Raw genomic sequence first — 52,129 nt, forward strand, 5'->3', positions numbered from 1 at the left:
TTTCACTGTCGACCAAATGGTCGTTTCTGTTGGACCGTACATATTAAAAACAGGCAATCCATACTCTTTTACTTCATTCCACAGCGTTTCAGGAAGTGCTTCTCCTCCTACATAAAGAGTCTTCAAGTTTTTCATGGTATGCTTGAATCGATCATTCTCCATCAGCATTTTTAATCGGGTCGGAGTGCTCTGCATCACCTCTACCTTATGTTCCTCTATAAGGGCAGCGAGCTTTTTCCCTTCTCTGCTTTCCGCTTCACTGGATATGACGACAGTCAAGCCCTGCGTTAATGGAGCCAATGTCTCCAGACCAAAGATGTCAAAGGAAAGCGTTGTTACACATAAAATGCTTTTATAGCTATCTAGATGTGTTTCGTTGACCATGCCATGGATGAAGTTGTTCACCTGTTGGTGTTCAACCATCACTCCTTTCGGAGTTCCGGTGGAACCGGATGTATAGATGACATACGCTAAATGACGGCTGGTCATTTCCACATCAAGATTCGTTTTCTCCCCTTGATAAATAGAACGATCCTTCAAATTAAGGACCTGCCCTGTGAAAGACATAGCATGCGGAATGTCTCCATACGTTACTAATAAATCCACTTTCGCATCTGACAGAACCGTACTGATACGATCAGCAGGATGAGCAGGATCAATTGGAAGATACGCTCCCCCCGCTTTCAAAACCCCCAGCAGACCAATGATCATTTCGGATGATCTTTCCGTCATGAGTCCTACAACCGTCTCCGGTTGAACACCTTTCTGCCGAAGTACTCTTGCAGCCTGATTGGCCTTTTCATTGAGTTCTTTATAAGTAAGCGAGTGACCTTCCGCCACCAAAGCAGTCTGGTCAGGACTTTTCTCTGCTTGTTCCTCAAACAGCTGATGAAGGGTTTTCTCTTTAGGATACTCTCTCGCTGTATTGTTTAAGGTTTCTAAAAAGTACACCTTTTCAGGCTCTGTCATGATATCTATAGAAGAGATTAAAATATTTAGATTATCACTTGCTGTTTTTAATATTTGGTTCAAATGAAAAATCATTCTATCAATCGTTTCCTCTTTGAATAATTTAGTACAATATTCAATTGAGTAAAGAAGAGTGCTTTCATTTTCTACTACATGCAATGTTAAATCGAATTTTGATATATTACTTTTTGTATTTAGTCTCTTTAATCTGAAATTCTTTGTAATTAAGTCCTTTTCTAATTCTTCACTACTCATACTAAACATGACATCGAATAATGGATGTCTACCTGTGTTTCGCTTCACCTGAACGGTATCAATCAATTCTTCAAATTGATAACTTTGATTCTCATAAGCAAGAATAGAATTTTGTTTTACAGTGTTTAAAAACTCTTTAAAACTTAAGGTTCTGTCTGCTTTATTCCTTAGCGCCAACGTATTCACAAACATACCTATCATGTTTTGAAGTTCAACATGTGCTCGCCCAGCGATAGGAGTCCCTATCACAATATCCTCCTGTCCGCTGTACTTTGAAAGCAGGATATGGAAGGCTGTTAACATAACCATATACATAGTACTGCCTGTTTCTCTTGCAATACTGCGTACAGATTTGCTTTGTGCTTTGTCTAAATAAAACGTTCTTATACTGCCCTCATAACTTTTCATAAGAGGTCTTTCAAAGTCGTATGGCAGATTTAAAACCGGAATATCATCCTTAAATTGTTGAATCCAGTACTGTTTTTGTATTTTGAGTTCGTCTGTTTCTAGGAATCTATTCTGCCATGCTGTAAAATCCTTGTATTGCAATCTTAAAGGCTTTAATTCGTTACCATTATATAGCTTCATAAACTCTTTTATTAAAATTCGAATGGAAACTCCGTCACTAATAATATGATGCATATCAACTAATAAGTAAGTTTTCTCTTTTGAAATAATAAGTTTTGCTCTAAATAGCGGGGCTTCTTCTAGTTCGAAGCTTCTTATAAAAGCCTGCAATATATCTTCAGCAACCAAATCTGTTCTATATTCTTTCTCAATTACAAAAGAATTATCAGCTTGAACCTTCTGAACAATTTCACCATCTATTTGATCAAAATACGTTCGAAGTGAATCATGTCTTGTTACTAATTTGTGAAATGCACTTTCAATCTTCTGTTCGTCAATTTCTCCTTCTAATTCACAAATCATCGGCATGTTATAAAGGGTACCTTTTTCCATTTTTTGCATCATATACATTCTTTTTTGTGCAGAAGAAGTTTCGTAGTATTCATTTTCTTCACAAGGATCAATCGTTCGATATATACGCTTAGTACTTTTTTCAATATAAGTACTTATATGTTTGATCGTAGGAAATTCAAACAACTCACTTAATGGTATTTCCACGTCAAAGTATTTGTGAATTTTACTTATTAAAATCGTCGCTTTTAAAGAATGACCGCCTAAATCAAAGAAGTTGTCATGAATTCCGATTTTTTCTACTCCGAGAACATCTGACCATACGCTGGCCAAGGTTTCCTGGACATCATTCTCCGGAGCTGCGTAATCTGCTGACGCCATGCTGCTGCTATCCGGTTCAGGCAGCTGCTCCCGGTTAATCTTCCCATTCTTGGTCAATGGCATCTGATCTAGCACCATAAAATACACCGGGACCATATAATGAGGCAGGCGGTCTTTTACATAGCTTCGAATTTCTGTTATATCAAGAACACTATTTCCTGCTATATATGCTGTCAAATAGGCTTCCCCAGCTTCATTGTCTCTATTAATGACTGCTGCTTCTTTGATTTCCGGATGGCTTAATAGGACATTTTCAATCTCTCCGAGCTCGATCCGGTATCCTCTTATCTTCACTTGACTGTCTAGTCTTCCGATAAATTCAATTCGGCCATCGGACAGTCTTTTCACCAAATCTCCCGTCTTGTACATTCTTTTTCCTGGCTCAAACGGACTTTGGATAAACTTTTCTTCCGTTAATTCAGAGTTGTTCACATACCCTTTTGCCACTCCGTCGCCGCTGATATATAATTCGCCCGGAACCCCGACTGGCACAAGGTTCTGATGCGGATCAAGAATATAGGCTTGGATATTGTCCAATGGCTTACCGATTACGTTGGAGAATTCATCGATTTGATCAAGATTGATCTCTCCCGCCACACAGCCGATTGTACTTTCCGTCGGTCCATAATGATTAATGAGGCGGATCGAATGATTAAGATCTAATGAACTAAACCGCCTTAAATCGTTCTTGTTGACCGATTCACCACCTAATATAATCAGCCGGAGCCTGCCTGTTTCCGCAATACTTTTAATCTTTTCAGAATGGATCATGATTGAAAACAGCGAAGGTGTCATTTTGAGATACGTACATGTTTTGGCGTATTCAATCAGCTGATCAGGATCTCTATACATGTCTTCTGACAAAATATGCAGGGTGATGCCGCTGATTAAGGCGGTATACACTGCGGTATATCCCAAGTCAAATGCGTACGACGACAGTAAGGCTGTCTCATCATTAGACGTAATGTCCGCTTTCTTTATCATCGCTTGGCAATAATTGATCAAGCTTGAATGCGGGACCATGACTCCTTTTGCCCGCCCAGTCGTACCTGATGTATAAATCACATACGCCAAGTCACCGCTTTGATTAATGATATCCACATTGGTTTTATCGCCTGTAAAGATATTTGGATCTGAAATAACTATTGTCGTTCCTTCAAACGGAAATCTCTGTGCATACTCATCTGTTGTTACTAAGACCTCAATCTCAGCGTCTTTCATCATGTGATGAACCCTGTCTTCAGGATGGGACGGATCGATCGGCAGATAAGCTCCTCCAGATTTCAATACCCCAAGGATGCCTACCATCATTTCAAGGGAATTTTCTGTCATGAGTCCGACAATTGAATGCCGGGTTACTCCTTTTTGACGCAGCACTCTTGCGAGCTGATTCGACTTCTCATTGAGTTCCCGGTACGTAAGATAATGATCTCTAAACTTCACCGCTATATGATCAGGGCGTTTATCCGCTTGGTCTTCAAATAGCTCCTGTAGTGTTTTTTCTCTGTCATAATCTGCTTGTGTATCATTAAACTCTTCTAAGAGTTGGTGCCGTTCATTGTCTATCGTGATATCAATCTCCGAAATGTTGACTGTGGGGTCTTCTGAAATGATTTCCATCATTCTAATGAAATGGTTTTTTATATTCGTTACAGTTTCCTCATCAAACACATATCCATTAAAAGAAAACGTTATGTTAAACTCTTCAGAAGGCACTACTTTAACATTAAAATCGTAATTCGTTTGCTCGACTCCACTTACATATTCAACGCTGTATCCTAATTCAGTTAGGAAATCAAAATTCCTTAATTTTTCATCGATATAGAAATTTTGAAATGTCAATTTAGTAGTTATCAATTGATTTTTAAGATCCGTAAGTGATTGGACATCTGCCAGAGGACAGTAATCATATTGCTCAGATTCTAATGCATTTCTTTGAGTTTCTCTTAAAATTTCTTCAAAAGTGCTGCTTTCACTGCATTTAATCCTGACAGGTATCAAATTAATAAATAATCCGACCATATCTTCGATACCGTCCACTCTATGATTTCTTCCTGATACAACTGATCCAAATACACTATCATTCGTGTTGTTATATTTTTGAAGAAGAAGCCCCCAAATGGCCTGCATTACAGTATTCATAGTAGTCTTGTTTAATTTGGATATTCTCTCTACTTCTGTTATCAACTTGCTATCTATTTTGAACTGAACTTCTTTTGGTAAATATTCATTGGACCTTGTTTTAGACGTTTTAGTAATTGCCGGGAGCTCCATAGATGTATCATAACCTTTTAAATATTCATCCCAATATAATTTTGCTTTACCACTATTTTGTTGTTGCAGCCAATTAATATAATGAACATATTGTTTGACGTTATTAGAATCTAAATGTCTACCGTTCTTTAAGTTAGCGTAGATTTCAAAGAAGTCCCTCATTAAAATCCATTTGCTCCAACCGTCTGTCAGTATATGGTGAGTACTCCATATTACTTTATAACTTTCCTTATTTACCTTTAGTATCGATATTCTCATAAGCAAATCTTTACTTAAATTAAAGACATTTTTTCTATCCGCTAGTTCAAACTTTTTCACAAAAGCACTTCTATCATTCTCGTTCATATTTGTTAAATCTTTATAGAATATTCTGGATTCCCTTTCCATCATAACAATTTGTCTTGGATTATTGAGATTTTTATTGGCGATAACTGTTCTCAAGATGTCATATTTACTTACCAAAACATCAAAACTCTTCTGCATCAATTCAATATCAAGATGTCCTATAGCCAAATATGAAGTTTGATCAAAGTATGCGGAAGACCGTTGATCCATAAGAGAGTGGAAAAGCATTCCCTCCTGCATTGGAGAAAGAGCATAAATGTCAGATATTTTACAATTTCCATGCATTTCATATGTCTCTCTTAAGCTATCTAACTCTTCTATTGTTAGTCTTTTATCTGAATAATCAGATGGCGTAAATTCAACCGAGCCTTTATTTTTACAATGTTCTATGACATCTAAGAGATTTCTCTTGTATCTGACTGCTAAATTAGACATGGTGCTATCCCGATATCTTTTGGAGTTGTATAAGAATGTAAAGCTTAATTTTTTCTTAGTGATCATTCCATTAATATCAATTTGATTTATTCGCTTTCCTTCTAAACTCATATTATTTCCAGTAGATAGTTTAGAAATCTCAATTATTTCTTCTTTTATGGAATCATCAAACTGTCCTAAATAGTTAAAACCGATCTCTGGCTCACGATTATTCCAATTGTTCACTGGACCCATATATTTTAAAAGACCATAGCCCACTCCCTTGTTTGGGATACGCCTTAAACTTTCTTTTACTCTCTTTAACGAGTCGGAAATACTAATGTTTTTTTCACTTATCAACAATGGGAACTGAGCGGTAAACCAGCCAACCGTTCTATTAATATCAATATCGCCTTGTAAAATCTCTCTTCCATGTCCTTCGAGATTAAGTATGATTTGCTCTTCTGAAGTCCACTCATTTATTGTTAAACCAAGACTTGTTATTAATAAATCATTTATTTCAGTGTTGTAAGCTCTGTTGGCTTTTTTCAATAAGTCCTCTGTTTCTTCTTCACTTAATTCAATCGTTACCTCTTTAAAGTATTTAAACTTATTGTCCTCTTCACTGCATGAATAATCTGAAGGCAAGGGTTTCACTTTAATTTTCTCGATTTCATCCCAATATTGAAACTCCTCTAAAAGTTCTGGAGTTTTAATTTGCTTTTGTAAGTATTCCGCCCATTCCTTAAACGAGTTCGACTTAGTTTGGAACTTTACATTTTCTCCTCGTGTTACTTGACTATATCCCTCAGAAAAATCTTCAAGAAGTATTCTCCAAGAAACTCCGTCTACCACTAAGTGATGAATGGCAATTAATAGATGATCTCCTTTGCTGGTCTTAAATAGTGCTAATTTCACAAGAGGACCGTTTTCTAAATCAATATTGCTTTGAATCTCATTGCATTTTTCCTTTATTTCATCTTCAAAATAGTTCACAGCAAGGTAATCATAAGTTTTTATAGAAACTAAACTTGCTTTCTCTATTCCCCTGTTAAACTGTTTAATTTTATTATTATCTCTTTTATATTGCATTCTTAGAGCGTCATGATGAATGACTATTTGTTCAAAAACCATTCTGATAATATCTTCTTGAAATCCATCTTCGCGAAACAGCATAACTGCTTGATTCCAATGATGATTATTAGAAATATTTTGTTTGAAAAACAAGTGTTGGATGGGCGTTAATGGAACATCCCCAGTGACTGGCTCTTGATTAATAATTGTTTCGTTTTTTTTGATTTTAGAAGCAATAGATTTAAGATTACTGTTATTAAAAATCTCTTTCACTTCCAATTTATACCCATATTTTTGCAACTTAGAGTTGATTCTAATTGCCTTTATGGAGTCACCGCCAAGCTCAAAGAAGTCATTATTCATTCCAATTTTCTTAATCCCTAATACTTCACAGCATATCTGTGATAACATTTGTTCTTTTTTATTATTTGGCGCTTCATATCCATTATTTGTAAGATGTTCTAAATTTAGTTTGGGCAGTGCTTTTCTATCGAGCTTCCCATTAGGAGTGGTGGGTATTTTTTCAAGTTGAATAAAATAAGAAGGCACCATATAATGGGGCAAACTCTTTTTCAATGAATCTCTTAATTGCATGGTGTCGATCTTTTTATTTCCTGCTATGTATGCACATAGATATTTACCTATGCTGTCATCATCGCCTGATAACACGACAGCCTGTTTTATCTCTTTGAATTGCAAGAGCTTGTTCTCAATCTCTCCTAGCTCAATTCGAAATCCTCTAATTTTTACTTGATGGTCTATTCTCCCTAAATACTCAATAGTCCCATCTTCTTTCCATTTAGCCATATCACCAGTTTTATACAGTTTAGTTCCAGGATTAAACTGGTTACAGACAAATTTTTGAACAGTTAAATCGGGTCTGTTTAAGTACCCTTTAGAGACTCCTTCTCCACCTATACATAACTCTCCAGGTATCCCTACTGGTTGAAGTTGACTGTCAAAATTCATAATATACACTTGAGTATTGTCAATCGGCTTTCCAATCACAACATATTCGCTGTTATCGCATTTTGCTGTGATTGAATCTACTGTCGTTTCAGTCGGCCCATAACAGTTGTATAGGTCATACCCCAATGTAATAATTTCTTGCTTTATAGATTGCGGAAGGGCTTCGCCTCCACTCATCAACACGTTAACACTCTCCAATTTTTCCCCATCTAATATAAATTCCTGAAGGCTTGATGGTACTAATTGAATGATGTTAATTTGATTTTTCTGTACAAACTCTCTAAACTTTTCCCTATTGAATTTCTCATTTTCAGTTGTTATATAAAGTGTTCCTCCACTTAAAAGTGGGGAAATAATCTCTACAACTGAAGCATCAAAAGAAATGCTGGTATTTTGTAAAACATTTTTGTTTTCATTTATTTTACAAATGCGCCCTAACCAGGATGAAATATTGATTACACTTCTGTGATGAATAGGTACCCCTTTAGGTTTCCCAGTAGAACCAGAAGTATAGATTACATATGCTAAGTTTTCTGCATTATTAATAGGCTCCAAATTTAAATGTGATTTAGAATAAGTGAAATTTTCATCTAAATATATTTTTGTTACGTCATAATCTAAATGATCATTTATCGATCGCTGGGTGACTACTATCTCAGACTTACTATTTTTAAGCATATAATCAATTCTATCAGGTGGATATGAAGGATCAATTGGCAGGTATGCTCCCCCAGCCTTAAGGATACCCAGCATCCCTACTACCATCTCCACTGACCTGTCTACTATAAGTCCAACAATAGATTCGGGTTTTATACCTTTTTCTCTTAATAGTCTTGCAAGTGCATTCGCTTTTTCATTTAGCTCTTTATAGGTAAGTCTTGTATCCTTACATACAGTTGCAATTTGATCTGGTTGTTTCGCTGCTTCCTCTTCAAACAATTCCTGTATGGTTTTGTTTTTTGGAAATGGAATAGCTCTTTCGTTAAATTGATTTAAGATTTGATTTTTTTCCTCATCTGTAATAATTTCTACATCTTTTATTTGCACATCAACATTATGAACAATTTCTTGGAGTATCATTATAAATCTATTTCCAAATGCTTCGATCGTAGATTTCTTAAATACATTGGCATTATAGATAAGATCAAAACCAAGTGTATTATCTTTCTTTATAATATATATTGTTATTTCATTTTTAGGTGAATCACATATATAATTCACGAAATCAGGTGAGTGAAGGGTGTTTAAAGCCATACTAACAGGAGTAAGTTCCAAAGTATTTTCTGCCAATCCTAACCCCTTTAACATGTTATCTATATTTAAGTCCTTATGTTTATAGGTTTCTATAATTCTATCTCTTACCTGCATAATTAAAGTCTTTACATTAGAGTTTTTATCCACCTCTTTTATATAGGGTAAGACTTTATTAAACTCGATATCATTTTTTTGCATGTTTGCTATATATATGGGAATGCCTAATATACTTTCAGTTTTACCTGTATATTTGTACAATTGTATATGTAAAGCAGCTAAAAACACTGAAAATAGCGGAAAATCATTTCCTTTAGTCATTACAACCATTTTTTGTTTCAGAGCTTCTTCTATAGAAAATGAGGTAGTAGATTTTTTGTAGTCTTCTATTTTTAAAAAATCATGAGGGAGTTCAACTTTTTTCTCATTTGCTATATCTAAACTCTCCCAGTATCTTCTTGAGTCTTCCTCTTTATGTAGTAAAGCCTCTTGCTTATTAACGCTCATATCCCATCCTCCATTCTTGAAGATACCTTTAAACATTAAACAGGTTATTAATAAAGCAGGGGGACAAATAATTATTTTTGCCCCTCCTTTTTTTACCTTTAAAGGGCCATCTTTCTTGCCTTAAAAAGTGAATGAGAAATCTTGATCTTTGAACTCATCTAAAACTTTTTCCTCTCGTAATAGAAACTCTTTCTCTTCTTCTGTTCTAATCGAGATCTGGCTTAAAGTAATTTCTAAATTTGTGGTTATATTATTAATAATTGTTTTAAAATCTCTTATAGCTCTATCTATTGTTGTCTTCTTGAATAACTGTGAAGAGTATTCAAAATACATCTCTATATTTTGCTTTCTCTCTAATCCCACAAGCATTAGATCAAACTTTGCAATCCCATTTTCAAATATTTTTGGTTTTAAAATTCCGTCATTTAATTTAATGTCTGAATAAATATCTGCGTCCGTCATATCAAACAGCACATCAAATAAGGGATTTCGTCCTTGTTCCCGCTTAAGTGAAATAGCTCTAATTAATTCTTCAAGCTGATAACCTTGGTTGTCATAAGCTTGGATAGAATTTTCTTTTACTTCCATAATGAAATCTTTTATAACCTTTTCTTTAACTGGTAGATTTCTTATTGCAAGTGTATTAACAAATACTCCTATGATATTTTGTAGATCTGCATGAGTCCTCCCTGCAACTGGTACTCCTACGACAATATCCTCCTGCCCGCTATATTTTGATAAAAGTATATTGAAAGCAGTCAATAAGAGCATATGCAGTGTAACTTCCTGTTCTTTTGCCACATTCTTAAGTCCTGCTGTGGTTTTTTCATCTAATTGGAAAAAGATTTTCTCTCCTATGAAGCTTTGCTTTGATGGCCTCTCATAATCATATGGCAAATGAAGTACGGGAACATTCCCTTGGAATCGATTCTTCCAATATAGCGCCTGCTTCTCCAGCCCTCCTGATAGAAGAAATGCATTTTGCCATTGTGAGAAATCCTTATACTGTAATCTCAAAGGTTTTAATATTTCACCGTTGTAGAGTTTTGTCAGTTCTTTAATAAAGATGCTCATGGACACCCCATCTGAGATGATATGATGCATATCAATAAATAAATATTCACCATTATTATTTTCCAAAATTTTTACCCTGAACAAAGGTGTTTTATCTAACTCAAACGGTTGGATAAATGTCTTCACTATTTCAGATATGTCCGTTTCTCTAATCTTTTCGCGCTCCAAACAGAATTGCTGAAAAGATTGAACCTTTTGTACAATTTCTCCGTCCACAGTCTCAAAATAAGTTCGCAACCCTTCATGCCTTTGGACAAGCTGTTTAAAAGCATTTTCTAATTTTTCATGATGTACTTCTCCCTCAAGTTTTAAAATCCCCGGCATATTATAAGCAGTGCTCGTTTTCTCAACTTGCTGAAAGGTGTACATGCGTTTTTGAACAGAGGATGTTTCATAAAAATCCCTTTCAATAGAAGGCTCAATCGTTTCATAGGGATCCTCGGCGGTCGTTTCAATGTAACTGCTCAACCCCAAGATTGTTGGATTCATAAAGAATTGCTTCAATGGAACCTCAATATGAAATACTTTATGAATTTCACTGATAACAACTGTTGCTTTCAGAGAATGGCCGCCAAGATTAAAGAAATTATCATGAATTCCAACCGAGTTCACTTTTAATACTTTTATCCAAATAGTTGCTAGTTCTTTCTGAATAGCTGTTTGAGGAACCTCATAATTACTTGTGATAAGCCCAGAATCATCTGGTTCCGGCAATGCATTCCGATTCACCTTTCCATTATTCGTCAACGGAATTTTATTCATCTCCATAAAGTAGGATGGGATCATGTAATCCGGAAGGCTCTCCTTAAGGTAATTTTTCAATTCGGATTTATCTAAAGCTTTTTGACAAACGATATAAGCACATAGATATTTTTGATTTTGTTCATCTTCCTTTGCTATCAGGACTGCTTCCTTAATACATTCATGACTGACCAACCGATTTTCAATCTCTCCGAGCTCTATTCTAAAACCTCTGATTTTCACCTGATGATCTATCCTACCCATATATTCAATTTCTCCATTAGGCAGTAATTTCACTAGATCACCAGATCTATACATTTTTTCATTATCAGCATATGGATTTTGAACAAATCTTTCTTTTGTCAGTTGCTCTCTGTTGAGATACCCACGGGTTACACCTGCTCCGCTTACACACAACTCCCCAGGGATACCGATTGGCTGAACATTTAAATTCTTGTTAACAATTAAAGTTGTTAAGGTAGGAATAGGTTTCCCTATATTACTTGCTCCATCTCTCACTTCCTTTTCCCCTATTTCCTTAAATGTCACATGTACTGTCGTTTCAGTGATTCCATACATGTTGATCAGTTTGGTCTCAGGGTATTTTTTTAGCCATTCATCCAGCGTGGTCGACTTTAAAGCTTCTCCACCAAAAATGATGTAACTTAGACATAATTCCTTTGAAAAGTTCTGAAGCTCTATCTTCATTAAGTTGTAAAAAGCAGTAGGTGTTTGATTTAATACTGTTACTTTTTCACCTTTTAATAAGGATAAGTATTTCGCAGTTTCTTTTGCTGTCAAATCAGAAACAATGACCAACTTTCCTCCATAGAGTAAGGCTCCATACATCTCCCATACAGAAAAGTCAAAAGATGGAGAGTGGAACATCGTCCAGACATCTTTATCTGAAAAATCGAACTCCATTTGATCATTGATCATAAGGCTAACTACATTTCGGTGTTCGACCATGACACCTTTGGGATGACCTGTGGTACCCGATGTATATATGATATAAGCTAAATCCTTCGATTTATTTATTAATGGAAGGTTTCCACTTGGACCTTTAAATATTGAATGATCTTCAAGACTAATGATTATTGATTCAACCTCTGTTCTTTTATACGTGTTGGAGGTAATTAATAATTCCAGTCCTGAATCTTTTATCATATAGTCTTTACGATCTTCCGGGAGTTTCGGATCAATCGGCAAATAGGCTCCTCCGGCCTTTAAAATCCCCAATATTCCTACAACTAATTCAAGCGACTTACCTACCATCAGCCCAACTATTGACTCATCCTTTATACCTTTCTCCCGTAAGACACGCGCCAGCTGATTAGCTCTTTGATTAAGCTCGTTATATGTTAATGCTTCTGTTTCAAATTTTACAGCGATGCGATCTGAATTTTTAGCAGCTTGTTCCTCAAATAATTCCACAATAGTCTTTTCTTTTGGATAATCCGCCTTTGTTACCTTAAAATCATGCAGCATCAGTTGCTTTTCCGCTTCCGTAATCATTTCTATTTCAGATAAATTCGCGTCTGGATTCCGACAGATACTGGCCACGATTTGTTTGAAATGCTCAACCATCCTTTCGATGGTTTCTTTGGTAAAAAGGTCAGAATTGTATTCAATGTTGCATTGAAATTGTTTTTCTTGGCTAATTTCAAAAAATAAATCAACCTTAGAGCCTTCTTTTTTTATTTCATAACTCTTAATGTCCAGATCTCTAAAATTAAATTCTTTCATAAGATTATTTTGGAAAGTAAAAAGCACATCAAATAGTGGGTTTCTACCTGCACTTCTATCTACATCAACTAATTCAAGCAGCTCTTCAAGAGAATAATCTGAATGTTCAAATGCATTTAAAGTACCTTCTTTTACAAGACTTAAAAATTCAATGAAGGAATGGTGAGGTTCAGGTTGATTTCTAAGTGGAATGGTATTTACAAACATTCCAATTAAATTATTAATATCGAGATGGTTTCTTCCTTCAATAGCAGTACCAATTACTATATCTTCTTGATTTGAATATTTAGCTAGGAGAACATTCAAAGCGGCTAAAAAGAACATGTAAGGCGTCGCTTTATTGGTTAAACATAATTTTTCAACTTGATCACCAACATTTTCATCCAGAACGAATGAAATGTTATTTCCATTAAAAGTTTGCTTTACAGGCCTAGGAAAATCAGTTTCTATAGTAAGAACAGGAACATTATTCTGATAAAGCGATCGCCAAAATTTTTCCTTTTTGTCTTTTTCTGCTTTGGTAGCAACTTGACTTTTCCAGAGCATATAATCCTTGTATTGCACTTTAGGCGCAGGTATTTCCAATTCATTGTAATCAGCTAATAATTCATGTAAAAATACCACTGCGCTTGCCCCGTCAAATATAATATGGTGAGCATCTAGCAGTAAAACATGCTTATTCTGTTCAAGCTTAACTATCTTGACTCTCATAAGCGGTAACACATTCAAATCAAAAGGTTTTATAAAATTATTTACCTCTTTATCAAGAAATTCCTTCTCGTTCATGAAATCCTCGTTTTGTGAGTATTGAACGTTTAGTTTAAAAGGTTCTTCTATTTTTTGAACTAGCTTTCCATTCACTTCATCAAAGTATGTTCGTAAGCTTTCATGCCTTTTGATAATGTTATGGATAGCACCCTGTAACTTCCTGACGTTTACTTTTCCTTCTATTTCTATAGCTGTGGAGATATTGTAATTTAAACTTGCTGGGTCTAATTTATGAAGCATATACATTCTTTTTTGTACTGAAGATAATGGGTAAAATTCTTTTGAGCTAAGATTTGTTATTTCAATCTGTTCGCTCGGATTTACGGCTGTAGCGTCAATAATTGCGGCTAAATTCTTTATGGTGGGCTCTGTAAATAGTTCTTTAATTTGTATACTTTTATTAAAATCTCTTTCTATACTTGCTATTAATTTCATTGCTTTAAGAGAATTGCCACCTAGTTCAAAAAATTGGTCTTCCGTAGTAACATTTCTCAAATCTAATATATCTTTCCATAATGGTATTAGTTTCTTTTCCGTATCAGTCAACTGCTCATAAAAATCTAGTATTACACTGTCTGCTCTGTTTTCTAGATTGCTTACTTTGATAAAAGCAGTGGGGATCATAAACGCTGGTAAACTCTTTCTCAAGCCTTTAACAAGTTCACTTGCGTCATTTATCGTCTCATTAAGTATAATGTAGGCTATCAGCTCTAATTTCTGTGGATCATATTCACATAAAACATCTTTAATTTTGGAATTTCTTCTTATATGTTCTTCAATTTTATATAAACTTACTTTTCTGCCCTTTAATACGAATTGTTTTTCTTCTTCTCCAAGTACAGTTAACTGACCTTCCTCATTTATTTTGCCTAACAGGTTTGTATTATAAATTTCTGTGGTATTCGGTCCAATATAAATTTCTCCTACCATTCCTGTAGGCAGTAACTGCATATTCTGATCTAGGATAAATACTTTAGCTTCTTCTCCATTTGATAGTCCATATTGACTTAAGTTTATTCCTGCAAGACTATTAATGTATTCATATGAAAAAGAGGAGAAATGGCTTAATATATTAACTTCTTCTTCATTTGAGACTACATTCATCTCGGAAATAACAGTCAGATCTTCCTCTATTATCGCTTTTAGTATTCCCTTAAAATAGCCTGCCCATCTAGTGATTGTTTTGTCAGATAAAACCTCTTTGTTATAATCAAATCGCAAGATCACTTGACTATTAAATTCAATAATGGTCAAAAACAAGTCATATTTGCTCTCACTTATTGTAATAGGATAAAACTCGCACTCTGTTTCATTAAAGCTATTATTAACATTTTTAATCATATTAAAAACTACATTGTAACTCTGCTCCGCATTTTGTTTATGAAGGTAACTTGATTCGTTTAATTCTTTAAAAAATTGAGATACTTTCTGTGAAAGGCTAACCAGGTCATCCGTTTCTTCGACATCTAAATGAACCCCTATCATCTCTACACAGTTTCCTATGAGATTATCAATATTTATAATATTTTGACCTGCAAAAGGAACACCAATGGATATATGCTGACTTTGGCTAACCTTACTGATAAGTGCTATAAAAGAAGAAAACATGGTATGAAAAAAACTCATATTGTTCTTTGCTGAAATTTTTCTAACTTGATCAAATGTTTCTTTATTTTCAATTAAATCTAGCCTAGCTCCGACATATTCCTTACTTTTTGGTTCATGATTAAAATTCAGGTCCATAAAATTATCGGTTTTCGAATGATATTTTTCTCTAAATGTCGTTCCTTTATCTTCATTCATACACAGCCATTCATCCCTTACTTGGATGAATTCTCTGAATTGAAGTGGATCATCCATTTTCGGCATGTCACCAATTGATATACTGTTATATATTTCTGTGATTTCATTTAACAAAACGCCAATTGACCAGCCATCCGCAATGATATGGTGAATTACAAGTACGAAAACAGATTGATTTTCTGCCTCTTCTACCAGCAGCGCCCTAAATAGACTCTCAGATAATTTGAAAGGCTGTTCTGCAAACTCCGTAACAATTTGATTCGTATATAATCCAGAATCCTTGACAACTTTTAAGGGTATGAATTGTTCCTTTAAAAGTTGCTGCATTCTTGCTTCTTTATTGATTTTAGTCCGAAGAGATTCATGTCTCTCAACTACTTTATTAATAGCTTTTTCTAAAAAAGATATATTAATTTTCCCATGAATTCTTAAAGCAATCGATTCGTTAAAAGCTTTTTCCGATAAATCATGTTGTACGAGAATACTCTCCTGTTCTTTCGTAAGTGGAATCTCACAAAGGAATGCTTCATCAGCTTCTCTTTTAATGTCTTTTGATTTTGTTCTGGCTTTTACTTTGGTGATGAGTTCATGGATATCTTTATATCTGTTGGATGTTTCTTGAATTATAGTCTCTTTGTCGGCTTTTATAACAGTTGTGGACTCCTCTATTTCCCCTATTTTCAAAGGTTGAGTTGTCTCATTTAAAATCGACTGATATTTTGTTTTCTCCGAAAGGTATTCGGCTATTTTATATAGGTCGGTTAATTCTTCATATACTTTTGAAAAAGGAATTTCTACACTGAAATGTTGTATGATAGAGTAATTTATTTTAGTAAATACAATAGAATCCATGCCCATTTCTACAAGGTTTTGATTTATATCGATTTCACTCTTATTTATTTTAGTTATTTTTGAGACGATAGTAAGTAATTCATCCAGAGTTTCATTTAAATTTTTAGTTTTCATTTTCTGCCCCCTACCCTCTTTGTGTTAACCATCTAGAGGTGACAAATCTGATTTTTCAAAAGGGATAATCAAATGATTTTGACAGAGAATACTCTTTACACAATGGCTATCCCTTAAATACTAGGCTTCGAAACCTTATAATTCGATTATTTCCGTTAAATTCTATATACCGGAAAAACACTGGCAGATATTTACGTATATCTTATACATCAAGTACGGTTTAATTTAAAACCTTCTCATTGTATGTAAAGGATGGCCAGCATCTCAGCTTCTGAAATTCATAAGACGGTAAACTGACTTTGTTGACATAGGACAAACTATAAAAGCCCTCCCAAGAAAGGTCTGCTCCTCTTGTATATATTTGTGATATTCTATTCAATTGAATTAGTCGGTTATTTCTATCAATCTCAGAAATTAAAGTATTTCCATTCTTGCTAAGCAGGCTAACTTGATCCTTACTTAACTGTCCGATTTTTTTAAATGCTGCAGATTCCTTCAACCTTTTATGGATTCCATAGAATGTTTTGGTTGAAAGGTCAGTCTTAAACGTAAACCTCTTTAGTTTATTAAGTAAATCTTTTATTGAATCTGTTATGATGGCTGCTCTAATCTCATGATGTTCACGAGCTACATTTGAGGTGTAACAAATATCCTCAATCCTCATATCCTTATTCTTTTCAAGGGATCTGATATAACTTTCAATAAGTTGTTTTAATACTTGTTTGTTTTTTGCGGATATAGTAAAAATGAGAGGCAATTCTGTATGACTTTCTGGATGAAATTCTTTCTTAACTGAATACTCTTCTAGGATGACGTGGCAATTTGTCCCAGAAAAACCAAAGTTATTGATTCCACACCTTCTAACGCCTTTAACAGGCTCCCATTTCATTTCAACAGTAGTTGGGAAGAATGGTGTTTTTTCAAACTGAATATTTTTATTTGCTTCTTTAAAATTAGCTAACGGTGGAATGATTTTATGCTGCATCATTAAACAGCATTTAACCAAGCTAGATAGTCCCGATGCTTCATATAGATGCCCTATATTTCCTCTAACCGAACCAATAGAACAATATTGTTTCCCATTGCTTCTTCCATAAGCATTGGTTAAACCTTGAATTTCTATTGGATCTCCAATAGGTGTTCCTGTCCCCTGTGCTTCTATATAACTCACAGTGCTCGGATCCACATCTGCCTTTTGTAATGCTTCTAAAATAGCAGCTGTTTGTGCCGCTGGATTTGGTGCAGATAATCCTAATGATGTTCCATCATTGTTAATTGCAGTACCCTTTATGACAGCATAGATATGATCTTTTGCTGCTTCCGCTGCACTTAGCGGTTTAATCATTATAGCGACGACACCTTCTCCTTCACCTGTTCCATTTCCGTTTTTATCGAATGGTCTGGTTCGATAGTCGTCTGATTCAAAACCAGCTTTAAAACCGTCTTCGACAGGAATTGTTTTTAATCTAATTCCGCCAACGATTGCTTGCTCGCAGCTTCCGTCCCTTAATCCCCTACAGGCTAAATCCAGTGCTACTAAAGAAGAGGAACACGCTGAATCGACCATTAAATTGGGTCCTTTTAAATCCATAAAATAAGAGACTCTCCCAGCAATATTAGATGACAAATATCCTGTTGGAGTTGAAAAATCTTCAGATGTTTTTACAATTTGCTGATATTTAAAACCATCCATATCACTCATATAACCTACGTAAACTCCGGTCTTTGTCCCTTTCAATTTATCACCCGAATAACCCGCATCCTCTACTGCTTTTGAAGCTTCTTCTAAAAACAATCGTTGAGCCGGTGCCATGGAAACGGCTTCCACTGGAAGTATATTGAAGTATTTATAGTCAAAGCTATCAATTTCATCTAGATAAGAGGCCTGTTGGAATTCAAGGTTTTCTGTGGCTTGTCCTTCTTTCTTTAAATATTCATAAAGGTCATTTTTTCTATTATTAGGTAACTCTCTCACTGCTTCTAATCCATTACGAATTAATTCCCAGTATTCGTCTAGTCCTGTTGCATGTGCTACTCTTACTGATATCCCAACAATTGCTACGTCCTCATTTTGAACAGACAACTTGTTAATACACTTTTCCTTTTTTTCTGACAATGAATCTCCGTATTTTATGTATCTAGCCAATTCTTTGATAGTAGGATTTGCATAAAAATCAGCAATCGTAATCTTTTCAGTATATAATTTCTGCAACTCTGATGACATCTGAGTCAAAGTAAGAGAGTCAATCCCTATTTCAAAAAAGTTGTCATTTATACCAAATTCCCTGTCTGGAATAAACTCTTTACAAACGTCAAGTAATTTTCCCTCCAACTGTCCAATTTCTTCATTATGTTTTTGTTGAAGCTGGAGCTTTATTTTCTTTATTTCGTTAACTACAGGATCAAATATACCTTCTTCAAACTTTTGAACAAGATTAAATCTTTGTATTTTTCCGCTTGTGGTCTTCGGAATTTGTTTGATTGGAATTACATGATCTACCTTGACTCCCAATTTTATATTTAACTCTCTTTTTATATTTCGCTCAACATCAAGGAATTTATCAATTGGTTGTCTAAATCTAACAAATGCTACTACTTTCTCTGACTGCTCTTTATAATTTCTGACCCCGCCAATAGCAACCTCTGCCTCAGTTAAAGGTATTCCGGCAACATCTCGAATAATTCTTTCTAAATCATGCGCATAGAAATTTTGGCCGTTTAAGAATATAACGTCTTTGTATCTGCCAATAACAATTAGTCTTCCGTTATGCATAAAACCTAAATCACCTGTATTTAACCAACCTTCATCACTTAATACTTCTTTAGTTTTATCCGGCATATTGTAATATCCACTAGTAACATTTGCACCATGAATTTCAATAAACCCTACGGTATTATCACCTAACACATTTCTTTCTTTATCTGTGATTCTCACGTCTGTATGTTTAATAGGGGAACCCACATCAATAAAAACTGTAGCAAAACGACTTTCTTCATTGTCCATTACAGCTACGGTATCACCAATATTCATTTTTCTTCTATCAATGACCCACTCTATTATTTTTCCTTCAGATGGATTAGGTGAAGCTACACCAAGACAGGCCTCAGCAAGTCCATATGATGGAAGCATCGTTCTCTTTTTTAAACCATACTGACTCATTTCAGATAAAAATTCTTCACATAAGTCAGCCGAAATTGGTTCAGCACCATTTATAATTAACCGAACATGTGATAAATCATAGTTCATTGAAAATTTTTTCATATATTTCAAGGTATATCTGTATCCAAAATTAGGAGAGAATAATAAAGTTGATTTATGCTGAGTGGCTTTCTCAAGCCATAGAGTAGGTCTTCTAATGAAATCATTTGTATTAATCTGCACTTGATTAATATTCAAAAATGTCGGTACTAAATGACAGCCAATAATCCCCATGTCATGCGTTAAAGGCAGCCAAGTTAATAAACTGTCACTCATACTCATTTCACCATTGGTAATGATGCCATCTATATTTGCCATTATATTGCGGTGTTTTAATATAACCCCCTTGGGGTCACCAGTTGAACCCGAAGAAAACTGTACAAATGCAATATCATCTTCTGTACACTCGTGGATGAGGCCCTCTTCCTCGAAATTATAAACTTCTTGAATATCAATTACTCTATTGCGTATTTTTACAGTATCTATTCCTGCATGCTGTGCATATTTCATTAAATTCTCATATTGTTCCATATCACATATCAGATAAGGATTATTTAATTTTTCCCAAACCTTAAAAAATTTCAACTTATGTTCATCGTTGGTACCTGAATTAACTGGTACTGGAATAAAACCACCAAGTATTCCCGCCCAGAATACATTGATGAAGTCCTCATTATCTTTTAATTGAAAAACTATCTCATCCTTATAAGTAACTCCTTTACTTTGTAAAAAACCTAATATCCTCAAACTCGTCATCAACAATTCTTTATATGATACACGCTTTTCTTTTTTTCTATTTTTAACAAACGTAATTCCTTTGGTTTCTTCACTTGCTTTTTTTTGAATAGCACTTAATAAAGTCATTGTTTTATCCCCCCGAATGAAATGACGATTGATATCATTTTTTTCAAAATGTTTCAAATTACTATTTAATATCAATTAAAAGCAAATTAACCAGTATATTAGACTCTGTATGCATCAGAAAAAGCTCATCGTCTCTAATCCTAACAATTACTAATATACCTAATATTTGTTATCTTTTCAATGAAATTCTTTTATTGATTAGTTCTTATAACTTATTTTTACAATATTCAAATTGTCTCATACAATGTTTTTTAAGAGTAACTCCGATTAATTAGAGGATTATTGGTATGCCGAATACTCCATATTTCTTTCCAGAGTTTAACGGATAAGATATCAAGCTATGAATACCTCACCTTGAAGTTTCTTATTATTACAATTAGTTCTGTTTGCTTTGCCAAAAGGTTTTACGTGAAAAATGAGAAAATAAAAAAGGGACTGACCCCATAATATGAGACAAACAAATAACACCTTCAAGTTTGAAAACGGATAGTTGTTATCCCAAATAAAACTTGGAGGTGTTTTTTTCTATGGGGATAAGAGTGAGTTATCCGGTTGAAGTCAAACAGAAGGCTGTAGAAATGAAAGTGGCGGGCGTGCCTGTGAAGGAGATCATGCAGGAATTGAATATCAAGAATAAGACGCAGGTTCAGACATGGGTCAGGTGGTATAAAGCTGGGGATACACACCGATTCGAACAACCTGTCGGAAAGCAATATACTTATGGAAAAGGTCCAAAGTATTCTTCCGAATTAGAGAAACTGCAGACAGAAAATCGTTATCTGAGACAACAGAATGAAGTGTTAAAAAAGTACAACGAATTGGAAAGGACGCTGATAGCGAAACGCCAGTCGAGCTTGTAGAAGCATTGTGCGGCACAATGATCATACAGGATATCTGTATTCATTTAGGTATTTCACGAGCATCTTATTATCGTTGGAAGAAGAATCTGATGAAAGATGACCCTAAATACCATTTAGAAAAACAAACCGGCACATTATGCCCTATGAAAAATGACTGCTGATACCAATATGGCCAACCCCGTGTATGCAAAGAAACTCCGATAAACCAAGTAATAGTTAGTCAGTAACAGACCTCTCAATGTTTTCACTCCTCGTTAAAAAGACGCTGATTTCTTCTATGGAAATGGTGTTGGCCGTTACGCCATTCGGCAATTTCTGTTGATCCGATACAAGCACACTCCAATAAGATCCATGATTCCTTTTTGCTAGAACGATATCTTCGTCAAGCTCAGCCAATCGGCCTTCATCAACGTCTATAAACGGGTATAGCTTTCAAGAACCTTATCTTTCTCTTCATTTAATAAAATTTCGCCATCTTTCATAATAATGATATGGCTGGCTATCTTCTCGACATCAGTCATAATGTGCGATGAAAGTAAAATACCGCCGTTGCTTTTACTCACAAAGCTTTTTAATTCATTTAACAGATCATCTCTTGAAGAGGGATCAAGCCCTCCCGTTGCTTCATCCAGGAGTAATAATTTTGCATTATGCGACAAAGCAACAGCTACGGATAACTTCATTGACATGCCGCGCGAGAATGTATTCACTTTTTTGTCCATAGGTAAAGAGAAAGAATGAACCAACCGGTAAAAATGATCTTGGTCCCAAGCACCGAATAGTTTTTTAAATACATGATTCAGCTGCTTTATCGTAAGGTGCGCAGGAAGATTCATCGCATCAAATACGACCCCAATATCTTCTTTGAACTTTATATGTTTATCCAGATTCTCTTTACCAAAGATTTTCACTTTACCTCTATCCTGAGAGATTAATCCTAATATCGTTTTAAATGTTGTTGACTTGCCTGCGCCGTTATCACCGATAAAACCGACAATTGATCCGGCAGGCACATTGAATGTAACATCCTTTAAAACAGCTTTATGACCAAAAGATTTGCTGATGTTTCTGATTTCTAAAAGGTTTGACATCATTCCACTCCTATCATTGCTGTCAGGACTTTTTTGAGGATTGAACCGGATTATTGCAAAAATGTTGTTATTTTTATATCTAGTTGAGGAATTCATAATGGATCAGGAGCCGGCAAATACAACAGGGATTTTAAAGTCTTAAGCATAATGTGGATGTGTAATCGATTGATTACATTTATATAATGGATATTCATGATGAAAATTGCTGGAGGTGATTACTTTCCGATGAGGCATGCACAAAACGATTTACTAATGATTACATTTATGGATTTTAACCGGAATGCATTACGTATTATAAAGCAGGTGTTAATCCTTTTCAATATATAAAAGGGGATTTCTTTACAATCGCATAGAGTATGTATTTCTAAATTTCCACATTAAAAAACCCCTCTGGCTAATAACCAAAGGGGTTAAATATATTATTCCACAGTCACACTCTTCGCAAGGTTGCGCGGTTTATCAACGTCACAGCCGCGGTGCAGTGCCGCATAGTAAGCGATCAGCTGCAATGGCACAACAGAAACCAGCGGAGCAAGCGCAGGATTGACTTCCGGCAGGATGAATCTGTCGTCTGCGTCTTCTAAGCCTTTCAGCGAGATGATGCAAGTGTTGGCGCCGCGGGCTGCGACTTCCTTCACGTTTCCGCGGATGCTCAGGTTGACGTGTTCTTGTGTCGCAAGCGCAAAGACCGGTGTTCCTTCTTCAATCAGAGCGATTGTTCCATGCTTCAGCTCGCCGCCGGCGAAGCCTTCCGCCTGGATGTAAGAAATCTCTTTCAGCTTCAGGGCGCCTTCGACACACACGAAGTAGTCAAGGCCGCGGCCGATGAAGAAAGCGTTTCTTGAAACAGTCAGGTACTCACGCGCGATCATTTCCATTTCGTCCTTCTGGTCGCAGAGGGCTTCCATGGCGTTTGCCGCAATACCTAATTCTTTGACCAAATCAAAACCGATATCAACGCCGTTGCGTTCTGCTGCAACAGACGCAACGATCGCAAGCACGGCAATCTGAGCCGTATACGCTTTTGTTGATGCAACAGCGATCTCAGGACCTGCGTGCAGAAGCAATGTGTAATCCGCTTCACGGGAAAGCGTTGATCCCGGAACGTTTGTAATCGTCAGCGCTTTGTGACCCAGCGCTTTGACTTGAACAAGCACGGCGCGGCTGTCCGCTGTTTCTCCGCTTTGAGAAAGGAAGATAAAGAGCGGCTTCTTAGACAGAAGCGGCATGTTGTAAGAGAATTCACTCGCTACATGCACTTCAACCGGTACGTTTGCCCACATTTCAATATATTGTTTCCCGACAAGACCGGCATGGTAGCTCGTTCCGCAAGCCACGATATAAATGCGGTCCGCTTCCGCCACGGCGTCAGCGACATCGCCGGCCACGGCCAGTCTGCCGTTTTCGTCCTGATACGTTTGGATGATTTTGCGCATAACAAGCGGCTGCTCATCCGTTTCTTTTAACATGTAGTGAGGGTATGTGCCTTTTTCGATATCACTGGCGTCAAGCTCAGCGATATAAGACGCACGTGTCATGACTTCACCGTCAAGGTTTTTAATCACGGCTTCGTCTTTTGTCACGATCACCATTTCTTTGTCCAAAAGCTCAACGTATTCATTCGTTACTTGAAGCATAGCCATCGCGTCAGATGCCACGACGTTAAACGTATCTCCAAGGCCGATTAACAGAGGGCTTTTGTTTTTTGCAACGTAAATGGTGTCTGTGTTTTCACCGTCAAATAATGCAATTGCGTAAGAGCCTTTTAACAGAGTCAGTGTTTTGCGGAACGCTTCTTCTGTGCTAAGTCCTCCCGCCACAAATTGCTCGATCATTTGAACGACTACTTCAGTGTCCGTGTCGCTTTTCAGTTCAACGTTTTCAAGATATTCGCGCTTCAGCTGAACATAGTTCTCGATCACACCGTTGTGAACAAGTGTAAAGCGGCCGAGTGCGCTTTGATGCGGGTGAGCGTTCAGGAAGCTTGGTTCGCCGTGAGTCGCCCAGCGTGTATGGCCGATTCCCGCTTGAGATTCAACCGTGTGATCCACCACTTCACGAAGGTCGGCGATGCGGCCTTTTTCTTTGTACACATGCACGCCCTGCTCATTCGCCACAGCGATACCTGCAGAGTCATAACCGCGGTACTCAAGCTTCTCTAATCCTTTTAACAAAATCTCTTTCGCATCAAGCTGACCGATATAACCTACAATTCCACACATATTTTCTTCCTCCTAAAGGTGCAAAAGGAGACGAAGAAAGTCAAATTACAAGGGGACTTTCAATCGTCCCCTCCCACATGTTTTTTTGGAAGATCATGTGATTTCTCTTTGTTCGGAGAGTCGCCCCTCCGGTTTGAAGAAATCCTTACGGCTGTGATCTAAATGAATCAGCCGGGAGGCATCCGCCGAAAATTCGATAACCTCCATCCTCGTCAACTAAGCCGTTTTTCGGGCGCTTAGTTCGGGCGCTGTAATTATAAAAGATGCAAACAATCCCGCCTTTCCTGCAAGTGAAAAACAAAGGCTGAACAAGCTTGATTTTACAGCATGTGCCAAGGACGGTCAATTATTTTTTGCCGCCCCGGCATCATGTTTACTATCATTTTATGCTGATCGCACTTGTCTTGTTCGCTCTCTGCTTATAAACTTCGCTACTCCGCTCCCATTTCTGTCCGCACGACATCCACGATTTTTGTGACATATTCGTCACAAAGCTCTTTTGTTCTCGCTTCGGCCATCACGCGGACGAGCGGTTCGGTGCCTGACGGGCGAACTAAAATCCGGCCGTCTCCGTTCATTTCTTTTTCCACTTCAGAAATAACGGCCTTCACCTTAGCGTTTTCTTCTACCTTATATTTATCCGTCACTTTCACATTCACTAATAGCTGCGGGAATTTTTTCATTTCATCCGCAAGTTCTGAAAGGGTTTTGCCGGACGCCTTCAGCGTATTCACAAGCATGATCGCGGACAAGAGACCGTCGCCGGTAGTGTTGTAATCAAGGAAAATAAGGTGCCCTGACTGCTCGCCACCGACATTATAGCCGTCTTTTTTCATCGCTTCTACGACATAGCGGTCGCCGACTGCCGTTTGAACGCTTTTGATTTCTTCTTTTTCAAGCGCTTTGTAGAAACCAAGGTTGCTCATCACGGTCGATACGACAGTATCATCCTTCAGACGGCCTTCTGATTTCAAATACTTCGCGCATATGTACATAATCTGATCACCGTCGACGATGTTTCCTTTTTCATCAACGGCAATGAGGCGGTCGCCGTCGCCGTCAAACGCAAGGCCGATATCGGCGTTTTTTTCTTTGACGAAAGCACTCAGCGCTTCCGGGTGTGTAGAACCGACGCCATCATTAATGTTTAATCCGTTCGGAGACGTCCCCATTGTAGACACGTCAGCATCGAGATCGGCAAAAAGGTGCGTCGCAATGGAAGATGTCGCACCATGGGCGCAGTCAAGCGCTACATGAATGCCTGTGAAATCTTCGTCCGCCGTCTGCTTTAAAAATTGCAGATACTTTTGAACGCCTTCAAAATAATCGTTCACAAGCCCAAGGTCCGCGCCTGTCGGTCTCGGCAGCTTATCTTCCGGTTCATCCATGAGACGTTCAATCTCGGCCTCCTGCTCATCAGAAAGCTTAAAGCCGTCCCCTCCGAAAAATTTAATTCCGTTATCCTGTACGGGGTTGTGAGAAGCGGAGATCATGACGCCCGCCTCAGCATCCATGGCTTTCGTTAAATAGGATACCCCCGGCGTAGAAATAACGCCGAGGCGCATCACTTCAGCTCCGATCGATAAAAGTCCGGCGACAAGGGCTCCCTCCAGCATATGTCCGGAGATACGTGTATCACGGCCGATCAGCACTTTCGGGCGCTGCTTATCTTTGGTCAGGACATAACCGCCAAAACGCCCAACTTTAAAGGCCAGCTCTGGCGTAAGCTCGCTGTTGGCAACACCTCTTACACCATCTGTTCCAAAATACTTGCCCATTTTGTATCGCTCCTTTTTCATTCTGTTGAAGAAGAATCAGCGCTTGATCCGTCTTCATCCTGATCTTGATTTTGATCCTGGTTTTGACTTTTATTCTGATCGCTGTCAGTGTCGTCTTCCCGGTTCTTGTTCTTGTCTTTGTCTGCGTCTCCGCTTGTGCCGTTCTTATTGCCGGAATCAGCGGAACCGCCGTTATTTTTATTTGAACTTGTGTTTTTCTTAGAAGTCAGCTTGATCTTAACCGTGTCTTTTGACAGGGACCATGTGACGTTTTGCGGGCCGTTTACTTCAAGCTTTACAGAGTGCTCTCCGTCATCCAGGTCCGAGACATTGGCATACAGTTCAATGTCCGACTTTTTCAGCGCCTTAATGTTGGCGGGAGAGCCTTTGGCCGTAATATTTATCGCCTGCGATTCAGGATCGAGAAACTCAATCTGCTGTGAGCCTCCCAGTCCGACCGTCTTGATTCCGACATTGTCAAAATCCTTTTTGTCTTCACTGTCCACTTTAACATGAAGCGTGATTTTTTCCGGTGATACCTTAGTGACACCCTTAGGAAGCGGGATATCGGCATTGATATCGGTATCTTTATCAATTTTGCCTAAATCAAGAGATACGCCGTCAATAAATTCAAGTGAATCCAGCACATCCTGCGGGCCGTAAACCGTCACCTCACTCGGATTCGAGTCAATGCTCGCAACGCTCACCCCGTCCGGAAGACTTCCCTTCCTTTCGATTTTGAAAGGAAGCTTTTTGCTCGGACTGGCTACGGGAACCGTCACTTTAATGACTGACGGTTCAACATCAACAGGAAGTGCGTTGCCGTCTTTGTCATAGACGGTCACTTTCACTTCCTTTTCAATGGTCTCATTTGCATTTTCAAGGTTCACGGATGCTTTGACAAGTGAAATGTTATCAATCACATTTTTCGAACCTGTAATCTGCACGTTTTTCGGGCTGATAATCGGCTGCTGAGGGGTATATCCCTTTTTCATTTTGCTTTTATTGTAGTATTCAACTTCCACGGGAAAACTCTCAGCCGTTTTTTCCTGAATCGTAACCGTCGTGACTGACGGGTTAATGGAGACCGTCAGTCCGTCCGATACGTTTTTCGCCTTCAATTCGACCTTATGAGTCCCGGTCTTCAGCTTATTCATATCAGCGTATATCTCAAAATTCTTCGTCTGTCTTGCCTTTTTCACCGCGCTTGTCGAGCCTTTAATCGTGACATTTACGGTCTGGGGCACGCCGGTGACGACATAGTTCGCTTCATCATAGTATGCTTTTACAGGAATATCAGTAAGCGTAGCCTCGTCAGTCGTTGATGTCGGAAAAAAGGATTCCCCCGGCTTTTTCGGAGTCGGCGCCTGGTTGTTGTTAACCGCAACGTAAAGCAGCAGCGCAAAGAGCAATGCAATGATCTTTACAGCCCAGCGGTTGTTTAAGAATTTATCCATTTTTCTTGCCCCTCCAGTACCAGCGGTTAGAAGAAGTATCTCTGGCGTTCTTCTTAAACTCGGCTTCAAGCATTTCTTTCAGTGCTTCTTCCGTCAATTCTCTGTGAAGGTCTCCGTTTTTGGCCACACTGATGGCGCCCGTCTCTTCAGATACAATAATGGTTAAGCTGTCCGTCACTTCACTGATGCCGACAGCCGCTCTGTGACGCGTCCCCAGCTCCTTTGAAATAAACGGGCTTTCAGAAAGCGGCAGATAACAGGCAGCAGCCGCAATCTCGTTATTTTTCATAATGACCGCTCCATCATGCAGCGGTGTATTCGGGATGAAGATATTAATCAAAAGCTCCGAGCTGACCTGCGCATTAAGCGGGATGCCCGTCTCAATATAATCGCCCATTCCCGTATCGCGCTCAATCGCGATGAGTGCGCCGATGCGGCGTTTTGCCATGTAGCTGATCGATTTTGTAATCGCTTCAATTGTCTTATGCTGCGCTTCCTCCACGGGGGTTCCGCTCCTGGAAAAGAACCGGCCCCGTCCGAGCTGTTCAAGCGCCCGTCTCAGCTCAGGCTGGAATATAATGATGATCGCTAAAAATCCCCATGTTATCGCTTGGTCCATCAGCCACTGAAGCGTGCTGAGTCCCAAATATGAACTGGCCATCCGGACCAATACGATGACGACGATTCCTTTTAAAAGCTGAACCGCCTTTGTCCCGCGTATGACCATGATTAATTTATATATCACATACCAAACAAGGAGAATATCAACGGCATTGCCGAGGTATTGCAAAAATGGGATGTCCTCAAAAGCCATTTCCTCGTCCTCCAAGAATTCAGTCATTTCGTTTTTCTGTTATGAATTGTGCTGCATGAGCAATATGTACATCATATAGCGTGCTCATTATACCACATTTTGATTTCTCAAGTGAAATGAGCCAGAGCGGCGATGCACAAAAAAAGAGTAAAGCGATTATACGCTTTACTCATCTTCATTCGGGTCCAAAGCGCTCACGACGCCCTGGCCCGCCGATTTCAGTTCGTACCAGACCCAGTCAAACAATTGGTTAATCTCTTCAATCTGCCCGGTGACTTGTCCGGCTGAGGCCATGTATTTTTCTCCGTTGACGACAGTCACATTGCCGTCAACTTTTCCTTCAATGAACAGCTTGCCGTTTTTTACTGTGACATCGCCCTTTACGGTCTCGCCTTCAGGGACGGTGACCGTGTGATTCTGCACGACAAGGTTCGGCTGTTTGGACACACTGAAATTGTGGTCATTATGCCAGCTGTTGAAAAAACCGCCGCCCATTAAAATCACAAAAACCGCTGCGGCTGCAATCATCGGATGAGTTTTGATCCATCGTTTTACAGAAGCGCGTTTTTTCTCTTTTGGAAGATTCGCCATAACTTTGGCAGTAAAATCAGCAGGGGCCGTGACATGCGATGTGCTTCGGACGAGTGCTACGGATTTCTCCATTTCATGAAAATGCCGTTTGCAATTCCCGCATGACTGCAAATGTTGTTTTAATACGTTTTCATCTTCAGGAAGGATATCTCCATCAAGATGCTTATGCATAAGCTGCACGATCTGTTCAGGACAGCTCATTTCATCACCCCACTTAAAGATCCCTCAATTGTTTTCTAAGAGCCTCTCTGCCTCTGTGTATCCTTGTCTTGACGGTGCCGACAGGGATATTCAGAATCTCCCCGATTTCAATTAAAGAGAGTTCGTCAATATACTTTAATACAATAACCGTTCTGTACTTGTCAGGCAGCTTTAAAATCTTTTTCTGAATTGTGTCCGACAGCTCCAATGACAATACGGCGTCTTCAGGGAGAACCCCGTCCGCGGCGATCTGCGAATACATCGTCAGCCCTTCTGCTCCTGCTACTTCTGCGTCCAGATAGTAATCAGGCTTTTTCTTGCGGATTCGGTCAATGGTCAGGTTGGTCGCAATTCTGTAAAGCCACGTTGAGAACTTTCTGTTGATATCGAAACTGTCGATATTGACATACGCTCTGATAAAAGCTTCCTGCGCAATATCTTCCGCTTCGTGAACATTGCCGAGCATGCGGTAGCAAAGCTGGTAAATCTTATCTTTATAAAGGTCAACGATTTCTGCAAACGCATTTTGATCGCCTTTTTTGACTTGCTTGATTCTTTTTTTAATCAGGTTTTCCATGTTTTATCTTACCTCTGCCCTTCACCGGTCTGTATCTATACGTTGATTGTTTTAAAAGGTTTCATTTTTTTATTACATTTATTTTACCAAATTTCAGGCAGGGTGTAGATGGAAAATACAGAATATACTGCCTTAACAGCAGCTTAAAAATAGTATATCTGATGAACAATCATAAATTGAAACAAAATGCTGATAAAAAAAAGACACCTTTATGCAAAAGGTGTCTGAGACTGGGCTAGCTGGATTCGAACCAACGCATGACGGAGTCAAAGTCCGTTGCCTTACCGCTTGGCTATAGCCCAAAAATGGTGGAGGGGGGCAGATTCGAACTGCCGAACCCTGAGGGAGCGGATTTACAGTCCGCCGCGTTTAGCCACTTCGCTACCCCTCCGTATTTTTTTAAAAAACAGTGCCGGCCAGAGGACTTGAACCCCCAACCTACTGATTACAAGTCAGTTGCTCTACCAATTGAGCTAGGCCGGCAAATATGGTGGAGGATGACGGGCTCGAACCGCCGACCCTCTGCTTGTAAGGCAGATGCTCTCCCAGCTGAGCTAATCCTCCATATGACCCGTACGGGATTCGAACCCGTGTTACCGCCGTGAAAGGGCGGTGTCTTAACCGCTTGACCAACGGGCCGTTGTGTCCGCGTCGAGCTGACAAAAGTTATTATATACAGGTTGTACCCCATTTGTAAAGAGAAAAATTATTTTTTTTATTTTCAAACTTTTTTACCCGTTTTTTAACTGAAAAACTCATCCCTCCTCTCTTATTTCATTTATGATGAAAGTATCAAAATATTGAAGGGAATGGACACAGATGATCTTAGTCAGCTCTTGTCTCGGCGGTATCGAATGCAGGTATAACGGCTCTCACGCCGCTTCGGAAAAAATCCGCAGACTCGTAGAAGAAAAGAAAGCTGTTATGGTCTGCCCCGAACTTTTGGGCGGCTTCACCACTCCCCGCGAACCGGCGGAAATCATCGGCGGTACGGGCGAAGACGTGCTGAACGGAACAGCAAGAATCGTAACGGCATCAGGCGAAGACGTTACGGCTTTATATATGGACGGCGCGGAAAAAACGTTAGCATACGCAAAAGAAATAGGCGCCGCAACGGTCATCCTTAAAGAAAACAGTCCGTCCTGCGGCAGCAGCTTTATCTATGACGGCACTTTCTCAGGAAAAAAAATAATCGGAGACGGCATCACTTCCGCTCTTTTAAAACGGGCAGGCTGCCGTGTTCTATCAGAAGATGAATTGGATCAATTATAAAAAAGGAGAGTAGATATCATGGGTGTAGCCCTGTCCTTTTATAAACCGGAGCATGCAGACGGGCTGAACGGGTTTGTGCTGAGTGAAGAAGATAAAAAGTTCACAGCTCTGCCGATAGATGTCCTGCCGCAGGCTCTCGTCATCCGGGATCGCTACCCGACAGTCATTTTAAAAGAAGACCGCCCCGTCGGTTTTTTCATTTTACATACCTCAAAAGAAACCATTGCCCCGTATTCGAACAATGTGTCTGCCATTTTGCTGAGTGCGCTGTCCTTACATGCGCCGCATCAGGGAAAAGGTTATGCCAAACAAGCGATGCTGCAGCTCCCCGCTTTTGTCGCAAATTACTTTCCTTGGTGTGATGAAATCGTGCTTGCTGTAAACCATCGCAATCATCGTGCAAAGAACCTGTACCGGTCTTCCGGTTTTATTGATAAAGGTCGTCGCACGATCGGCCCCATCGGCGAACAGCACATTCTGCATCATTTTTTGTGAAAGCGCTTGATTATTCATCTCATCCCTGCCGATTTTTCTTGAAACATATATTCAGAAGCCCATATACTTCAAGTATTAACGACTTGGGAGGGTACAATCATGACAGACCGGCTTAACATTCACAGATTGACCACAGAAACCAGAAATCCGCAGACCGCTTCAATCCATCAAGCAGACACGATGGAAATTCTCCGCATCATTAACCAAGAGGATTTCAAAGTGGCTGAAGCCGTTCAGCAGGTGCTGCCCGATATTCAGATTGCCGTTCAATTCGCCCATCAGTCCTTACAGCGAAACGGCAGGCTGATTTATGCGGGAGCGGGCACAAGCGGCAGACTCGGTGTACTGGATGCGGTTGAATGCCCGCCTACATACAGCGTAAGTCCCGACACCGTCATCGGTCTGATGGCCGGAGGGGCAGACGCCTTTTTGCAAGCGGCTGAAGGTATAGAAGACAGCGAGGAAACCGGCGCTTTCGATCTCAAAACGATCGGGCTTACCGCAGAAGACACCGTGATCGCCATCGCGGCAAGCGGGCGCACGCCGTATGCGGCCGGTGCGCTGAAATACGCAAAAACAATCGGCGCCAAAACCGTCGCGCTCACATGCAATAAACACTCGTTGATCAGCACTTATGCCGATCACAGCATTGAAGTCGTCGTCGGCTCCGAAGTGATTACAGGGTCAACACGAATGAAAGCGGCGACGGCACATAAAATGATTCTGAACATGATTTCCACGGCCGTGATGATCAAAAGCGGCAAAGTGTACGAAAATTTAATGGTGGACGTTCATGTCAGCAACGAAAAATTGAAAGAACGCGCAATCGGCATTATCCAAAGCATCACGGGCGTTCCGTACGACAAGGCAAAAGAAACGCTTGAGGCCGCAGGAAGCCATGTCAAAACGGCAATCGTCATGCTGAAGACGAATTCGGACGAAACACACGCGAAGGCACTGCTCAAAGAATCAGACGGCTTCATTGATAAAGCCATTGAACAGCACCTTTCAAAAGAAAAAGAACGCTGATCGTTCTTTGGTGAAAAATAATGTGCTTTTACGAGCCCGCGCCGTTTTCATGATCGGCGCAGGCGCTTTTAGGACGCGTTTCAGGCACAGCTCCCCGGGAAAAATCGTACGGAAAAAGGAGGATCTCCATGAGCAAAGAGGCATTTTATCAGTCACTGGCCAAAGATATCCTGGACAATTGCGGCGGTTCATCGAATATTTCAGGCTTTACCCACTGTATGACACGCCTGAGGATTACACCTTTAGATCAGGACAAAACGGATATTGAAACGCTGAAACAGCTTGACGGGGTAATAGGCGTCGTCGAAGCCGAAACACTGCAGATCATCCTTGGCACGGGTGTCGTCAATCATGTCGCCGACGCTTTCGCAAAACTTATGTCATCCCGAAAAAACATTGATTTAAAAGAAGCCGCCTCACGAAAAAAAGCCGATCTCAACAGAAAAAACACCACACCCATCACACTGTTTCTGAGAAAAATATCAAGCATCTTCATTCCCCTTATTCCCGCACTCATTGCATCAGGTTTAATCACCGGTATTACGAAAGCCGTCATTCAGGCCGGCTGGCTCCCGAAAGAATCCCAAATCGCACTTATTTTAACGGTTATCGGTTCAGGCTTATTCACTTACCTCGGCGTCCTTGTCGGCATCAACACGGCGAAGGAATTCGGCGGGACTCCCGCGATGGGCGGCCTTGCGGGCATATTGATCCTTAACCCTGAGATCGCCAATATCAGTTTGTTCGGAGAGAATCTGCTCCCTGGCAGGGGAGGATTAATCGGTGTTCTTTTCGCTGCGGTTTTTATCGCTTATACCGAACGGTTTATCAGAAAGTACGTCCATCAATCCATCGACATTATCGTCACGCCTACCTTGTCTTTACTTATCACCGGGCTGGTGACATATGTCGTTTTTATCCCTGCAGGCGGTTTTATTTCTGATCTGATTACATCCGGTTTATTGTCGCTGCTGAATGTCGGGGGAGTGCTCTCAGGGTTTGTACTGGGAGCCGCCTTCCTGCCGCTTGTCGTCACCGGCCTGCATCAGGGCTTGACTCCCGTACATTTGGAATTAATCCGATCAATTGGAGATGACCCGCTTCTTCCGATTCTCGCGATGGGAGGCGCGGGTCAAGTAGGGGCGGCCTTCGCCATCTTTATGAAAACAAAAAAAGCCTCATTGAAAAGAGCGATCGGCGGCGGACTTCCATCCGGTCTGCTCGGAATCGGAGAGCCGCTCATCTTCGGCGTCACACTCCCGCTCGGCCGGCCGTTTTTGACGGCGTGTTTAGGGGCGGGAATCGGCGGCGCCTTTCAAGCCCATTTTCAGGTGGCTACTTTTTCAATCGGTGTCTCCGGCCTTCCGCTCTCGTTTCTCGTACAGCCGGCTCAAATCGTTTTGTATATCATCGGTCTCTTCATCTCTTACGCGGCGGGCTTTGTCTTCACTTATGCGTTCGGATTTAAGGATGATATGGCTGCTGAATTTGAATAAACCGGGAGGGATCAGAATATGAAAACACTGACAGCCGCCATACTCACAATGGTCATCAGCCTCTCTTTCCTGCCGCAGCACAAAGCCGAAGCCCAATCCAAATTATACGACGCAGCAAAGCTCAGAAAGGTTGATCAAATGATTGAAAAAGACATCGCAGCAGGATTCCCCGGAGCCGTCCTTGTCGTCGTAAAGGACGGACGGGTGATCAAAAAGAAAGCATACGGCTACAGCAAAAAATATGACGGGAACATCCTTTTATCCCGTCCGAAAAAAATGAAAACATCAACCATGTTTGATCTAGCTTCCAATACAAAAATGTACGCGGCGAATTTTGCATTACAGCGACTCGTCAGCCAGGGAAAGCTTGATGTGTATCAAAAAGTCTCGGCTTACCTTCCTGATTTCAAAGACAGAAAAAGCGATCCGATTCAAGAAAAAGACCGCATTCGCGTCATCGATGTGCTCCAGCATCAATCCGGTCTGCCGGCAAGCTTTTATTTCTATCAGCCGGACACCGCAGGCCCTTTATATTCACAAGAACGGGATAAAACGATCCGTTTTCTCACCCAAATCCCGCTTGAATACAAACCGGGAACAAAACACGTATACAGCGATATCGGTTACATGCTTCTCGGTTGCATCATTGAAAGCATAACCGGAAAAACCCTTGATGCCTATGCGGAACAAGAACTGTACAAACCGCTGAAACTGACGCACACACTGTTCAACCCGCTGCAAAAAGGCTTTAAAGAAAAAGCATTCGCAGCTACTGAACGTTTAGGCAACACACGTGACGGAGTCATCCATTTCCCTCACATCAGGACGTATACGCTGCAGGGGGAAGTTCACGATGAAAAAGCATTTTACTCCATGGGAGGGGTGTCCGGTCACGCCGGGCTGTTTTCCAGGGCTGATGACATGGCCGTCCTTCTTCAAGTCATGCTGAACGGAGGCAGTTATAAACACGTTTCTCTCTTCAATAAAAGAACGGCCGATTTGTTCACAACGGCGGCATCCTCTGATCCGACTTTCGCTCTCGGCTGGCGGAAAAACGGCAGCCCGGATATGGAGTGGATGTTCGGCCCTTATGCAAGCAGGCAGGCATATGGCCATACAGGATGGACCGGCACCGTCACGATTATTGATCCCGCTTATAAGCTGGGGATCGCACTTTTGACCAATAAAAAGCATTCCCCCGTCGTCAGTCCCGGTGAAAACCCGAATGTTTTTGAAGGGGATCTTTTCCCCACCGGAAGCTACGGCAGCGTCATAAAAACGATTTATGAAGCCATTGAATGACAACCCATGTCTTTGGTCCAAACTATGACGGCAGGAGGGCACCATCATGAAACTTGTCATCTCAGCTGTATTACTGTTGTTCATTGTTTTCGGCACGCATCATGCATCGACAAAACCGGACATTCCGTCACAGGCGGAACAAGCAGTATCCCGTATGACATTAGATGAAAAATTAGGGCAGATGCTCATGCCTGATTTTCGAAATTGGCAAAAAAAGGGGCAGTCATCACCTGAGGCTCTTACCCAAATGAATGACGAAGTTGCAGGGCTTATTCAAAAGTACCGGTTCGGCGGCGTTATCTTATTTGCAGAAAATGTAAAAAACACTGAGCAAACAGTACGCCTGACAAATGCCTTTCAAAAGGCGAGCCCTGACATTCCGCTATTATTAGGTATTGATCAGGAGGGCGGCATCGTAACCAGACTTGGTGAAGGTACTCATTTCCCAGGCAATATGGCGCTCGGAGCCGCGAGAAAAACAGCCTACGCGTCCCAGACCGGCGCCATTATCGGCAAAGAACTGAAAGTACTGGGCATTAATACGAATTTCGCTCCCGTTCTCGATATCAATAATAATCCCGGGAACCCTGTCATCGGCGTCAGGTCGTTCAGTTCAGACCGTGATCTGACAGCTTCACTCGGCCTTGCCTCAATGAAGGCTCAGCAAAAGCAGGATGTCGCTGCCGCCGTCAAACATTTCCCGGGACACGGTGACACGGATGTCGACAGCCACTACGGCCTTCCGCTTGTCACCCACAATCAAGAAAGACTGCGTCAGATTGAACTTTATCCGTTCCGGAAGGCCATTCAGGCCGGAGCTGATATGATCATGACAGCCCATGTGCAATTTCCCGCTTTTGACGATACAACCTATAAAAGCAAGCTGGACGGTTCAGACATTCTCGTACCCGCCACACTCTCGAAAAAAGTGATGACTCATCTTCTCCGTGAGGAAATGGGATTTAACGGTGTCATCGTTACGGATGCATTAAATATGAAAGCCATTGCCGATCATTTCGGCCAGGAAGAGGCGGTCGTCATGGCAGTAAAAGCAGGAGTCGATATTGCCCTGATGCCGGCCCAAGTAACATCGCTGCAAACGGAAAACCGCTTTGCCCAGGTTCATTCCGCTTTAAAAAAGGCGGTACAAAAAGGGGAAATTCCGCTGCAGCAAATTAACAAATCAGCGGAACGCATCATTTCCCTGAAAATAAAACGAGGGATATACCCCCCACCGAAAGAGACAAATCTGAAAAAGAAGATTGCAAAAGCAAAGAAAACCGTCGGCAGCAAAAATCACCTGAAAGCTGAAAAACAAATCGCGGAAAGATCCGTCACCGTCTTACAAAACAAAAACCGCACGCTCCCATTCAAACCGAAAAAGAACAGCCGCGTTCTCATTGCCGCTCCTTATGAAGATCAGACAGCGTCTATGGAGCAAACCATTCGGCAGCTCATCAAGAAGAAAAAAATCCGGCCGGTAACCATCAGTAAAATGAACTTCGCCGAGCGCACATTTCATGATGAGCACAAAAAGCAGATATCTGACGCTGATTACGTGATTACAGGCTCATATGTTGTGAAAAATGATCCTGTCGTAAACGACGGCGTCATTGACGATTCCGTCACAGATCCCGGCAAGTGGACGACTGCATTTCCGCGGGCCGTCATGAAAGCCGCACAATCGAACAAAAAACCCTTTGTGCTGATGAGCCTGCGTAATCCATATGACGCTGCAAACTTTGAAGAAGCTGAAGCCCTTATCGCAGTCTACGGCTTTAAAGGATTTACAGACGGACAATTTCTCCAGCCAAACATTCCAGCAGGCGTTGAAGCGATATTCGGACAGACAACACCGCAAGGCAGGCTGCCCGCTGACATTCCTTCCGTCACTCATCCGGGAACGACACTCTATCCTTATGGTTTCGGTATCAATCTGAAGACCGGAAAACCGCTTTAAACAGGAGGGCTGATTATGAAAACACATACGGCTGCACTTCTCGCCGGATTAGTCGTCATCAGTGCTATGACGGCAGTCTCGGCGGCTTCTGACAGAAACCTTCATACCGCCAAGAAACCAAGCATCCAAACAGGCATCGACCGCCTGCTGAAAGATTATAAACAGGAACTGAAGGGAAAAAGGGTCGGGCTGATCACCAACCCGACCGGTGTGAACAATTCATTGAAAAGCAGCGTTGACGTGCTGTATGAGGCACCAGACATCCACTTGACGGCATTATTCGGACCGGAGCACGGTGTCCGCGGCGATGCTCAGGCCGGAGACAAAGTCACATCCTATATAGACGAAAAAACAGGGCTTCCCGTCTACAGCCTGTACGGGGAAACGAGGAAACCGACGCCTGACATGCTGAAAGATACGGATGTGCTGATTTTCGATATTCAGGATGTCGGAACACGATACTACACCTACATTTATACAATGGCCTATGCCATGGAAGCGGCCAAAGAAAAAGGCATTCCTTTTTATGTCTTGGACCGGCCGAATCCGCAAGGCGGACGAAATCCGGACGGCCCGGTTCTTGAACCGGATTACGCTTCATTTGTCGGACTGTATCCGATCCCGCTGAAGCACGGCATGACGATCGGTGAGCTTGCTCTTTTATTCAATAAAGAGTTTCATATTGGCGCCGACCTTACCGTCGTAAAAATGAAGCGCTGGAAGCGGACGATGACGATTGAAGATACCGGTCTGCCGTTCGTCCTCCCTTCGCCTAATATCCCGACCCCGGACAGCATATTCGCATATTCGGCGACAGGACTAATCGAAGGCACAAACGTATCCGAAGGAAGGGGCACGACAAAGCCGTTTGAACTTATCGGCGCGCCTTATATGAAAAGCACCGAGCTCGAAGAACGCCTGAACAGTCTCAAGCTTCCGGGCGTCGCCTTCAGAGCCGCATCATTTACCCCCAGCTTCTCCAAGCACCAGGGCAAGCTGTGCCACGGCGTTCAAGTCTACGTAACAAACAGAAACACATTTGAAGCGGCAAAAACAGGGCTTTCCATTCTGAAAACCATGCATGACTTATATCCGAATGACTTTTCCTTCTTGCCGACAGGCTCTTTTGACAAGCTGATCGGTAACGGCTGGGTACGCAAAAAAATAGAAAAAGGCGCTTCCATTGAAGACATCACCGGCACATATCAACGCCGGCTGGACCAATTCAAAACTCTAAGAAAACAATACCTCATATACTGACAACATTCGTGTTACACGTGTAACATTTTGACACATTTCACATTTCCGCTTTTTATAGGAAAACATTCATTTATTTGGTACAATTTAAATGATAACAGTTATCATTTAAATGAATGTTTCCTAAAAGGTGGTTTCTCATGAAAAACACATTATTCTTTCAGCCCATTGATATCATCTCCGTAAAAAAAACAGCCGACCTTCTGTCAGAGCATCAGCTCACTGATTCCCCCGTATTGATCTTTCATGTGAAAGGCGAGGGACAAATTGATATCGGAACAGACAGCTTTCCGCTGCAGAAGGAAACGCTCTACATCTGTCCTTGTGATGAGACATTCAATATTGCCCCTATATCGTCAGGCGGCATCCATTTGTATATCGTCAGACTCCGTGTTTTCTCCTATTCATCAGATGATGAAGCGATGCTTCCGGATAACGGGGAAGACATCTTCCACGGACTTCAGCAAATGAATTTACAAATGGTGGATCATTTGACAAGCCGGCTTCAGTCACTTTCTGAAAACGTGCGATCGGCGGATGCATTGCAGAAAATGAAATATACAGCCGACTTTCAGCAGCTGATGTACGACCTTTATGCCGCAAAAGTATGCCATCAAAATAATACGAAAGCGGCGATCGAACAGACAAAACAATTCATACATGCTCAGTCCGACACAAAAATCACGCTCACCCAGCTCGCTCATATGGCGGGAATCAGTCCCAAGCATTACAGTGAAACCTTTAAAAAACTATACGGGCAGAGCGTAACTGAATATATCACAGACATCCGCATAACCAATGCGAAAAAACTGATGGCCAAGGCTAACTGCAAACTGCGGGAAATCGCTCATCAAATCGGCTACCAGGACGAATTTTATTTCAGCCGCATCTTTAAAAAACATACCGGCAGCTCACCTACAAGCTATATGAAAAAAAGGCGCACAAAAATGGCCGCTTACGGGAAAGAAACGATGGGGCATCTGATTCCTCTGCATCACGTGCCTTACGCTGCGGCGCTGCACCCGAAATGGACGGCCTATTATTACAAACAATTCTCTTCCGATATTCCGGTTCACCTGAGTGCTTACCGCTATAATGCAAATTGGGAAGAGAACCTGCACACGCTTTCCCAAGCTGCCCCGGACATCATTTTCAGTCTTGATTCTGTCAGTGAAGAAGAAAAACAGCGCCTGAATGACATCACTGAAGTTTTTTACCTTCCGGCTCAAGAGAATTGGAGAGACCAGTTTCTTCGCACAGCCGCATATTTGAATGAAGAGCAGGAAGCGCGGCACTGGCTTAAAGCTTATCAAAGTCTCGCCCATTCAGCGAAAGATGCTCTTAAACACGTGCGGCATCAGCGGTTCTTATTTATCCGTGTATATAAAGAAAATATGTACATCGCCCATAACAACAGTATTGAGGATGTCTTCTTCGGTGATTTAGGCTTTGCCTCCGCAAAACCGGAATCTTTTGCTCCTGACGAAAAGATTTCCTTGGACATGCTGGCGGATTGCCAGGCTGACTGCATCATGCTTTTCACTTGTAAAGAACCGGAAACGCTTCGTTATTTTCAGCGGATTCAGCAGACCGGGATATGGCAGAACCTTAGATCCGTCAGCAATAAACGCGTGTTTCCCATATCATCTGACCCGTGGATTGAATATTCTCCAAGCGGACATCAGCGGATGATCGAGCAAAGCATTTCCATTTTATCCGAAGATCGTCCATGGTAATACCGGAAATTATCCATGGTCTTATCCCTGTTCCTTCTCTATAATTCCAATTGATAATAGTTATCAATTGAACAGGAGGAACAATAGATGAAGAAATTGGCATTCGCTTTCATGATTTTGCTTTTGGCTTTCACGGCCGCGGCTTGCGGAAGCTCAGAAACATCTGATACAGCAAGTAAAGGAAAGGACGCTTCTTCAGATAAAAAGAAAATCGAATATCTCGGAAAAACATATGAAGTCAAAGCGCCGACTGACAAAATCGCCATTACAGGCAGCGTAGAATCAATGGAAGACGCCAAATTGCTTGACGTTCATCCGGCAGGTGCAATTTCTTTCTCCGGCAAATTCCCGGAACTGTTTAAAGATATTACAGATAAATCCGTATCAACGGGAGAAAAAATGCAGCCGAATATGGAAAAAATTCTTGAGCTGCAGCCGGACGTCATTCTGGCATCAACCAAATTCCCGGAAAAAACGTTAAAAAAATTGAGCGGCACCGCTGAAACGATCCCTGTCTCTCATATCTCATCAAACTGGAAAGAAAACATGATGCTGCTCGCCCAGCTTACAGATAAAGAGAAAAAAGCGAAAAAAATCATCGCAGATTACGAACAGGACCAGAAAAAGACAAAAACAAATATCAACAGCAAAGCGAAACAATCAAACGCGCTGGTCATCAGAATCAGACAAGGCAATATTTATATTTATCCAGAACAAGTATATTTCAACTCCACGCTTTACGGTGATTTAGGCCTGAAGGCGCCGGACGAAGTTAAAGCGGCGAAAGCGCAGGAACTGATTTCTCTTGAAAAATTAAGCGAAATGAACCCTGACCATATCTTCGTACAATTCTCTGATGACGAAAACGCAGATAAGCCGGACGCTTTGAAAGACTTAGAGAAAAATCCGATTTGGAAGAGCCTGACGGCAGTCAAAAAAGACCATGTATACGTCAATACGATCGATCCATTAGCCCAAGGCGGAACCGCTTGGAGTAAAATCCGCTTCTTACAGGTTGCGGCTGACAAATTGACTCAAGACTAATAAAGAGTAGGTTTTTCACATGTATGCAAAACGGCGGACACACATTATTATCATTGCTTCACCGATTGCCATTGTTCTGTCACTGCTGCTTTCCGTTTTATACGGCGCAAAGCAGCTTGACTTCCATACCGTGTTCTCCGCATTGCTGCACTTTAATCCGGAGAATACCGACCATCAGATCATATGGCATTCAAGAATCCCGAGGGCTGCCGGCGCTATGTTTATCGGCGCCGCCCTTGCTGTTTCCGGAGCGCTCATGCAGGGAATCACACGGAACTATCTGGCCTCGCCTTCGATCATGGGTGTGTCGGACGGCTCCGCTTTTATCATCACCCTTTGCATGGTATTGCTCCCTCAATCGACATCCATTGAAATGATCATATACTCGTTTATCGGTTCCGCATTCGGCGCCGCTCTTGTTTTCGGGCTGGCCTCCATTCTTCCCGGCGGTTTTACCCCGGTGCAGCTTGCCATTATCGGAACGGTGACCAGTATGCTTCTCAGCAGTCTGTCGGCTGCGCTTTCGATTTATTTTCAAATTTCGCAGGATCTCAGTTTTTGGTACAGTGCGAGACTGCATCAAATGAACCCTGATTTTTTGAAACTGGCCGTCCCGTTTTTTGCAATCGGAATCATCACGGCCATGATTCTCAGCAAAAAGGTCACTGCCGTATCATTAGGAGACGACATTTCAAAAAGCCTGGGACAGCAGAAAAGAACCATCAAACTCATGGCGATGGCAGCCGTTGTCATATTGACCGGAAGCTCGGTGGCACTCGCCGGAAAAATTGCCTTTGTCGGTTTGGTCGTTCCGCACATCACACGTTTTCTCGTCGGATCGGACTACAGCAGGCTGATCCCATGCGCGTGCATCATCGGCGGCGTCTTCCTGACCATTTGCGACCTTGCCAGCCGATTCATCAATTATCCGTTTGAGACGCCTATTGAAGTTGTCACTTCTATCATCGGTGTTCCTTTCTTTCTTTATTTGATTAAAAGAAAAGGAGGGGATCAGCGTGGCGCGTAAAATGGCCGGAATTTATATCATTCTGATTGCTCTCATATTGCTCGTAAGCTATTTCAGCATGACAAGCGGTTCTTTTTCCGCAAAGCCGGGTGAACTGCTCAGTACGCTTTTCCGCATCCATCCGAATCCGCAATATGACATTTTGCTGTTTCAGCTGAGGCTGCCGCGCATTGTCATGGCTGCTGCCATCGGACTCGGGTTGGGGATAGCCGGAGCCGTTATTCAGGCCATTACCAAAAACGGTCTTGCCGATCCCGGTATTTTGGGCATTAATGCAGGAGCCGGAGCCGGAATCGTCACGTTTATGCTTCTGTTTCAGGGACAATCTGAAGCGACGGCACTTGCCTCTGCGATGGGTATGCCTGTCTTCGGCCTCATCGGAGGATTGATGGCGGCCGTGCTGATCTATATTTTCGCCTGGCACCGGGGGCATCTGGAATCGGGCAGAATTATTCTCGTCGGGATCGCCATGAACTCCGGATTCAGCGCGCTGTCTTTATTTCTTTCATTAAAAATGGACCCGCAGGATTATGAGATGGCGATGGTTTGGAAAAACGGCAGCATCTGGTCGGCAAACTGGATGACCATTACGGCGATCCTTCCGTGGCTGATCTTGTTCATTCCTCTTCTTATGGCGAAAACGTCATTGCTGGATACCATTCGTTTCGATGAGGACACGGTGAAAAGCCTCGGTGTTTCAACCAATAAAGAAAAAACGATTTTACTCATTGCCTGCATCGCTTTGATCAGCGCATGTGTAACCGCAGCGGGCAGCATGGCATTTGTCGGACTGATCGCGCCCCATATTTCCCGCAGGCTCGCCGGGATTGAGCACAGATACTCATTACCGGTCAGCGGATTGGTCGGTATGCTCCTCGTCATATCCGCCGACTTTGCGGGCAAATTGTTCTTTCAGCCTTCAGAAGTGCCGGCGGGAATTATTCTTGCGATTCTCGGCGTTCCTTATTTCTTTTTTCTTCTGTTTAAGCAGAAGAAGGGGCTGGATGCATGAGAGGCACCCTTACAGAACACCGGATAAACGGAAAGGAATGCACTGTGTATCTTCCTCACTCCTATTCGGTTCAAACAGGGGCTGTACCCTGTGTATACGTACTGGACGGGGGTTCTTTGTTTTTAGAACAGATGGATAAGCTTGAATCCCAATTTGCGAACGGAACACTTCCCGAATTGATTTTCATCGGCATCAAACCGGCTGACAGGCTCGATGAGTACACGCCGTGGCCCGCGCCTTCCCTGAGCCCTGCGTTTCATGATTTCGGCGGCAAAGGGAGGCTCTTTCTCGAGGAGCTGACAGATGCCATCATTCCAACTGTAGAAGATATGTATCACATTTCTGCACATCCGGAAACAAGAGGCCTGATCGGCGCGTCATTAGGCGGACTGTTTTCGATATACGCGATGCTACAAAAGCCTGAAATATTCGGCAGAATCGGCTGTATTTCCGGTTCCTTCTGGTATGAAAAATCAACAGAGTATGTCCGCTCCGCATCTTTGCGTCCGGCACGGCGGCGTATCTATATGTCTGTCGGCAGCCGCGAAGCTGAGCATAAAAACAACATCCAAAACACCATGATCCGACAAAATCAAGACGTGCATGAAAGCCTGAGGCAAAAAGGCTTTTCTCAATCTCAGCTCTCTTTCACTGTTGAAGAAGGCACCGTGCACCATCAAGAAGCATTCAAACGACAATTCAATGCAGCACTAAGATGGCTGTACGGAAAAAAAACCGCTCACGTAGCTGAGCGGTTTTTTTCATACTTCATCACGACCGGCTTAAGTTCAAAGCGTCTCAGCAAATAGCCGAACAAAGCGGCAAGGATTTGCTGAAAAAGCATCCCGATGACGACCGGAACCGCCACTTGAGACGGAAAGAAAGACACGGCGAGAACGGCTCCGGCGCTGATATTGCGCATGCCCCCCGTATAAATCAGAGACACGATTTCATCCTGGCTCCGCTTCATCAGTCTTCCGATCAGCCAAGCCACGGCATAACCCGTCATGGCAATAAAAAATACCATGCCTGCGATGCCCGCAAATTTGATATCCACGTGCGTGACATACGGCGCGATTTCCGAACTGTTAATGGCAATGACAATCATCAGACAGATTTTTGAAAAAGGAGACAGCGACCGGCTTATCGCCTGAGTCCTTACCGGCGGGGAAAACTGGTTGACTATCATCCCTGCGATGGATGGAATCACCACCATCTCCGCCAGCCCTTTCATCATTCCCCACACATCCATCTGAACATTCGCCCCGGCCAGGACAGACAGGCTTAACGGCACGATAAAAGGAGAAAGCACGGTATCAACCAGGATAATAGACAGCGTCAATCCGACATTTCCCTTATACATCGCAGCCCAAATCAAACTCGTAATTCCGGTCGGAATCACCACACCCATAATCAGCCCCGTCACAGTTAAAGGGTCACCGCTGAAAATCAGATGGCCGCTTCCCCATGCAAAAACAGGCATGAAAATATGCAGAACAAACAATGCCATGATCATCGGGAGCGGCTTCTCGATACTGCGCTTCAGCGATTGAAAATTGGCACTCAGACTGCCCGTAAATGTAATAAATGCAAATATCCACGGCACAGCGCCGGCCATCCAGCTGATATGCTGAGATAACAGCACACCCGCCGCCACACTTGACGGAGTCAAAAGCGGCATGATTCTCCCCAACACTTGGTTCAACTTATGAAGCCACATCATATGCAAGTCTCCTATATACGGTTTTCAAGTCTCATTCATTATAACAATGCACCCCGGCAAATTTAACCGAAAAAAAGCCCGGATATATTCATCCGGACTTCACAAATTCTATGCCATTTGTTTCATTAAATCTCGGCTTTTCTGATTTAATCCCTTTAATTCAGCCTCAATTCCGTATTCTTTACATTTGGCGACAATTTTCTCAAGAGCCGCCGCTCCCGAATCATCCCACACATGGGCATCGGTCAAATCAATGACAATCCGCTTCACGCCTTCATCATAAACGATGGCATTCATCAGTTCAGACACGGAAGCAAAAAAGATCTGTCCCGTTACCTTATATGTTCTGACATCTTTCTGTTCGGAATGTGACACAATCTTCAGCTTAGAAATTTTCGCCGTAAAAAAGATCGCGCTTAGCAGCACACCCGCGAAGACACCCTTTGATAAATCATTTGTCAGGACGACCGTCACGACGGTAATAACCATAACGATCGAATCAGTAAGGGGCGCTTTCCGCAAACCTTTAATCGATGACCAGTCGAACGTGCCGACGGACACCATAACCATCACGGCCACCAGCGCAGCCATCGGAATTTTCACGACGATACCGCTTAATACGGCAATTAAAAACATTAAAAACGCGCCGGCCGTAAAAGCCGATAACCGCCCGCGTCCGCCGGCTTTCGTATTAATGACAGACTGGCCGATCATTGCGCATCCGGCCATGCCTCCGAAAAATCCGTTCACAATATTGGCGATGCCTTGTCCGCGGCTTTCTTTGTTCTTATCACTATCCGTATCCGTCATTTCATCAATGATCTGGGCTGTCAGCAATGACTCGAGCAATCCAACGAAAGCAAGCGCCAGAGAATACGGGAAAATAATCCGCAATGTCTCAAACGTCCACGGAACATCCGGTATCAAGAAATGCGGAAGTGAACTTGTAATCCCGCCCATATCACCGACCGTGCGGACATCCGCATGGAAGACCACCGCAATGATCGTCATGACAATAATCGCCACCAGCGGAGACGGCACAGCCGTCGTAACCTTCGGCAATAGATATATGATAGCCAGTGATCCGGCAAGCATGGCGTACATGACCCATGAAGCTCCTTTGAACTGCGGCAGCTGCGCAGAAAAAATCAAGATCGCCAAAGCATTCACAAATCCGATCATGACCGAACGCGGAATAAATTTCATCAATTTCGCTATCTTACTGACACCAAGAATAAATTGAATAATACCTGTCAGAATGGTTGCCGCAAACAAATACTGCAGCCCGTAATCAGCCACCAATGTCACCATGACAACCGCCATTGAACCCGTAGCGGCTGAAATCATTCCCGGTCTGCCGCCGAAGATAGAAATAATAATCGCGATACAAAATGATGCATAAAGGCCGACCATCGGATCGACACCTGCAATAATTGAAAATCCGATCGCCTCAGGGATCAGAGCGAGAGCAACCAGAATACCGGCCAGAATGTCTTTACGGACATTCCCGAACCATTGCTGCTGTAACGTATAATCTTTCAAATGATAACGACTCCTTTTCACTATAAAAATCCGCACCCTATCAGTTGGAAACATTGATTTTCATCTGTGGAATATGAGGCAAGCTTACGGGGAAAAAGAGGACACGCTCAGAGTATAATGTCGTTGAGGAAAGGAATTGTTAACAAAGAGTATCATATTAAATTTTAAAGAAATGTGCAAGACCGTATAAATAAGAAAAGAAAACGACTCTCACTGGAGCCGTTTCCGCTTTTATAAAAGTTCCGGATCAGACACAAGAATCGTTTTTATTGCGCTGATATCCTTTCTTTCTTTTGTCACCGGGTCGATGCCCATGAGATGATCAATGGCTTCTTCATAATTCTTCAGTTCCGTCTTTTCCGTAATAAGATCATAGAGCTGCGGAAGGTCGGACGCGCATGCTAACGCAGCCTCCATGATCTGGCGGGCTTCACCTGTGCCCACAATCGTTACGCCGTTTGACAACAGCTGGTACGGCCTGACCGTCATCTCATACGTATCATCAAAGCCCATCGGCACGATTCTGCCTCCCTTTTCAATGAAAGGATAAGCCCAATCAAGCTGGTTGCCGATGGCGTCAAAAATCACATCAAATTTTCTTCCTTGATTAATCCGTTTCACTTCATCCACGGTTAATGCTTCAGGGTGGTAGACATAATCCGATATCCGGCTCGCCGCCTCGCTTCGGAAACTGCCTATTTCAGTCGCAACCGTCAATCGCGCCAGTTTTTTCACCATCATTTGCACAAGCAGTCCGATCGGTCCGGAGCCCAAAACCAAGACCGAGTCCTGCGGCTGAATCGAAGCCTTGTCCACAACATTCAGTACACAGGAGAGAGGCTCAACCAATGTGGCCCGCTCCCATTCCATTGAATCCGGAATTCTGTACATGAACCTGTCTTCCCCCACGTAATATTCCGCAAACGTTCCGTGCGCCCCGATTCCGAGCTGCCAATCCTCGAAGGTTTCGCAATAACACGTCAGCCCTCTCCGGCAATAATGACATTTCCCGCAAAACTGCGTAGGATCTATCACGACGCGGTCTCCGACTTTTACATTTGTCACGTCCGGTCCGATTTCCACGACCGCTCCCACCGATTCATGCCCCATAATCATATGATGGGTTGCATTCATTTTTCCTTTCAGCACATTTAAGTCCGTTCCGCAGATACCGGTGCCGAAAATTTTCACTTTCACATCATTGGATTTCCGAATTTGAGGCTCGTCCACCTCTTGATATTCAAGCTTATCATTAGGAGTCCAGACCAACGCCTTCATATTTCTCTTCCTTTCTGCCCCAGCGGATTTGGTCTAACAATGTTTGATGAAGCTCTTTCGTTGATGCCGCAATACATGATTGCTGATTCTGATAACTTAAATCTGTCAGAAGTGTTTCGTCCAAAGACCGGCCGTATGCATCCGTAATGATCACTCCCGCCTTCTTCGCCAAAAAGACGCTTGCGGCAATATCATAAGGAAACAAATGCAGCACCTGCCCGTTCCCGACCTGCTGAAAATCTGAAAGCAGCTTCGGATCATCTTTCAGCAGACGATTGCCGATATCCACATAAGCATCCATCTGTCCCGTGATAATTCGTGAAATCGAATAAGAAGCGCTGTTGAAAACAAAAACCCCGCCATTATTGGCTGACTGGTCAATCAGATGGCCGTATGCGTCCGTCATCAGCTGCGCCGGATGCCCGTTAAATTCAAGGCTCCAAAACATATTTTTAATATCCCGCACTCCGCTCAAATTCGGCAATTCTCCATGATACCCTTCAAAATGAATGGCATCGCTGTATATATCACCGTACATAAAAGCGCCTGATTTCAATTCAAGTAAAAAAGCAAATTCGATATCCTTAATCTTTGCGTTTGGCTTATACGAAGCAAGCGCAATCGAAATACACGACATTTCAAGTCCCGCGGCGGCCGGGCGCGTTCCGTCTATCGGATCTACAATTAAAATATATTGCGGATCTTCTCCAATCAGCTTCAGGCCGCCATCCTCCGTGTAAAAAGCAACCGGATGACCCTTTTCTTGAATATAATCCAGCACCGCCTCCTCAGCAGCGGCATCTATGTTAAATTGGGCGTCGCCTCCCGGGGAATAGCCGTTTACGAGCCTGTTTTTCAGCGTGCCTTTTTGATTTTTCACCTTTTGATAAACAAATTGTCCAAGCCCAATGATATAGTCTCTCACTTGATTTCCTCCAATAGCTTACGAAGTCTGTAGCAGAGCACTTCGGCTTCACTAAGTGTTATGGTTAAAGGCGGACGGATCTTAAATACATTTCCGAATCCGTAACGGGATGTCCGGAGAATCAGCCCGTAATCCATTGCCCGTTTAGCAATATAATTGGTCAGCTCCACATCCGGTTCATTGTTCTCTTTAACAATCTCCACACCGATCATAAGACCGACGCCTCTTACCTCAGAAATAAAAGCGAAATCCTCTTTCATCGTTTCTAAGCGATCCATAATATAATGACCGACCGTCGTTACATTTTCCAAAAATCCCGGTCGCTGCATAATATCTATGGTTTTACACGCGGCAGCGGCGGCCATCACATTTGAGCCGTACGTGAAGGAGTGCGTATACCCCGGAAGCCCGGTATACTTGTCCTCCGTCAGAGTAGCGGCGACTTGGAAGCCTGTGCCCCCGAGCCCTTTTGCTACCGTCATCATATTAGGTTTCACATCGAAGTAGTCCGCGGCAAACATTTTGCCCGTCCGTCCGAATCCGGTCTGAATTTCATCAAAAATCAGAGCGATATCATGGTCATCACAAAGCTTTCTCAGCTGTTTAAAATACTCTTTAGGCGGAACGACATTTCCACCGTTTCCGGATATCGGTTCAATAATCATGGCGGCAATTTTTCCATTGCTCGCATACTCAATAAAATCATTAATTCTTTCTACGCACAGCATACCGCATGAATCAGGTTTCTGATTATAGAAACAGCGGCTGCAATAGGGATCGGGGACTTGCAGGCCAAAAGAAATTTGCGGCGGGAAAGGTTCTTTTCTGAATGAGTTGCCGGACAAAGCGGAAGTCATATACGTTTGTCCGAGGTGGCTTCGAAATAAGGAGATGACATCGGTTTTTCCGGAGTAATACTGAGCCATTTTAATAGCTCCTTCGTTTGCACCGGAACCGCTGCTGACTTTAGGGTGTACTTTTGTGAGATTATCGGGGGCGATTTCTGCTAGTTTTTCTGCCAGTTTATTTACGGCGTCTGTTTGAAAAGATGATGTTACATGGATCAGTTTATCGGCTTGTTCTTTAACCGTATCAATGACCTCTTTGTTACCGTATCCTAAATTCAAGTTAAACGTGGCAGAGGCGCAATCAATGTACTCATTTCCCTCTTGATCGTACAGGTAAATCCCTTCTCCGCGCTCCATTACTACATCGTCAACACTGTAATACAAGCTGTCTGGATTCGTGATTTCCTTCGTTCCCACAAATACCACCCCTATGAAATTATTAGAATTTCGCTTTTTATCGTATAAATTATTGAAAATAATGTCAACGATCTTTCTTGTAAAAAATGTTGACAATTTGTTAACGTTACCATAAGGGATGTACGAGCAAAAGTTATGTGATATAGTAACAATAATTGGATTTTTTGTAAAACGTCATGTCATACGAGTAGAGAGAAATATGATTTTACCAATAAGGAGATAAAATGATGAAAACTCGTCTGCTGTGGATAAGCTGTTTTTCTTATGGATCGATTGCTTTTACACTTGTTATTCTGGGAGCCGTACTGCCTGAGTTACTCACACATTATTCACAAAGCTACAGTAATGGCGGTGTATTGGTCTTCTCTCAGTTCATGGGCTTTCTCATTGGTGTCATCGGAATGCCTTACATGGTGAAAAAGCTTGGGCGCAAAAACGTCGTTATCTTTGGCCTGGCACTCATCAGCTGTGAAATGTTCATCACCTTCCTGCCGCCCTGGCCGCTGCTCTTTCTTCTCGTCAGCATCGCGGGGCTTGGCGCCGGATTGGTGGAATCCTGTGTAGGCACGATCATCCTCACCGCTATTAAAGAAAGACAGGCTGTGGCCATGAGCAAGATGGAGGTGGCTTACGGATTAGGCGCGCTGTTCATGCCCCTGCTCTCAGGCTTTCTTATCAACAACCACATGTGGACAATTGCTTTTTTAGTATTAGGGTTATCCAGTTTTGTACTCTTAATCGCATGGAAGCAGATGAGTTTCGGCAGTATTGATCAGCTTCTCATCCGCAAAGAGGTCTCTTCTGATGACACTAAAAAAGAAAGCACCGGTTATCGGTCACACGGATTGCTGTTTATTGCCTTGGCGGGTGCTTACTTCTTCTTTTACGGCGGCAGTGAAGTTTCCATTGTACATTTTATCCCCTCCATCTTCGCTGAGAAATGGGATATCCCCAACTCTTTGGCAACGATAACAGTTACAGTGTATTGGACGGGCATGATCATCGGAAGGTTATTAACAGGCCCGATATCAGAAAAGCTGACATATCACCGTTATCTTCGTCTCATAAGCATTGGCGGTCTGGCTGCACTTACAGTATTAGCATTAAGCAAAAACGTATGGTTCGGTTTTGTCCTTTGCTTCTTTTTAGGGCTGTTCATGGCAGGCATGTTTGCAATAGTCCTAATCATCACGAATCATTTTTATCCCGGAAAGACAGAAACGACTACCAGTATTCTGCTCGCTTCAAACGGATTAGGAGGTTCACTCCTTCCGATCGCCGTCGGCTGGAGCTTAGATGAATATCCCGCACAAACTGCGTTCTGGCTGTTTACTGCACTGATGCTCCTTATGCTGCTGATTGTGTTCAGTTTAAGAATGCTCGAGACAATAAAATCAAACAATCTTCAACATCATAACAGCAAAGCAAAATCAATGTAAACAAAAAAGCTAATGCCTTTCAAAGGCATTAGCTTTATATATCTATGTGATCTTTCATATAAAAAACCCAGTTCATCAAGAACTGGGTAATATAGCTTGGCGGCGTCCTACTCTCACAGGGGGAAACCCCCGACTACCATCGGCGCTGAAGAGCTTAACTTCCGTGTTCGGCATGGGAACGGGTGTGACCTCTTCGCTATCGCCACCAAACCATTGAG

General features: G+C 41.8%; 27 protein-coding genes, 5 tRNA genes, 1 rRNA gene and 3 pseudogenes. 14 read left to right on the plus strand and 22 right to left on the minus strand.

Going from position 1 to position 52,129, the window contains the following annotated elements; translation table 11 throughout:
• The 3 genes from OQ477_RS20410 to OQ477_RS20420 form a co-directional block, all read right to left on the minus strand.
• Positions 1-9,357, minus strand: a 9,357-nt coding sequence (locus OQ477_RS20410; protein ID WP_265973573.1) for a non-ribosomal peptide synthetase, incomplete at its 3' end; no start/stop codon positions are given.
• Positions 9,358-9,477: 120 nt separating this feature from the next.
• Positions 9,478-16,455, minus strand: a complete 6,978-nt coding sequence (locus OQ477_RS20415; RefSeq protein WP_265973574.1) for a non-ribosomal peptide synthetase — start codon at positions 16,453-16,455, stop codon at positions 9,478-9,480.
• Positions 16,456-16,675: 220 nt separating this feature from the next.
• Positions 16,676-20,518, minus strand: coding sequence for a beta-ketoacyl synthase N-terminal-like domain-containing protein (locus OQ477_RS20420; RefSeq protein WP_265973575.1), 3,843 nt, complete (start codon positions 20,516-20,518; stop codon positions 16,676-16,678).
• Between the two features lie 527 nt (positions 20,519-21,045).
• Between OQ477_RS20420 and OQ477_RS20425 the strand changes: the two are divergent.
• Positions 21,046-21,518: pseudogene (locus OQ477_RS20425) on the plus strand (helix-turn-helix domain-containing protein); the annotation flags it as partial.
• Between the two features lie 3 nt (positions 21,519-21,521).
• Here OQ477_RS20425 and OQ477_RS20430 read toward each other — a convergent pair.
• The 13 genes and pseudogenes from OQ477_RS20430 to OQ477_RS20490 form a co-directional block, all read right to left on the minus strand.
• Positions 21,522-21,617: pseudogene (locus OQ477_RS20430) on the minus strand (ABC-2 transporter permease); the annotation flags it as partial.
• Positions 21,595-22,469: pseudogene (locus OQ477_RS20435) on the minus strand (ABC transporter ATP-binding protein). The pseudogenes OQ477_RS20430 and OQ477_RS20435, both read right to left, overlap by 23 nt.
• Before the next feature lie 419 nt (positions 22,470-22,888).
• Positions 22,889-24,691, minus strand: coding sequence for a glutamine--fructose-6-phosphate transaminase (isomerizing) (glmS, locus tag OQ477_RS20440; RefSeq protein ID WP_007609074.1), 1,803 nt, complete (start codon positions 24,689-24,691; stop codon positions 22,889-22,891).
• A gap of 431 nt (positions 24,692-25,122) precedes the next feature.
• Positions 25,123-26,469 (minus strand): phosphoglucosamine mutase, encoded by a 1,347-nt coding sequence (gene glmM / locus OQ477_RS20445; protein ID WP_007408011.1) that lies wholly within the window; start codon positions 26,467-26,469, stop codon positions 25,123-25,125.
• Between the two features lie 17 nt (positions 26,470-26,486).
• Entirely contained in the window at positions 26,487-27,926 is a 1,440-nt protein-coding gene (locus OQ477_RS20450) for a YbbR-like domain-containing protein (protein ID WP_038456773.1), read from the minus strand.
• Positions 27,919-28,740 carry a diadenylate cyclase CdaA gene (gene cdaA / locus OQ477_RS20455; protein ID WP_003156763.1) on the minus strand — a complete coding sequence of 274 codons (822 nt, stop codon included), beginning with the start codon at positions 28,738-28,740 and terminating at the stop codon, positions 27,919-27,921. Before cdaA ends, OQ477_RS20450 begins: the two co-directional genes overlap by 8 nt.
• 165 nt (positions 28,741-28,905) lie before the next feature.
• Complete coding sequence (gene rsiW / locus OQ477_RS20460) at positions 28,906-29,532, minus strand: anti-sigma-W factor RsiW (RefSeq protein ID WP_003156765.1); 627 nt, start codon at positions 29,530-29,532, stop codon at positions 28,906-28,908.
• A gap of 13 nt (positions 29,533-29,545) precedes the next feature.
• Positions 29,546-30,109: an RNA polymerase sigma factor SigW gene (sigW, locus tag OQ477_RS20465; protein ID WP_003156766.1), complete on the minus strand. Its 564-nt coding sequence runs from the start codon at positions 30,107-30,109 to the stop codon at positions 29,546-29,548.
• A 230-nt stretch (positions 30,110-30,339) separates the two neighbouring features.
• Positions 30,340-30,411, minus strand: a tRNA-Gln gene (locus OQ477_RS20470).
• Positions 30,412-30,415: 4 nt separating this feature from the next.
• Positions 30,416-30,500 (minus strand) — tRNA-Tyr (locus OQ477_RS20475).
• A gap of 19 nt (positions 30,501-30,519) precedes the next feature.
• Positions 30,520-30,592 (minus strand) — tRNA-Thr (locus OQ477_RS20480).
• 5 nt (positions 30,593-30,597) lie between these two features.
• Positions 30,598-30,673: transfer RNA gene (locus tag OQ477_RS20485), tRNA-Val, on the minus strand.
• A 3-nt stretch (positions 30,674-30,676) separates the two neighbouring features.
• Positions 30,677-30,748 (minus strand) — tRNA-Glu (locus tag OQ477_RS20490).
• A 180-nt stretch (positions 30,749-30,928) separates the two neighbouring features.
• On the opposite strand from OQ477_RS20490, the gene OQ477_RS20495 reads away from it, so the two are divergent.
• The 12 genes from OQ477_RS20495 to OQ477_RS20550 all read left to right on the plus strand — a co-directional run bounded on the left by OQ477_RS20495 (position 30,929) and on the right by OQ477_RS20550 (position 44,548).
• Positions 30,929-31,381 (plus strand): DUF523 domain-containing protein, encoded by a 453-nt coding sequence (locus tag OQ477_RS20495; protein WP_007408014.1) that lies wholly within the window; start codon positions 30,929-30,931, stop codon positions 31,379-31,381.
• An 18-nt stretch (positions 31,382-31,399) separates the two neighbouring features.
• On the plus strand, positions 31,400-31,876 hold the full coding sequence (locus OQ477_RS20500) for a GNAT family N-acetyltransferase (RefSeq protein WP_265973576.1): 477 nt from the start codon (positions 31,400-31,402) through the stop codon (positions 31,874-31,876).
• Between the two features lie 99 nt (positions 31,877-31,975).
• On the plus strand, positions 31,976-32,905 hold the full coding sequence (gene murQ / locus OQ477_RS20505) for an N-acetylmuramic acid 6-phosphate etherase (RefSeq protein ID WP_265973577.1): 930 nt from the start codon (positions 31,976-31,978) through the stop codon (positions 32,903-32,905).
• A 128-nt stretch (positions 32,906-33,033) separates the two neighbouring features.
• Complete coding sequence (locus OQ477_RS20510) at positions 33,034-34,401, plus strand: PTS transporter subunit EIIC (protein ID WP_265973578.1); 1,368 nt, start codon at positions 33,034-33,036, stop codon at positions 34,399-34,401.
• Positions 34,402-34,419: 18 nt separating this feature from the next.
• Positions 34,420-35,703, plus strand: coding sequence for a penicillin binding protein PBP4B (gene pbp4b / locus OQ477_RS20515; RefSeq protein WP_265973579.1), 1,284 nt, complete (start codon positions 34,420-34,422; stop codon positions 35,701-35,703).
• A 46-nt stretch (positions 35,704-35,749) separates the two neighbouring features.
• Positions 35,750-37,663, plus strand: a complete 1,914-nt coding sequence (locus tag OQ477_RS20520) for a glycoside hydrolase family 3 protein (protein ID WP_265973580.1) — start codon at positions 35,750-35,752, stop codon at positions 37,661-37,663.
• Between the two features lie 15 nt (positions 37,664-37,678).
• Entirely contained in the window at positions 37,679-38,923 is a 1,245-nt protein-coding gene (locus OQ477_RS20525) for a DUF1343 domain-containing protein (protein ID WP_265973581.1), read from the plus strand.
• A gap of 137 nt (positions 38,924-39,060) precedes the next feature.
• Complete coding sequence (locus OQ477_RS20530) at positions 39,061-40,656, plus strand: helix-turn-helix domain-containing protein (RefSeq protein WP_265973582.1); 1,596 nt, start codon at positions 39,061-39,063, stop codon at positions 40,654-40,656.
• An 87-nt stretch (positions 40,657-40,743) separates the two neighbouring features.
• Positions 40,744-41,700: an ABC transporter substrate-binding protein gene (locus OQ477_RS20535; RefSeq protein WP_265973583.1), complete on the plus strand. Its 957-nt coding sequence runs from the start codon at positions 40,744-40,746 to the stop codon at positions 41,698-41,700.
• A gap of 19 nt (positions 41,701-41,719) precedes the next feature.
• Positions 41,720-42,727 (plus strand): FecCD family ABC transporter permease, encoded by a 1,008-nt coding sequence (locus OQ477_RS20540; protein ID WP_265973584.1) that lies wholly within the window; start codon positions 41,720-41,722, stop codon positions 42,725-42,727.
• Position 42,728: 1 nt separating this feature from the next.
• Positions 42,729-43,739, plus strand: coding sequence for an iron ABC transporter permease FeuC (gene feuC, locus OQ477_RS20545; RefSeq protein ID WP_032872817.1), 1,011 nt, complete (start codon positions 42,729-42,731; stop codon positions 43,737-43,739).
• Complete coding sequence (locus tag OQ477_RS20550; protein ID WP_265973585.1) at positions 43,736-44,548, plus strand: alpha/beta hydrolase; 813 nt, start codon at positions 43,736-43,738, stop codon at positions 44,546-44,548. Before feuC ends, OQ477_RS20550 begins: the two co-directional genes overlap by 4 nt.
• On the opposite strand, the gene OQ477_RS20555 is transcribed toward OQ477_RS20550, so the two are convergent.
• The 5 genes from OQ477_RS20555 to OQ477_RS20575 all read right to left on the minus strand — a co-directional run bounded on the left by OQ477_RS20555 (position 44,479) and on the right by OQ477_RS20575 (position 50,472).
• Positions 44,479-45,420, minus strand: coding sequence for a bile acid:sodium symporter family protein (locus OQ477_RS20555; RefSeq protein WP_099567254.1), 942 nt, complete (start codon positions 45,418-45,420; stop codon positions 44,479-44,481). The two genes, OQ477_RS20550 and OQ477_RS20555, sit on opposite strands and share 70 nt — an antisense overlap.
• A 150-nt stretch (positions 45,421-45,570) precedes the next feature.
• A complete protein-coding gene (locus OQ477_RS20560) occupies positions 45,571-47,004 on the minus strand; it encodes a SulP family inorganic anion transporter (protein ID WP_265973586.1) in 1,434 nt (477 codons plus the stop codon).
• Between the two features lie 231 nt (positions 47,005-47,235).
• Positions 47,236-48,282, minus strand: a complete 1,047-nt coding sequence (locus tag OQ477_RS20565; protein WP_044802661.1) for a zinc-dependent alcohol dehydrogenase — start codon at positions 48,280-48,282, stop codon at positions 47,236-47,238.
• Positions 48,257-49,207 (minus strand): inositol monophosphatase family protein, encoded by a 951-nt coding sequence (locus tag OQ477_RS20570; RefSeq protein WP_061581703.1) that lies wholly within the window; start codon positions 49,205-49,207, stop codon positions 48,257-48,259. Before OQ477_RS20570 ends, OQ477_RS20565 begins: the two co-directional genes overlap by 26 nt.
• Positions 49,204-50,472 carry an aspartate aminotransferase family protein gene (locus OQ477_RS20575; RefSeq protein WP_265973587.1) on the minus strand — a complete coding sequence of 423 codons (1,269 nt, stop codon included), beginning with the start codon at positions 50,470-50,472 and terminating at the stop codon, positions 49,204-49,206. Before OQ477_RS20575 ends, OQ477_RS20570 begins: the two co-directional genes overlap by 4 nt.
• A 227-nt stretch (positions 50,473-50,699) precedes the next feature.
• Here OQ477_RS20575 and OQ477_RS20580 point away from each other — a divergent pair, with 227 nt between their 5' ends.
• Positions 50,700-51,911 carry an MFS transporter gene (locus OQ477_RS20580; RefSeq protein ID WP_265973588.1) on the plus strand — a complete coding sequence of 404 codons (1,212 nt, stop codon included), beginning with the start codon at positions 50,700-50,702 and terminating at the stop codon, positions 51,909-51,911.
• A 94-nt stretch (positions 51,912-52,005) separates the two neighbouring features.
• On the opposite strand, the gene rrf is transcribed toward OQ477_RS20580, so the two are convergent.
• Positions 52,006-52,121, minus strand: a 5S ribosomal RNA gene (gene rrf, locus OQ477_RS20585).
• Positions 52,122-52,129 lie beyond the last annotated feature (8 nt).

The sequence above is a fragment of the Bacillus sp. ChL18 genome (assembly GCF_026241425.1).
Classification (GTDB): Bacteria; Bacillota; Bacilli; order Bacillales; family Bacillaceae; genus Bacillus; species Bacillus velezensis.

What these genes read in the sequence shown, in the direction of transcription:
- OQ477_RS20415 (WP_265973574.1), bottom strand. Translation starts at nt 16,455, where the DNA reads ATGAAAACTAAAAATTTAAATGAAACTCTGGATGAATTACTTACTATC.
- OQ477_RS20420 (WP_265973575.1), bottom strand. Translation starts at nt 20,518, where the DNA reads ATGACTTTATTAAGTGCTATTCAAAAAAAAGCAAGTGAAGAAACCAAA.
- glmS (WP_007609074.1), bottom strand. Translation starts at nt 24,691, where the DNA reads ATGTGTGGAATTGTAGGTTATATCGGTCAGCTTGATGCGAAAGAGATT.
- glmM (WP_007408011.1), bottom strand. Translation starts at nt 26,469, where the DNA reads ATGGGCAAGTATTTTGGAACAGATGGTGTAAGAGGTGTTGCCAACAGC.
- OQ477_RS20450 (WP_038456773.1), bottom strand. Translation starts at nt 27,926, where the DNA reads ATGGATAAATTCTTAAACAACCGCTGGGCTGTAAAGATCATTGCATTG.
- cdaA (WP_003156763.1), bottom strand. Translation starts at nt 28,740, where the DNA reads ATGGCTTTTGAGGACATCCCATTTTTGCAATACCTCGGCAATGCCGTT.
- rsiW (WP_003156765.1), bottom strand. Translation starts at nt 29,532, where the DNA reads ATGAGCTGTCCTGAACAGATCGTGCAGCTTATGCATAAGCATCTTGAT.
- sigW (WP_003156766.1), bottom strand. Translation starts at nt 30,109, where the DNA reads ATGGAAAACCTGATTAAAAAAAGAATCAAGCAAGTCAAAAAAGGCGAT.
- OQ477_RS20495 (WP_007408014.1), top strand. Translation starts at nt 30,929, where the DNA reads ATGATCTTAGTCAGCTCTTGTCTCGGCGGTATCGAATGCAGGTATAAC.
- OQ477_RS20500 (WP_265973576.1), top strand. Translation starts at nt 31,400, where the DNA reads ATGGGTGTAGCCCTGTCCTTTTATAAACCGGAGCATGCAGACGGGCTG.
- murQ (WP_265973577.1), top strand. Translation starts at nt 31,976, where the DNA reads ATGACAGACCGGCTTAACATTCACAGATTGACCACAGAAACCAGAAAT.
- OQ477_RS20510 (WP_265973578.1), top strand. Translation starts at nt 33,034, where the DNA reads ATGAGCAAAGAGGCATTTTATCAGTCACTGGCCAAAGATATCCTGGAC.
- pbp4b (WP_265973579.1), top strand. Translation starts at nt 34,420, where the DNA reads ATGAAAACACTGACAGCCGCCATACTCACAATGGTCATCAGCCTCTCT.
- OQ477_RS20520 (WP_265973580.1), top strand. Translation starts at nt 35,750, where the DNA reads ATGAAACTTGTCATCTCAGCTGTATTACTGTTGTTCATTGTTTTCGGC.
- OQ477_RS20525 (WP_265973581.1), top strand. Translation starts at nt 37,679, where the DNA reads ATGAAAACACATACGGCTGCACTTCTCGCCGGATTAGTCGTCATCAGT.
- OQ477_RS20530 (WP_265973582.1), top strand. Translation starts at nt 39,061, where the DNA reads ATGAAAAACACATTATTCTTTCAGCCCATTGATATCATCTCCGTAAAA.
- OQ477_RS20535 (WP_265973583.1), top strand. Translation starts at nt 40,744, where the DNA reads ATGAAGAAATTGGCATTCGCTTTCATGATTTTGCTTTTGGCTTTCACG.
- OQ477_RS20540 (WP_265973584.1), top strand. Translation starts at nt 41,720, where the DNA reads ATGTATGCAAAACGGCGGACACACATTATTATCATTGCTTCACCGATT.
- feuC (WP_032872817.1), top strand. Translation starts at nt 42,729, where the DNA reads ATGGCCGGAATTTATATCATTCTGATTGCTCTCATATTGCTCGTAAGC.
- OQ477_RS20550 (WP_265973585.1), top strand. Translation starts at nt 43,736, where the DNA reads ATGAGAGGCACCCTTACAGAACACCGGATAAACGGAAAGGAATGCACT.
- OQ477_RS20555 (WP_099567254.1), bottom strand. Translation starts at nt 45,420, where the DNA reads ATGCCGCTTTTGACTCCGTCAAGTGTGGCGGCGGGTGTGCTGTTATCT.
- OQ477_RS20565 (WP_044802661.1), bottom strand. Translation starts at nt 48,282, where the DNA reads ATGAAGGCGTTGGTCTGGACTCCTAATGATAAGCTTGAATATCAAGAG.
- OQ477_RS20580 (WP_265973588.1), top strand. Translation starts at nt 50,700, where the DNA reads ATGAAAACTCGTCTGCTGTGGATAAGCTGTTTTTCTTATGGATCGATT.